This is a genomic window from Planctomycetia bacterium (assembly GCA_015075745.1).
GTDB lineage: Bacteria > Planctomycetota > Phycisphaerae > UBA1845 > UTPLA1 > UTPLA1.
Window position 1 is genome coordinate 1 of the sequence record JABTTW010000003.1, and the last position, 57671, is coordinate 57671.

A 57671-nucleotide genomic window follows, 5' to 3' on the forward strand; every position below is an offset into this window, starting at 1 on the left:
TTTGCGAAAGCGATCCGGCCTGTGACGATTGCAACGAGAACGGGATTCCCGACGGCTGCGACATCGCCGCAGAGATTAGCGAGGACACCGACACCAACGGCATCCCCGACGAGTGTGAAGGCGAAAGCCTTATGGGCGGCGGTGGCGAATCGATGATGTCGTCCTCCGAAAGCAGTGAATCTGACTGGTCGGAAGAAGCCGCATGGGAGGCGTTCTACGAGTGGTCAGCCACTCAGTGTTGGGGCCAAGGCTGTGAAGCCGGCATGGACGCGCAGTTTGCGGCCATGATCGATACGTTACGAGAACTTGGCTTGCCCGCGCAGAAGCCCTGATCAGGCAATAGACATTGTTAAATGTCGAACAAGGCGGGCCCGTCTGTTCTACGGACGGGCCCGCTAACTTTCAGTGACGGAGGAGTGGACACACAACGTCACAAGATCCCGCATTATGGAGATCATCCACTATTCTATAGGCGCAGTCTCATGCCGTCAGGTACATGCCTTCCGGGCAGTTTCCAATGCCCCTAACTTTTCTTTGCTAGCGGCCAGTCCGACCACCGAGTAGTTGGCTTCCCATGAATTCTGGTGGACAATGCCCGTCATGAGGCAGAGCTCCAAGGATTGGATGAATTCCCATGTGGTCGGATAACGAAACGTCGGTAGACTTTCTGGGCTTTCAGCATCTCGTCGCGGGACTGACAACCATAGTCGCAAACGACTCCCTTTTGCCAGCGACCATCGGCGTATTCGGCGATTGGGGCAGTGGCAAGTCAAGCCTACTTCAGATTGCAGCCGAGGAGCTTCGCAAGAATCCGGAGATGCTTGTCCTGACGTTCAACGGTTGGCTCTTCGAGGGCTATGGCGACGCAAAAGCCGCTCTTATGGGCAACATCTTGGATGCCCTTGCCGAAGACGAAACGCTCGAATCCGAGGCCAAGGGATTGGCACTCAAGCTTCTCAAGCGAGTCAATTGGTGGCGTGTCGCCGGAACCGTCACCAAGGCGGGAATTGGCATGGCACTCGCTGGCCCGGCCGGCCTCGGTTTGGCGTTGGGAACCGACCTCGCCACGGCTAGTAAGGACCTCATGAAGAAAGCGGCCGACCTTAAGGAGGAAGACCTTACCAGGTACTTGCGTGAGAGCACCGACCACGAAGAGCGGCGAAGTATCCGTGAGTTCCGCGATGACTTCGCCAAGCTGCTCGCCCAAACAAAGCGAAAACAGCTTGTCGTCATAATTGATGACCTCGACAGATGCTTGCCGGAGACAATCATTGAGACCCTGGAGGCAATAAAGCTCTTCCTCTTCGTGCCGCGCACCGCGTTCGTTATCGGTGCCGATGAGAGACTCGTTCAGTACGCCGTGAGACGACGCTTTCCCGAGCTTCCCGGGGAACGAGCGAATGTTGGCCGCGATTACCTGGAAAAGCTCGTTCAGTTCCCGATTCGAATTCCTCCGCTCGGAAGAACCGAGACCGAGAGGTTCATTAGTCTGCTACTGGCCTCGCAGGCTGATATCGAAGTCAAAACATTCGAATCGCTTCGCCAAGCAGCAGTCGGATGCGACCCCAAGTCGTTGCACAGCGTACGGTTTAGCCAAGATGTCGCAGCAAAGGTCCTACCGACCATCCCGGAAGACGTTGCGAGTCGGCTGTCGTTGGCAGAGAGAATAGCACCCGTTCTCGCCGCAGAGACCGTCGGGAATCCACGCCAGTGTAAACGATTCCTGAACATGTTGAGCATTCGACTTGGTATGGCCGGTGCACGTGGAGTCAAAGACCTGCAACCGCGAATCCTCGCGAAGCTCATGCTCCTTGAATACTACCGCCCCGAATCGTTTAAGCAGCTAGCCGCAGCACAGGCCGACTCAGAGGGCCGCCCGATTGCACTCGCAGAAGCTGAGAAACTTAACAGGGCTGCGGTGGTTGCCCACACAAAAGCACCATCGACGAATGCGAAAACGAAACGGGATGATGATGATATACAGGATACGGAGCCGAACCTACCACTTTGGCTTCTGGACCCGTGGGTTACACGCTGGGTGAAAATGGAGCCAGAACTTGCCGGCGAGGACCTACGCCCATACTTCTACTTCTCTCGCGATATTCTGGGGCCGATGGGGGCTGTCGCACAACGAATGAGCCCGGCGGCACAAGAAGCCTTTACACGCCTTCTGAGCCGCAGTGCAGCAGAACGCGGGAACGGTATGAAGCGAGCACCCGACTTGTCGCCGGCTGACGCAAGTGCCGTTTTTGAGGGCCTTGCCCAACGAGTCCGTGAGGAGGATGACCACTCCGATGAGGCCGCGACGATGCCCACTCTTCTCGAATGGACTAAGACTCGACCTGAACTGGCCGGACAACTGGCCGCATTGCTCGCGACCATCCCAGAGGAGAGTATCCCGCCGGCAACACCTATGAAGCTCATTTCGTTAGGTGCTGCTCACAACACCCCCGTTGGCAAGCTGTTTGAGCAATGGGCGAACAGTAAGAGCGAGAAGCTAAAGGCTGCGACGATAGCTGCCATGAAGCGACCACGATAGGGCGGAAACGAGTGGGAACATCAAGTTCATATGGAGGCCCCGGAGATAAGACGCCGCTACTTCCCGCATGGGCACTTCCGCCTGATGAGGTAAAACAACCTGCACCCGAAGTACCAGCACTGCCGTCTGACGCGACAGACTCCGACATTGACAATCCGACCGAGCCACCATCAGAAACCAAGCCTCCGGAGAACAACCCCCAAGACGAGATTCCCGGCACCAGCGTCACCGCACCTCCCTCTCGGGCGTGGAAATCGGCTCGCGGGAGATTCACCCGAGCACTATCGTCTCGAACCTCCTTAGGCTATCAACGAGCGGCCCGTGACTACGTGCGTGCCTCAAGAGCCTCTGGCCGAGCCGCCGCCGGGGCGATTGCAGGCAGGCGAGCCGTTGCCGCTCTGGGCGGATTCTTCTCGTCGGCAGCGTCCCAGGGCTTGGGGGCTGCTCTCGCTAGCCTTGGTCTCGCACGAGTTGTCGGAAGGGATGTAAACGAAGTCCTCGCCGCAATTGTTAATGCACTAACGCCAGACGGAGTTACAAAAGAGGAGGTTGCCGCACGAAAGGCCGTTAGCGATACGCTCGAAAGACTCTACGAGCGTTTTATCGATGAAGGCAGAGACCTATCTGCACTTGAGTCGATGACTCGCGAAGACGCGGCAGACGCAATCGCATCCTGCGTCGAAGCATACATCTTCAACCGCTGGCTAGGCGACCTTGGACTAAAGATTGAGGAACGAGCTGTATCCGCGTCGGAAGCAGTTACCCTAGAGAGGGAAATTCGAGAGTTCATTCATGCCACGGTCACACTGGACCTGACCAACATAAATGTGTTGACGCTCGATTGGGGTGGGGAGCAAGGCCGGTCATTTGTTGAGAACATTTATCGCGATGCATACTCGCTCTTTGGAGGTGAAGCGTGACTTGGCATGTAATCACGCTAGTCGGTGAAGCCGACGAATACTCTCCCGCACTAAACGCTGCCGCGCCTCGGCTCGTTACCGCGTTCGAACGCCCCACACACCCACACCGAGTTCCCAATGACGTGCTCGCCGTGCTCCGAGCCGCCCTAGCCGTAAGCCCGCCCGCCCATGCGATGGACTTACTCTACCTTGCAATGACTGTTTACTCTGCCGACCTGAGAGTCAACCGCATTCACGGCACAGACAGATGGTGCCGCGACTTCGTCTTACATCTGCCGGTCACCAACGTGGACCGGTGGCGGCACGCTCAAGAAATCCTTATTCGTATGCTCCAATTCTTGACCGGAGACCGGTGGCAGGTCGAGTTACGCCCGAGGCAGGTCGCAGACGAGTCCGAACACTCCGCCGAGCACCCCGTTGACGTCGTCAGTCTGTTTTCGGGAGGGCTCGATTCGCTTGTGGGTGCCATTGACCTGCTAGCATCCGAGAAGACAGTTGCCCTTGTGGGTCACCACGGGGCGGGAATGACCAACGCCATTCAGGCCGACGTGCTCGCCCGCCTTGAAGAGTTCTACGCGGGCTCGTTCTCCCCATACATGTTCTTTGTTCAGCCATCCAGTTCGGGACAAGACGATGGCGAGAAGAGCACCCGTTCTCGCTCGCTTCTGTTTCTTGCACTTGGAGTCGCTCTTAGCCAGTCGCTGAGCACGTCGCCCCCTCTCTTCGTTGCAGAAAACGGTTTGATTTCCTTGAATGTTCCTTTGGTCCCGTCACGTGATGGTAGCTCAAGCACACGCACCACACATCCACATTTCCTCAGCACATACGCAGAGTTCTTGTCGGCCATCGACCTAACCACGCCCATCGAGGCCCCCTACCGCTTCAAAACCAAGGGAGAGATGCTCAGTGGCTGTCGTTCAGTCGATGCTTTGCGAGCCTGTGCACCGCTGAGCATGTCTTGCTCGCATCCGGAATCCGGCCGATTTGGAAAAAACTCGCCACGGAATCACTGCGGTTATTGTGTCCCGTGCATCATTAGGCGTGCATCGTTGCAAGCCGCAGGGTTTCCGCACACTAAGTACAACATCGACGTAGTGACTTCACCACCGAAAGCGAGCTCCAAAACGGGGAGTGACCTCCGTGCGTTTAGCATCGCCCTGGAACGACTCCGCACCGTTCGGCCGTCGCGATACTTGTTCGATATCCTCGGAACAGGCCCAATACCGCCGTCGGATGCTGCGAATTACGCCGACGTTTATCGTCGCGGAATGGAAGAGGTGGGGGCATTGCTGAGATGAGTGGCATGCAATCCGAATTGGCGATTCTTGATGCTCATTGCCACATTGACTTGTATGACGACCCTCGTACGGTTGTGGCAATGGCTGAGCAGATGCACATTCACACGATTGCTGTCACGAACGCTCCTTCCGTCTTTTTCTATACGCGGGATCTGACTCAGGAGTGTCAGTTCGTTCGTGCCGCTGCGGGCTTTCATCCTGAACTGGTCTATTCCCGCCGGGCAGAGCTTCACCAGTTGTGGCCATTACTCGAATCAACACGATATATCGGAGAGGTTGGCCTTGATTACGTAACGTCGGACCATGCAGACCGCACGTTTCAGCGGAAAGTATTTAGCGAAATTGTTGAGAGGTGTGCGAGTCTCGGCGACAAGGTGCTCACAATTCACTCGCGTCGAGCTGCCGCCGACGTTATCGCGACATTGGGCAATTTTCCGGGAAAGGCGATTCTTCATTGGTTCAGCGGAACGCTATCACAACTAAAGGCGGCGGCGGATGTTGGCTGCTACTTTTCGGTTAACCCTGCCATGGTTCTATCCGCCAGTGGACGGAAACTGATTTCCGCAATGCCTAAGGTCCGCGTCTTGACCGAGACAGACGGCCCCTTTGTCCAGGTGGACTCGCGACCTGCCGAGCCGCCCGATACGGGGGCGGTCGTGTTCGAGTTAGGCCGACTGTGGAACATCGATCCCAAAGAGGCACGTTCAGTCGTCGCCGAGAATTCTCGAGGTCTGCTGGCCCCCTAACGAATCGTTGACGACCTTCGTAATGCATGATAGAGGACGTTATCATGCAATAAAGGGGTCTGTTTGAATGGACACTGAATACCAATTGGCAGGGTCGTCTATTAGGGAAGCCGCAGTCATGGGTTTACAACTGCGGATTTGGAAACTGGCGTATCGATGTTATGGAATTCGTCGCGTGGGCCAGGGCGTGTCGGGTGGATACTGTTGTTGCGATAAGGAAGGCGATGGCTTAGGGGCAGTTTGCAATCTTGATTCGTGTTATGGATGTACGCAACCCAGTCATCGCCAAAAACATACCCGAAATAGCGAATCAGTGTCCGAACCAGCAGGCTAATATCGATCAGGAACCCCGGGGAAGTGCGGGTGGCAGCCAACTCGTATTATAGTCGACCGATCTAATCTTCCGGCTTTTTCAAGGGCGGACCCTTAATAGGAGTTGTCATTGGCCTCGAATTGAGCTGGGCTCGTGTAGCCGAATGCTGAGTGCAATCAGGGTGTTCGATGGATTAGGGCGATAAGATGAGTGACAATGCGATCGTCTCCATTCGAGATGTGATATCCGCAATCCTCAAACACGATCACTTCGTTGATGCACTTGTTACAGCTATGGACGCTGATCCAGCTGCGGTTCCCACAATTACCAGACGAGAATTGCATCGCCAGGACATTTTCCATGGATTGGTGGGACGTGTAGTCGATTACGGACGTGGCCATCCACAACAAGCAGCCCTGAAGGCTCTCTTTGAAGATACCGGGATATCTGACGAGGGAGTTTTTGACGCGGTGGAATTCGTTTCTTCATGCCTCATAAACCATTTCAAGGGAGAAATTGCTGAACTCTTGGCACGCCCACTACTCCATCAATTCGCTTTGCACCTTTCCGAGAATGGTATTGCCCCTGCTGGTGCCGAACTGATTCTCGGACACGAAATCAGATCGAAACGACTGGACGGAAGTAGCGGGTGGCATAAGAGTGCTGATGCTATGCTACTTACCACTACTGACCGATGGGCAACGTGGACCCCGCGTAGGCAGCGCACGCTCCCGTCAGGTCAGTCAATAATCGTTGGACTTGCCGAGATCAAAGCATATCGGCAGAAGCCTAATAAGTTGTTTGATCAGCTTGCTAATCACGCCAACCGTTTTCAGCGTGGCATGCTGCTTCGAGGCATTGACTGCGATCTTACTGCGACATTCATAGCACAGTCAGTGGATTCGCTGACTGCCGACTGTGTTCCATTGACGTCGTCGTATGACGCCCGGGGAGTCTCACGGCTGGCTATTCTGCCGAGAGTCACCACCCGCGAGGAGCAATTGATGCACAGATTCGGCCCCAATGCTTGGATATCTGAACTTCCGTTTACTAGCCAAGAAATGCTGGAGGCAGCGTACCGGTTTTCAATTTGGCTCGCTTGTCTTCTTGGCACAAATGACTTTGGAGTTTCGTTAGCGACGAATACTGCTGAGTCACATGCCCAATTACGCGAGGCGACTCTTCAAGGAGGGCTACAGGATCGATTTCTCGAAGTGCTTTATCACCTCTGTCATAGAAAGTCAGTCGCAAATGCTAATCCTGAACATTCAGGCAAACTCAGCAAACTCTACAGGCTCTACAACTCCTTCTCATACGGCCGTCGGCGGGCAGTCGGCTCTCGAATGCAATGGCCTGACGAACACCCGGAATTGCCGCGGGCTGAGTCGATGTCTGTGTCAGAAATCGCTCAAGACCCTGTTTCGGCGGCAACCGCACAGTGTCTTTTCGACAGCGCTACAGCCTATGGGCACGGCAATCTTCGCAAGGCACAAGAACTCTTGGAGATGGCGAAGTTGGCAGGCACGCCACCGGCCGTTGGCCGTAAACTGGCCTGGTTGGAGAGTATGATCGCATACCGCGATGGTCGATTCGCCGTTGCATTAGAGTTATTTCCCGGCCCAAATTCTGACAAAAATCAATTCTGGTGGCCGCGAGATCAGCTGATGTGGGCACGGTTGCATGCCAGGGCGTGCAATGCCATGACGGCACGAACACTCCTTACTCAGCTCGAACCGCTAGGTCAATGGCCGATCCGAGCGTTGCCAATAGAATATTTCGGTGTATCAGCCCTTACATTTCTCGCAGGTCGCGAAAACGAAAGCGCGAAAGGTGAGGCAGATCGGGGAATCGAGATTCTCGAAGCTTTTCGCTATGAGGTTCGAGAGCGACAATCCAGTGGTCTCGGCGAGCCCGTAAACATTCACACGCAAGTCGTGCAAATGGGAGTATTCGACTTGGTTGCTGTATTAGTCAGGGCACAGCGAGCTGAAGAAGCCGTTAATCATCTAGTCCAACTCAGTGGCTTTGACGGATGGGAAATTCCGTACTTGATTCGTGACGAACTGTTGGCTGAACTCTTCAATAACATCAAGCGTTTCCCAAAGCTTCTTGCTTGGGTTTCGAAGACGAAGGCTTGGTAACCGGATAACATCGAAACCGGGGAACGACAGTGGATCGTCTAACAAAAGAACTATTGTGAGCTTCATGGTCTTGCACCGTCTTTGACATTAGCGTGGGACTCCTCGCGGAAAACGAGACGAAGGTGTTGCTCATGCAGGCATCTAAGGGGTGGCCAAAGCGGACTCGTCGTCTGCTGCAGATTGCAGGTGTTCTTAAAAAACGGTCAGCGCATGGTTTTCGATCTGCGACTTGATCTCTGTATTGATTGGCAGGTTCGGCCGTTTCAGCTCAACAAAGTGATGCTCTCGATCATCTGGTCGCGCTTGTGGGATGTGGCGCGACAGCATTAAATCTACGATTGGGTCTGGCGCATTTGTAATCCGTCATTTTGTAGCTCCTCCGCCCGACGAAGCGAATGGCGCGCAAGCGTGGATAACTCGACCGCCGCACGTGATGGCTTGGGAGGGACGCCGGGCGGGGCTGGTCGGATTTCCTTCGGGTAGCAGCAAGAAGTTGCCGGCTGCGTCGGTAGGCTGGCCGGGCGGGCTGGCGAGGCGCGTATGAAACGCAGCGGTCGGCCGGCGGCTAGCGGACGAGCGCCCTCCTTGGGCTTCCGGCCGAATCGCAGCAACCAATCTCGGGCCGAAGCGGCATAGCCAAGCCCGGGCTTCTGGACCTGCAAGAGCATAGCGTTGAACGGTGCGAAGTTGCGAAGTCGAACTACGAAATCCAAGAGGTCCTTGTAGTCCTTACTATGCTTGTAGAGTCGAGACTCGGTGAGCAAATGATCCTGAAAGGATCGGGCGACTTCGGTTTCAAAAAGGGAAAACTTTTCCATGGCGGCTCTTCGACTCCCGATTCGCCGCGCGAAACGAGTGATTCTGACTCGTCCCGCATCCACCCCCATGATGTGCCATTGGGCGAATGCGCGACTACGCGCAAACTGGGTTATTCGCCTGGCGCGAGCCCAACGAGCCGGCCCTTACCCTTGCGGTCGACATATTTAATCATTAACTCGGTCACATGGGGCAGATTCACAAAACCAGCGACCGCTGTTAGCTGGCCAGAATTGAATTGCCGAATTGCTCTCCAAAGTGTTTCCTTTATCCGCTTGGCAAGGTTCGACTCAGGGGCCATGTAGCTGTCGTCGCGGCGACGTCGGCGTAGCAGGTAAACGATGGATAAGCCTGCATGACGGTATAAGTACCTGGCGCTCCCTTCGTCGAGCTGCTGCTCAAGGTATCCCAAGCACTTCTCGGAAATCGCAGCACATGTCGTCGAGGGAATCTCATCCGCCGCCTTCTCCCGATACTGGAGAATCCGACAAAGGGCTCGCATCCAGTCATTGGGAGCCCGGGGGGTTCCGCTTTGAAAGTTTGCATGCAGTGCCTTCGCAAATCTCACAATTTCTTTTGGATCGCGAAGACAATTGCCGATCGCGATCAGGTGATGATTGGCAATCCGACGGGGATTCCCAAGAAGCGATGACAAACGGCTGTGCAGCCCAGGGGTGTCCGCACTGCAATAGCCCAGTGCCCTGAAGATCCTGTCTTCGGCGGAAGCGAATCGTCCCGACTCGAGGAGATCGTCGAGTTTCGAAACGAACTCCGTGAGCAAAGTAGAGTCAAGGCAGGCCCCATCAAGGCAACCCTCCGACGAAACTGCGGTCGCATGGTCGGGGATTTGATGGCTCGAGTAGTCAGGGTCTTTGTCCCGAAGGACCGCGATCAGGTTCATGATTCGGTTCTCGAATTGACGCTCCCGTAATCGAGGGAGTTCATCCAAAAAGCCCTTGATTAGCGATCTTGCGCAGGGGAGTTGGTAAGTCCCTCCACCTCGCCAGGATGTGTAGCTGGCCAAGCGAGGATCAAGGGGAGGATTCGTCCTTTCCACATTCGCGAGTTCTTCTTCCCTGCTACGGCCGGTGTCGTGCGCGCGTGACCAGTCCAGGTGAACACGACGACCGCCAAACGCGATACGAAGATCGGGAATGACCTCAATCCTGGGATTACCTTGACCCGCTGTTATTCTGATCTGCAGTTTGACAGGGGTGTCCGCGCGAATCTGATTGGGGAACTCGACCCTTACTTCGCGAACCGAGTCATGTCCCTCACGCCAGACCGAGAGTGTGAGAAAATTTTCCTCCTGTCGGACTTTCAATCCCAAACCACTGAGCTCAAACACCTGTTCCTTGCCACCAACGACGTACGGATCCTCTAACCGCAAGATGTTCTCAAATGTAGGTTCACCTTCGCGCACGACGAGTAATTGGAGCTCGGGGAGGGCATCAAGATAAGATGGCAACCCAGACTGGCACTGCGATGCGTAGAAAGCCGCCCCACGACATAAGATTTCTCCGGAACAATCGATCATACTCCTCGGCAAATTCGGTACCTCGGTGATCCGTCGCACCATTCGCTTCGACCAAGGCTCGCCTTCAACATCCAGGTCCGCGAATCCACCAGTTCCAATCATGCCGAGTATCGGCAGATTCGATTTTGTCATGCCTCGAAGCTCTTCCAGCCACTCATCAAATGAGGCGGCGGCGATTCTTCGCGCGAGTCGATCCTGAGCGTATGGCCCATCGAGAGGGGCAAAACGCTGACGAGACTTCGTGAGCTCACAGCGAGATTCGGCTGACCTTGACTTCTCTTGGGAAATCAGCCCGACTAGGTTTCTTGCGAGGTCTTTGCCAGCGTCGACAGCTCTCTCCCCGTGAATTCCTAAAAACGATTCTGAAACCAACAAATCCAGTTTCTTCATCTTCGAGGGACATAGGACCTGGCGCAACCATCCCGTTGTCCACAAAAGATTCCAGGCGGTCCCCTCTGGATCGTCTGCATCTCGACATACCCCAAACGCCAGCTGTTCGGCCCAACTGATTCCTGCGTCGTATAAGCTAGGTAGCACCGGTAAACGACGTGCAGGCAGCAACACCTCAACGCCATCATGTTCCCAGGGGATTAGCTCCAGTTCAGTGACTTCGAACGCGTCGAGCCCCATATGGACAGTCCATACCGTACCGACCGGCGTGAAACCCGACGAGGGACGATTGCGAGTTGCCTTCAGGATCTCAGGACCGTATTTCTGAACCCAGGTCAAGGCTCCGGCAATCGGTCGCCACAGAAGGCTGACATTCCGAAGTTCCAATCGCAGGGCTCGAAGTAACCGGTCCTGCGACTCGTGATCAAGGGTATTCGGCACGACCAAGCTGACCGTTGGCCGTCCCAACGACCCGGTTGTGGATTCAAGTGCTTTTTTGACTGCTAAGACGATGGCATCCGTCGGTGCGCATGACGTTTCGCGGCGTTCAGACGCCTTCCATTTCCACTCCGGAGGGTCGCGGTGATCGAGCATCGGCCAGGCAAATGCCAGCGGGAAGCGGGCACTCCCCTTGGAGGGACTGAATCTGGAATTGGGGGGCCAGGCGAAACCAGCTCCACGAAGACTCGGCGGGGCTTGAAGGTCGATGACATTCGGCTCGCCCGCCAGTTCACCCAATACCAACGACGGCGGAATCTCCGGGCCGATCAAACCGACTTGATTCTGAGGATCACCCATCGGGTGTGCTGAGGCCGTTGCCACAGCAAAATCCCCTAGCGCAATCCCCACGCAGGTGTTTAGATCGTGGGCGTCTTTCCTGCTCATTCAAAGCTCCCGGATTGAAGCCATGGCACTAACTGACCCAGAAGCCAATCCAAGTGTGCCGCGACGGGAATTGGGAGCTCGATGTTGACCATTGTCATTCCGAGATATGTGGCTCGGCCCTGCCTCGGAATCTGATCGTCATTACCATCTGAGGTACGCGGCACGATGAGGAGCGGAGTAATGCGAAGAGTCGTTGGCGAGAAAAGGGTTGAGGGGAGTGCCCGACCCCAATCCACAGAAACCGAATTCGGGTCGTCACCGAAGCCACGCAGTGATGTCCAGATTGCGAGAACGCGCACAGGCGAACGCCGGAGAGGGGACCGCACAATAATGAGAAGATCGCAACCCAAAGTGAGTAAGGGCTCTAATTCCGGGGAAAACGTGGTAGCGAGAGGTAACTGATCACCCTGAATTGCTTCAACAAGAAGCAATTCATTTCCCCGATAGATCCAGGTGCCAACCGATGAACGCGAATCGAAAAACCTCCCACAGTCGGGGTCGGATCTCAGAAGCACACGCCCTTCGTACCGAGGGCCGCCCTCCTGAAGACTGCTGAGAACGTGTAGGATTGAGAGCGAAACGTGCTCCGCCCAGGTTCGGTGTTGCCATCGCCACATCTCATCCTCGGAAAGTTGCTTGCGCCGTAGACGCTCGTACCAGTTCCAGATTTGTCCGTAGCGCTCGTCATATTGCAGGACGTAGTTGGCTCGTGGAACTCCGGTAGGGAGTGGGACGCGCGAGATTTCGGAACGCGATAGCCAACTCTGCAGTAACGATCTAAAACGCAAGACGAGCAGAACGCGGTAGGGTCTTGATACCGCGTTCTTGAGGTGGGATGCACACTCGTGAAGATATGCGTTACACTCGCGAAGACATCGCCGAAGAAAGTCATGTACGACACGGTTTTCCGGCGTATCGGCAGTATCCTGTCGAATAACGCATAGGACTCTCTGCCGTGGGCCGGCCTTTTGGAGAATGGTCCGACCGGGTTGGCGCACAAACCATCGCAGGCAAGCCTCGTCCATTTGCTGGACGCGATCGAGCCGTTCTAGAGATCGAATTCGACGCAGGGCTTTTCGAGGGCGAGAGCAGATATCCTCCAAGGGGCCCCGACACGCTTCGGCGATGCGCACAATCATGCGAAGCGGTCCGAGATCTTCCTTGTCGCGCAACCAAAAGAGCTGATCGAAATCGCTCCAGGCGCAGACGGTTAAGCCTTCAGCGCGCTGTGGGCGTCGCCCCCCTTTTTGTCGCGGAAAGGTGATCTCATTGATCGACTCGGCATGCTGGGAGATCAGCTCCGCTGCCTTGGCCCCAATTCCGTCTGATCCGAGGATTGGCATCGAACCCACGCCTACAGATTCTCCACTCTTCGAATCAAGTGGTCGCGGCACACCGCCACTCAGTAACGACTCGGCGTATTTTTCGACGCCATTGGCGTCAAAAAGAGACAGGGTGACGTGTTGAAAGGCGGGATCATCCTCGCTGCCCTTCGGCGACGGGAGTTCAAAACAGGAACACTGCTCGCTCCGCCAAACCAATGGCAGATTTGTCGGAGGAGGGGAGATTCTCACCTGCCTGATCGCGCTTGGGACAACCAAGAAGGGGCGTCCGAGGCACTGAGTTCCCGGGCTCAGAGTCTTCCAAGGGGCCCAGTTGTTGGGCAACGTATTGAGGTCGAGCGGTCTGTCTTGCGCCATCGCATTCACTCATCTTCGGATCGTTCAACGCCCAACCAGGTAAATAAGTGACCCCCTTCAGCTTTGGCTCCTTGATCAATTGCGCTGAGCAGCGGACCATCGCCAAGTCGGTCAACAATTCGTCGGACCTCGTCAATCGCCCGGTGTCCGGCATCCTCCGCGACGTCAACCCCGCGAAGTTTGGGCAGGATCCTTTGCTCGATCTGATCAGCAAAGGGGATCTGAATCCCCTCTCGCGACTCTGGATGCTGTTGAACATAGGCCAAGATCGCGTCCCGCGTACGATAGCCAAAGGGCCGCCCTATCCGAGCAAGGACATCGTTGAGTTCCTGAATCCACTCCAAGAGGGTGTTGCGCTCAGAAAGATCCTGCGACCGGGCGGAATCAATCCACCCGTCCCAAGTGTCGCGATGCAAGAACGATTCGGCTCGGAGGCGACGAGCATCCTCGGGGTGATTATCGTCTTGAGATCCCAAGATGGGAGGACGTCCAAATCGCATGACGTTCGCGCGATCGATGACCTTATCGGAGAGGGTCAATGTTGATTCATCTTCGTTCATCGTTCCGACGAAAAGAACATTGGTGTCAACAAAGACCCGCAAGTCGCCCTCGCGAACAAACCGGCCGGCATCGAGGAGAATTTCCGCCTTTGACCGATCAGCAACTTCTTCCACGTTCATGATGTCTCTTCGCGTTTCCAAACGGCTCAAGAACTCGCTGAAGTAGTACTCGACCCGGGCCAGATTCATTTCGTCAAGGAGCACCATCAGCATCCTGTCGTCGATGAGCTGATCCCCAAGTTTTTTTTGGACCAGCTTGTGGTTGTATGCACTCATCTGCAGAAGCGCCCGAACCAATTCCGTGGCCTTGTAACGATTCTCCAAGTAATTGAAGAAGCCGATCAGGTCCTGGGGGCCATCCCATCGCGGCTGCACCGGGATATTCAGAAAATGAAATCCCATTGCCTCGGCGTAGCGGCGCGGAAGAAGACTTTTTCCGGTTCCGCTGATTCCAGCGAGCACCAGGAGTGGTGCGTCCTCGGCCACCTTCAGCGCGGTGTGGAAGCTGTTGACGGTTCTTCTCGAAAACTTGAGCCCCAGGGTCCGTAGGTACTCTCGTACGTTTGCGATCGCCTCATCTTCCGCGATTTCCTCGCCATCTCCCTCAGAAAATTCCTCGACATCGATGACCGGCTGCCACAGCTCAGACATAGCCTCTTCCTCAGTCGCGAGATTGCGATCCCGGACCTTTGTCTCTTGGCGAAGTTCGTCGAGTCGGGAGGAACTCTGCTCAATGCTCGTTTCGAGTGCCGCCTTCTTTTCCCTGAGCTGCGCCGCGGCGACCTTGATGGCGTTGGCCTCTTTCTCTAGCGAGTCTCTTGCTGACTTTACTTCGTCGCGGCGCTTGGTCAGGTCGGCGATTTCGCGTTGCAGAGATTCGAGCCGCTGCTGCTCCTTGGTAATGGCCTCTGCCAGCCCCGCGAGATTGCCTCGAGCAACTCCCAATCGAGACTCCGCGTCGGCTGCATCCTTTAAGAGCTTGTCCAGTCGCGTCTCCAACCGCTCGAGTTCTTTTTTCTTCCCTGAAATCTGCTCAGTCAAAGAACTGGCCTGTTCATTCAGTTGCAGTCGGGAAAACTCGGCCTTCTGGGCCTCGAGTGTCAGACTCTCTAATCGCTGTCGCGCATCGCCCAACTGTTCCAGTACCTGCTGAAGTTCCAAGCGGACCTGCTCAAGTTGCTCCCTCTCCTGCTTCATCTGTGCGATCTCGGCTCGATTCTGTTCCAGCCAGTCGCGTTCTCGTTGTGCTTCGTCAATGATGAGCTTGGCCTGCTGCAATTCATCTCGGAGATGATCTCGTTCCGCTTCAAGATCGTGTACACGCTCACTGAGGTCTTCCCAGCGGACGGCTAGCGGGAGTCGCTCCTCCTTTCGAGCGTATTCGAGGGCACGTCGGTAATTGACAATAAAGGCCCACAGTGCGCACAAGAGAACAATGATCGTAGAGAGCACACCCACGAGATACGGATACAATAGTTCTGGCATGATCACTCTCGGATAATCACGGACGATCATTTCGATCGACGGGCTGAGTCGTTACTGGCGTGCCGGACCCTGCATTGATTGCTGAGAGCACACCCTCCAGGGACCCGAGCAAATCCTTCAGTGTTCCAAAGTGGCGAGATTCCTCTGAACGAAGGTCGTCCAACCGTATGTTCAACTCCCTCAGTTCACGCCTTCGGATCTCCGTTTGGGACTCCAGCTTCGCAATCGTGTCTTTCATCTCCTTTTGGGTCGCCCTTGCCGCAGCGGCCTCCGTTGTAGCCTTTTCCCCTTCCGCACGAGACGTCTCTAGCTGTTTGAGGTATTCGCCACTCTGGGCCACTCGACCCACCAATGATGCCAAGTCGTCTCTCTTGCTGCCCAGCTCTGCATCGAGCCGAGTCACCTCATTGGTGCGGACCTCCAATTCGGCCTTTTTCGCGCGGAGTTCCGCCTCGGCAGAGGCGACCATGGCGGTAAGCGATTGCACACTTTGGTTAAGCGTTTCCTCGGCTTGATCGAGATTTGTGACCTTGGCGGAGGCGGCTGCAAGGGCGTTTCGTGCAGACTCCAGCTCACGAGTGAGAGAGACCACTCTTTCGCGCGCGGTCGCCTCCTTTTTCTTAAGGTCTTGAACCCCGCGCTCCAAGTCATTCCGTCGCTGTTCCAAGGTTGAGATCTCCACGCTCACTTGATCTTGAGAATCTTGGCGTGCCTGGAGGGCATCGAGTTTTGACTGTAGCTCCTGAAGCTGGCTCTCCAAGTCACGGACTTCATTTCTTTTCGAGGTGACCAGTTGACTCACTTCGTGGAGCGAGTCTGTCTCCTTTCTAAGTTGGGTGAGGGTCCCATCGAGCTCTTCTCGCGTACCGCGAAGCGAACCTACCGCTTGTTCTAGCGTTTCCTGTTCACTCGTCAGCGTCTTAATCTTCCCTTCGAGCTGCCCTGCACTCTTTCGGGCCGTATCTCGTTGCTTGATAGCAACATCGCGCTCTTTGCTTGCGGATAGCTGTTCAGCTTGGACCTTCGCGAATTCCTCCTGGGCCTTGCGAGCACCATCCAGCGAAAGCTCCTCGGCACGTTTGGCCTCCGTCAGACGTAAGCTGATCCGATTTGATTCCTCCTTTGCCTTCACCGTCTCCGCTCTAAGTGCGGCGAGGTCCTTGTCAAGGACAGAAATCTCCATGCCAAGTCGAGCGTGTTCATTCTGCGCCCCGAGCAGTTGGCCTCGAATCCGGGAGTAGGCATCGATACTCTTCAGGCCTATGAACTGTCCGCCGACTCCGATCACCGCAAGGAGAACCAAAGCCGTCGTACCAAGCCAGAATCCCTTGGTGCTCAGGGTAGTGGTGGATGGAAGCCGAATGTCGGAAGCAGGATTGCTACCAGTCGAACTACTCGGCTGGTCCGATTCCATGTCATCCGGCAAACTCGGCTCGAACTCTTGTGATGCATGCATCCATATCCTCCTTCAATTGATAGACCCAAAAGCGCAGGACCTTCCAGCCTGCCGCCTCTAGGACGAAGTCGCGGTAGATGTCATCAACGCGCCGTCCACCGCCCGGAGCGCGATGGTAAGTTTCTCCATCAATTTCAATGGCGAGCTTTCGACCTGCCGGAAACAGGGCGAAGTCTAGATAGTATCCACAAGTTGGGTACTGTTGTTCAAACGGCAAGTTGGCGGATCGAAGGACGTCGGCAAACCGCGGCTCCCAAACCGGTCCGATAAGGTCGGTCCGACATGCCGTTTGAGAGGCACTACGACCCGAGCGACAAGAATGCAGGAGGTGAGTCACGAACGGGATGCCACAAGACTCCGCCCATTCCTCGTCGCCGATTACCGTCAGCGCGACCCTGGCCCGACTGACGGCGACGTTGAATCGATTTGGAGTAGATCCTAGGAAATAGGCCGAGCCTTGCGGCATATCTCGACTTCCGACCAATGAGAACAGGACCAAGTCGCGTTCATCCCCTTGGAATCCGTCGGCCGTGTCCGCCAAGAAACGCCACGCCGCCAGCCGGTCCGAAGGAAAACGCTGATGAACCGCGTCTCTAATTCGATCGGCCTGTACCCGAAACGGTGTGACCACGCCCACCGATCCCGGGAAGCGGATTTCGGCGAGCCGGGTCAGCTCCTTCAAAACGAAATCCAGCTGAGCGGGACTGTGACAGCCGCGGGAACCTGAGACGGCATCCCCCGGAACGTGACACCACGAAAATGCCCGCGCGGTGCGAGTCATCCCGACGCGGGCAAAAAGAGCGTCGGCATCCGTCATGACGCGAAGCGTTCCGCTGTAAAAAGCGCTGTTGCAGAATTCCGCGATGGTTGGATGGCAGCGATAGTGGTTCTGGAGTTGGACGGATACGCCATTCCGGCTTGAGGCTGCCAATTCAAACATGGAGTTCGCGGCGAAGGTATGGCGTTCAAACTCGAAGGCAGCTACGCCGAATTGTTCCCGCACCCGCATTTCGGTGTCGCGGTTGATCTTGGTGACATGGGAAAGCTGCATCGGATCGCCGACGATCATGGCCCGCCGGGCACGAAAGAGCAGCGGAACAACCGAAGCAATGTCGCACTGACTGGCCTCATCAATGACCACCAGATCAAAGACTGCCGGAGCGAGCGGAACAGCCTTGGCAACCGACAGGTTTGAGACTGCCCAGAGCGGAAAGTGCTTCATCAGCTCCGGCATCGCGCGCCGAAACGCCTCCGCCGCTGCCGAATTTGACGTCGAGTCATTCAACTCCTGAGGGCGATTGCGCATCGCAGCACGCAATGCGGCGAACTGTTCTCGCTGCTCAGGTGAAATCCGAGAACCGGCGGACTCAGCGGCAATCTTTAGAAACGCTTGAGTTGCGGCCTCGACCCTGGACTTAATCCCGCGAAGCTGGTCGAGGAGATCGGAACGGTTCGGCATGCTCTGGAGCCGCTTCTTGATTTCCTCCGATTTTTCAGACGCCTCCAAAAGATCAATCACCGAAAGCCACGACCTACAGACATCTCGAATCCGATCCGGCTTCAAGTGCATTTCGCCCGTCGGTGAAATGGCATGCCGGCCCAGGCATTCTTTCATCGTTGACATTAGCAAGCGGAACTGCTGCCGAGCCGATCGGATTCGTAGATACCGCAGGGGGTAGGTGATCGCCCGAAGCAGCCAGGAGCTTCGTTCAGTACACAGAGAGGAGGCAGTTTCGAGAAGCTTGAGGATCGGAGCGCGATCTGGAGCCTTCAACTTACGCTTTACGAATTCCATCCAGTCAGGGGGGCCCTCCGAAAGAATCCGCCGCAGCTTCGCCTCCGCGTCAACCAAGCCCTCCTCAAGACCCAGCAGATTGGACATCAACGATTCCGTCCCTGTCCGATCTGCGAGCGCGTTCTGCAGTCGATCCAAGGCCGCCGCCCGCTCCTCTTCCACCCCTTCGCGGTGAGGTCGCGAGAGTAGGAGGGTCATTCCTCGATACCACTCGAATTGGGCGGCCTGATCACGAAAGGGCCGGCTCGGCCTTAGGATTAGGGCCTCAGGCTCTGTCATCGCGTTAAGTCGCGGCTCGACGGCTTCGATGGCTTGATGATTCCGACTCGCGAACAAGGCTGGCCGACCCTGAACGACGGAATTGGCTAGGACGTGTGAAACCACCAATGACTTGCCCGTACCCGGAGGACCGGTGACCACTGTCAGGGGCTGGGTCAGGGCCTGCTGGCAGGCGCTTCGCTGGGCGTCGTTCAGCAGACAATATTCAGCGAGCTGATCACGACCATTGGCAACCTCATCCGCGCGGTGCATATCTTCGGAAGCGGACTTGTGTGGAAACAGAGCGGTCAGTGCTGATCGGTCGAGATCCTCATCAGCTACCTTGAAGGCAAGTCGGTGAAGCTCATCATGTAGTCGCTTGGTGAACTTCAGACTTGGCTGGGCCATTAGAACGGCGCGATTGCGAAGTCCCGATTCTGTAACCTCCGACAGCGGCGGCTTCTGGGTAAGATTCCGGAGATCTGCAAACTCGCGCCACCAGTCCCGATGGGATGAGAACAACAATCGAACGGTCTCTTCGAATCCGCTGACTGTCCAAAGGTCATCTTGCTCATCATCCTCCGAAAGGTTGGGGGACAATCCGATCTCATCGAGGAATTCCCTGCGTTTCTGCGCATTGGGTAGTCGGCGTTCCAGCCACCCATGATTGATCTCAATGAGATTGGTGGGCTGAATCTCGAGATTGCCGCCGGAGATCGTCGCGATCGCGGGAGTGACCAATACGGGTGAGACGATACGATAGGTGGATCCGTCCGACTTACTCTCCCCCACAAAAACATCAATCGGTGCACCGAGATACAGAGTCATGCAACCCCGGCGGCCCCGCGATTGTCGAATGAAGTCCTCAAAAGCGGAATCCGGAACCAAACGCACGCGCTGACCCGAACTGACCGCCCGCCAGTCGATCGGTCCGGGGAGCGTGATGAACTGTTTGCCCTCTTTGTCGGAAAACTCTGAGATGCATGCCCGCTCCTCTAGGCGAACACATTCGGCGTAGTAAAGACAGAGCCGTCGAAAATCGGCCCATCGGGAGGCGGGGTCGATCTGAAGGTGACCGGTCGCATGCGAATTCGCACGCCCGCCGCCTCCTCTTGCCCCCACTGGATTGTGCTGTGGGTCTGTGAGGACATCCGCGTTGGGCCCTGTAGTCCAGGAACTGGAATCAACGGGGCCGTTTGCCCGCCAACCGGATTGAGTCTTGGCGACAAGCTTTCGCTCTTGGAGCTTGAGTAGGGTCCGCGAGACTTCCTGGCCCGGAATGCGCGTCGCGGATGCGATCTGAGCAGCAGTGCGCGAGGCATTGGTCGACCTCAGGTACTGCAAGACTCGCGATTCCTGATACGTGCCAGGCACTAGCCACCCTCGCTTGGCGGAATACGTCCGATTACGCAGTTGCTGGGCTCTATTCGAGCTTCGCGCGATTCGGCAGCATTCTTGCGGCCCGACCACCCGGCGCGACGAAAAGCGTTTATCGAAACTCAATTGTACTAGGTCCGAGTGCCAAGCGAAACTGCACCGCGTGGGGGCCAAGTGGCGGCAACAGGTCTATCCCTCACCTGGTCTCCATCAATGTTCAGGTAAAGGACCTGCATGAGCCGAACCAGTTCACCGGTGGTGATCAGATCCGCCGTCATGTTGCGTCCGATGAAGGTCACGAGCGCACCGGTTGTTCTCACCGCGTTCCTGTCCGGCATTATTCCCATCGTCTCGTCATTCGTCTCACGAATCTTCCTGATCGGCTTCGGCGAAGCGATGCTCGCGCTTGCGGGACATCGCAATCAAAACACATTGGATCGCGGAAAAACATTAGATGAGCGGATCGGCATCTGTCATCGCGAAATCACAAAGCGCCTTTCCATACGAAGTGATCAAGTCTCTGGCCGTGACGTACGCCTCGCCGACTATTGTGAATCGTCTATCCATGAGACCCTTCTTCGCAAGCTCACCGCAATGCACGTCTGTCAATCCCGAGTGTTTCAGACCGGATTGCCCGGCTAGTTGATTGTGCCAATACAGTAGTTTTCTCGCCTCATTCTCTTTGGACACATCGAGGGTATCGTGCAAATGGCATCCAGCTCGCAAAACAAGAATCTCGCCAGCGCTTAGCGACCTTGCTGTCCTTATGAATTCAAGTGGTAGATTGTCCCGACGAGTTGACTTCTCTTCAGTCGCTGCTGCTAGGAATATACGTTTAATGAGCTTCATTCGCTCGTGATCTACTGAGTCTTTTTCGAGTGATTCGAGAAGCTCATATAAGCATGCGCCGCATTGTTCGGTGTTCTGGTAATCGCTCTTGATGCGGCCTTCGTCCCTAAGCTGCCTCCACTCTTTCGCAGTTGCTTCAACGACGTTCGAGCCAACACACCGTTGGAGAAAACTTCCGCCACGCCGCATCCAATCGCGGCGACTCATTCCAATCGCGCACGTCCCCGCCTCAAGAATCTGCAATACTGGATTATCTTTTTCCTTCTCAATCTCCGACTTTTTGTCACCCATGGCCTAGCCCTCCGCTGCAGCCCCGCACTCCGAACACCTGCCCGACTCGTTGCCGGTTAGGTCATACCCGCACACTAGGCAAAGGCCCTCGGCGATGCGCCGCCGGGCCTTACGCAGCGTGAACCATGATATCGCGGCCAGGATCGCCACGGGCAGACCGAACGGGATGAACGTGGAGCCCGTCCCCATCCCTCGCGGGAACATGAACCAACCGCGCAGGCGAGCGCCGAAGCCCTTGCTTGGAATCGTTGCGTCTGCCCATTGAAGCCCACCGTTCACAGGCGCGGGGCTCGGCTGAACCAAAAGCCCGCCGCCGATGAACATGACGTGATAGCTCGGCCCGAGATAGACCAGTGCCTTCGTAATCGACGCCATGCTCGCCAGAGTCAACACCGCAGCGCAAGCAAAGCCGAGCCCTGCCAGCCGCCTGAGCCATCGCCGTCTATTGTCGGGTAGTCCGGCCACGGCGTAGCATATTACTCGATGCACAATCCCCGCCTATGCTCGGTCCTGCTCGACCATATCCGGGGCCTCGGCTACCACGTTTGCCGGGCCTGTTACTGTGATATCCGGCTGGGGCACCTCATGATCTGCCTTGACGCCGTGGACACCCTCGACGGCCATTCGTGGGTTGTCCGGGCTCCCGTCGAAAGGGAATATGATGGCATCATGGAGTTGTGCAAGGTGCTGGCGATTGACTTGGAGGACGGTTAGGGTTGCAGGGATTTGCCTAACGACGATGGGCTTCTTGTAGTGCATGGGTGTGGTGCCAATGCGGCCGAGATTTGGAATCTGCGGGCATATTCCGCAATTATGGCTTGGAGCAATCGAGAGATGAATTCAATCGTCCTTGAACTTCAGCAGAAAGCTCTAGATAAGGACGCCGACGTTGCAGAACTCGTGCGGACGGCACTTCTCGTGGCTCGAAAACTCGGAATCAACGACTTTGCTGAGTGGGCTGAACTTGAATTGCGAGGATACAAGAACGAAGAATTGCCTGACTATCGTAAAGTGCAAGCCGAGGTAAAGGCCTTCAACCCTTATCGAGGGTGGGTTCCGTTTATCTTCGAAGACCCTGACCTTGACGAGGCGGCACACATTGCGCCATGCACTAATCCAATTGGTGAGCTGCAGTTCATGCTTGGAAAAATGGGGACTGAGCCGATGCAATTGGCGTTCAGCCAACAATTGTTACTCAAGTTAATGAAGGAGTTCGGGACGAACCTGATTCCGACTCGGCTGATTGGAGTGGGCCAAGTCGCTGGAGTCCTTGAAGCAGTCCGAAACCTAATACTCGAATGGTCCTTAGAACTTGAACGCCATGGGATTCTTGGAGACGGACTTCGATTCTCATCCGAGGAACACGCAAAGGCAGCTTCAACATCTTCGATTCACATTTCTAACTTTCAAGGCGTTCTCGGAGATATTCACGGAGGACAAATCCAAATAGGTGACTTCAATTCCATCAACGCGCAGCTTGAACAGCAGGGTGTCTCGAAGAAAGCACGCACTGAACTCGAACAAATCGTTAGGGATTACTCGGCGACTTCCGAGCAGAAAACGAAGGCGTCATTGGCCAAACGAGCCTTCAATTGGCTCGCCGACAACTCCGAGAGATTGGGAAAGCTAGGGGGTGTCATAGCAGCTTGGTTCTCTCGTTAGGTCGGCGCTTCAGGTTAATACCCCGCTCTCCCGCCGTCCGGGCGCACAATACCCGCGAAACCGAAGCTCGCCCGCCCTGTCGCCTGGACCGTAGTACGCCAGGATCGGCCCGATGGATGTCGGCATGGACCAACCGACGATAATTGTCCGGCTTTGGGATTCATGCGGCGCGAGACGGAGGGGCAGTCCCGCGAGCGGGCCGTCCGTGCATCGGGCGAGCGTGAATCGCCTGTCTGCCCGTTGACGGTTGGCCTTCTCGACTTTGCCGCGCAGCTCCGTCACCTGATCGTTCGTCAGCATGGCGATACCCTCCACGCTGCGATTGTATCGCCGAGCCTTGACTTCCCGATTGCCCGCTTGATTTGGCTGGTTTCGGTCCCCTTGAGAACCTCCTTTCTCTACTCTTCGGTCCGAGAGTTGGGGATCCTGGGCCCGCCTCACCGGTGGGCTCAGTTTGTTGAGGCGCAGAAAAACGGCCGTCCGTGTGGTTGGGCGAATCGGACGGCCGCACAGAGAGAGGGTCAGTCCCCCACCTCGGTCTGATCGCCTCGGGCCATTCGTTCCAAACTCTCGGCCGGTAATCGGTCCCCTCTGGCCCGGAGCGGTCTGATACAATGCCCGGGCCTTGCCCATTCCGGGCAGGCGAGGAGGAAATCAAAGATGATGCGAAACATGAATCAGTGGTCGGGAGTCGTTGCGCTGATCGCCGTCGCCTGCCTTGTGGCCTTCGGATCGGCCGGGGACAGGATCGTGACGGCTGCCCCGGGGCAGATCGGACCAGCCGGGGATACGGGAGAGGCAATCGCCATCGGGGGGTGTAATCGGTGCGCTTGGTCCGCCTTTCCTACAAACGGTGTCGGCACCTTTCAGGTTGCCCCGATCGGGACCGGAGGGGTTTTCCACGGCATGACTAGCAACGATTTCATCAAAGTATATAACGGCCCCGCTCTACCAGAGAATTTTCTGTTGCAACTTGGCATAGGAGATTATCCGAGACTCGGATTCGATGTTCGATTTACCAACGGCCTGACTATTCAAGTTATCAATGGATCATCTAGCCCAACGTTTCTCTACCGCCTCGACTGACGGCCAACGTCGCCGCCCCCTGCGATGTATCGCTCCGAGCCTACCCCCGGTTAGGTCCGCGCCCGTTGCGTTCGTCCTGGGGCATCCTCGGCGTTTCTTCGGTTTCGGTAAGGGTCATGCCTGTGACTCTTGGATGATCGCCATGATGCGACTGCGCTGATCGTCAGACATTCGACGCCACGAATCGACAATCGCCGCCAAGTCGCCATCCAGACCGTGCGGGCGACTGGGTTTGTGTACGATATTTTCCCCGGACCCCCCTGCCTGATCGCTAAGTCCTTGCGGGGTAACGTCCGGCGCTATGCCGTCCGAGGGATTCGACTCCTCTCGGCCGCAGTGTTGAGTTTGTTCGGGCCTGACGGCCGATCTGGGGGGCGGCCGCCGCGCACTTCATCCGCCGAATAGCGCGTCGAAGAAGTCTTCAAACGCCTCATCGATATCGTCACCGTCGTCCGCGTCTTCGAGGTCCTCGTCAAGATCTTCCGCTGCTTCCGCAAAATCCTCCGCGCCGTCGGAGATGCCCGAGAGGAAATCCGCCAGGAATTGGGCGGGCCCGGCTCCGCAGCCAATCGGCCCCATTGCCGTGAGGAGCGCCAGCGCCGTCAAGCAGCTCAGTAACCCCGGTTTCTTCTTCACTCTTCGACTCCCTGATCCGCCCGCAAATCCCTTCTTAACCATCGTGAGTAATGCCGAGCTTTTCCGCCTGTTCGCGCAGTTGACGCAGCGCCCGATGGCATATCATGTGGATCGACCCAATGGACCGGTGGAGTCGACTCGCGACTTCCGAAACCGGCAGCCCTTCAATAAATCGCATCTGAATGACTTCGCGGTAGTGATCCGGCAAGGTCGCCACGCAGGCTGCCAGGACGCCGAGGGCCTCATCCTTTCGGACAATCTGGCTCGGCGTCGTGCCGCCCGCGGTAATGCGCGTGAGCAGGTCAATGTAGGTCGTCTGGCCCGACGACGCCGCGGCCTGTTTGACCTCGCGTCGCACATCCCGCCGCTCCGCCCGCAAAGCGCGATGCTCGTCGATCAATTTGCGGTCTAAAATGGCGTACATCCACCGTAGAAACGAATCCGGCCCCTGGTATTCGAACTGGCCGATCGCGCGAAACGTCTCCAGATAGACTTGTTGAAGCAGATCCTCCGGTTCGAGTTTCGATCGCATGACCGGGTCCATCTGCCGCAGAAGTCTAGCTCTAAGCCGAGGATGGTAGAGCACGAGGAGCCGCCGGACGGCCTGCTCGTCGCCTCCGCGAGCGTCCTTGATGAGAATCTGCGTCTCTGTTGAATCCGGCACGATCGGCTATCCCCGGGCTTTTTGCGGCGTAACTGACGAAAACTTTGTTGGAATCATGAGCGAGCTTACCCCAATACCGTACTAGTCTAACGGCAAATCGCCTCTTTGGGAGGCGATTGGAATATGCGTCCGAGATTGTAATAGTCACATAACCTGTTTGTGGTAATCTAGATAAGGGCGGATTGTCACCCTCAGCCGGCCGGGTGCTTCAAGGCCGACGCTATGCTGCCAGGCAGGGGTTTTCGCCTTGCAGTTCCTTTGGAAAATCGACGGAGGCAACGAATGGGACGTCCTGGCAGGCCTGCACACCGTGCGGTCCTGAGTCCATGACCCCCTCCTGATGACCCGATCGGACTCCAATCAGAATGAATCGTTCGCGGAAGATCCCCGCGAGGTGCGAATTGGCGAATTGATCAATGAGTTCTTTGATCGGCGTCAAAACGGAGAGTCCCTGTCCGAAGAGGCATTTCTGGCGGCCAATTCCGAGTATGCGAGGGAATTGCGCGAGCACCTGGGCGGGTTGGACCTCATCAAGGACCTCGGTTCCTCAGGCAGCGATGTCACGCGTGAGGCCCCGGTTCGGCACGGCAACGGCAGCTCGGCCGTGGACCCGTTGGCTCCGGCATCCGCTCCGCCTCCCGAGATCCACGGCTATCAAATCCTCAAGCAGATCGGTCGCGGGGGCATGGGAGTCGTCTTCAAGGCGATCCAGCTCTCCACCAAGCGCGTCGTCGCGCTGAAGCTCCTTTTGGAAGGCCCGCTGGCGTCGGAATCCGCTCGCAAGCGATTCGAGCGCGAGATTGCCCTGGCGGCGCAGCTCCGACATCCCGGCATCATTCCGATATACGACAGCGGCGAGGCCGACGGCCGCATGTATTATGCGATGGAGCACGTCTTTGGTCTGGCGCTGGGCGATCACGCGCGCGCTCACAACCTGGACATCAAGTCCAGAATCGACTTGTTCGTGAGAATCTGCGAGCCGATCAGTCACGCCCACATGCGTGGCGTGATCCACCGCGACCTGAAACCGTCAAACATTCTCATCGACGGAGGCGGAGACCCGCACGTCCTGGACTTCGGACTGGCCAAGGCCGGATCGCTCGAAGAAAACGTGAATACCTCGATCACCGCGCAGATCGTCGGTACGCCCGCCTACATGTCGCCGGAACAGGCGTCCGGCGACCCCACGGGCATCGACATCCGCGTTGATGTCTATGCCCTCGGCGTGATGCTCTTCGAACTGCTCACCGGGCAGATGCCATACGATACGAACGGCCCCATCGGCAAGGTACTGCACAACATCGCCCATAGCGAGCCCATATCTCCTTCAAAACTAAACCCAAAGATCGACCCGGATTTGTCAACAATCATCGTGAAGGCCCTGAGCAAGCGCAAGGAAGATCGCTACCAATCGGTCGAGTCGCTGGCCGGAGACCTTAAGCGATTCCTCGCGGGAGAGCCGATTACCGCGAAACCGGTCAGCAGCATCTACCTGCTCAAGAAGATCATCTTTCGGCACAAGCTCGTATCCGCCGTCGGCGCGGCCGCCATCTTCTTTGCAGCCTCTATTTTTGCGGTCGTTGGATATTTCTCCCGTCAACTCGAGACCAAAGCGGTGATTCTTGAACAGACCGTACAGAGTGCCCGACGCTCTGAAGAAAAGCTGGCGGTCATGGAGGAAGAGGACAAGCAAAAAGAGGAGAAACGTCTGAAGGCCAAGGCGGCATATGAATCCGCACTGCGAAGGCTCGAACCCGATGCCGCGAGGGCGATCGACTCTTTGGCCAATACCGTTGCGTCCAGCGAGGATGCGCCGATCATCGGATTGAAACTGATCGCCGAAATGGCCGGACTCGCCATGGAGAATGTGAAAGTGGACAGCCCGGAGAAGGCAAGCACGGTCGATACGAGTGCTCCGCTGTTCAGCAAGCGACCCGATTATGTCCCCCCCCCAGCGAAGTCGAAGGAGGACAAGGAAATTCTGGGCGCCTCTCTGCTTCGCGAACTCTCGAAGTTAGTCATGATGCCGGCCGCACCTGAGGCCGCGCCGGCTTCGACTCAACCCGCGGCAAGCCAGCCGACCACGGATGTGGCCGAAGCGCCGGCCGACCAAATCAGCACTTCATCACCGTCGCCGGCAGATCCTGATCAGCCGTCCTGAGCAGGGAGCAGAGCGCTTGAGCCTCCCCGGCAAGCTCCATCATCGCCGATTCACCCGGCGACCCGGGATCGTAACCGACCACGTATTCGGGCAGCACTTCCCAGCTTCTCGCCGGGGGCTGGCGCTCCAACCACGGCCCCAACTGCCGGCCGAGCAGCGCTCGCCAGGCTTCTTCGTCCTCGACGATGATGAGGCCGTTGGTTCCCGTGGAGCGCCCCCAGGCGCCCGTGATCGTCTTACGGGCCGGCAATTCCGCCGTTGCCGCGAGCCAGTCTTCGGCCGTGATGACGGCAGTACCCAGGGCATGTCGCAGCGGCGCCACAATGACGGACCAGCGATGGGTCTTGCGGCGATGTTCGAATCCCGTTTCGCACAAGTATTGCAACAGGTAAAGCGGCCCCTCGCGGCGATAGGCCCACTCGACGCGTCGTGAGTGACCGACTTCAAAGAGGGTCAGGCCGGCCAGGCGTGCCCGAAGTTCCGGGCCCAACTGCTCGTCGAGCGTCCAGCCAAATCGCCGGGCCTGGGCGGCGCGCGAAGAGCGCTCATGGTGACGCAGCAAAACGATCGACGACGCAGCGACACCGGCCAGTGCCGTACCTGCGACGAAAACGCCGAGACTCATCGACGACTCCTTTGGCCGCCTCGATCCTGCCCCAAGCAGCGCTTAGGGCTCATCGGGTTCCGCCGGAAGCGGGGTCGGGTAGCGGTTGATCATGCTGACACCGTATGACGGCGCAGGCTGACGAAGGGAAGCAATCCAACGCTCGATGCGCTTGTAATTCGGCGCCGCCCGCGATTGGAATAGGGGCTTGAGCTCAACCGCCCCGGGATGTCGCATCGATTCTTTGACTTCCTTCGCCGGCAGCATGTAGGTCAGTAGCAGCGAATTATCCGGCTGCGTTCGATTGATGACCGACATGCCGTCATATTGAAGCTCGCTCAACAAAACAAAATTCGCGTAAACCTTCTCATTGGGTCTTTTGGGGTCCTTATAGAGGCCGAACCGGGTGCTCTCGTCGTAACTCATATTGTGGCAACCGCTGGTCGCGCAGCCCCGCAGGACCGTCGGAAGAATTCGCCTGCGAAATTCCAGGAAGACCTCGGGGTCCGATTCGATCTTCACCCGGTCGATGAAGGCGTCGCCCTTATACTTGGCGATGTAGTGGAGTTTCTGAGGGGGCGTGAGTTTTCGGAATTCCCGACGACTCGGCTCGCCCAGAAAATCCTTGTGGCCCTCCATTTCGAGCAGGAAGTCATCCACGGTCTTCCTGGGGATCTTGACCGTCACCCGATCGGGCGTGTCCGTTGCTGCAAGGCGAAATGCCCGCAACTCCAGGAAGCGGATTCGGTTGATCTCCTCGGGCGTCAACTTCCGCATGATCACCGGACCCGAAGGCACGACTTCGTGGTCGCGATCGTCATGGGGTCCCCCGCCGCTCGTGTCCGGCGGGTCATCCGGCGGCTCGGGTTGGTAAACCGCCTGAGGATCGGCCATCGGCGGGCCCGCGCCGGCGAAGACGCATACGATTGCGACCATCAAACCGGCAGCCAGTATTTTCTGATACGTCATGGATTACTCACCTGGTCCAATTCGATTTAATCGGTGCTGACAAGCCCTGCGAGTCGTCGCCCGCTTGATGTGAGACTCTGATGCTCATAACCTTCGCGTAGTTTAGCCCACGCCGCTGGAACGGCCAACCCGTCCTCGTTCGCCCGACGGTCGCTCGACATCATGAAAAAACCCGCGAAAAGACCATCAGCCAAGGGCTCCAGGCGGCCGGCGAAAACGAACCGATCGGGGTTTGCGGAATTGGTCGGTCGTAAGGTGATCCTGGATACAGCCGGCCCCATCACTTTCCTCGGCACCCTCGTCGAGTTGCGCCCGGACGGCCTTTGGCTTGAAGAAGCCGACATCCGCGATCGCAACGAGGGCCACGTGAGCAAGGAGCGGTACGCCTGCGAGGCAAAGCTCAGCGGCATTCGCGCGAATCGACAGCGCATCTTCGTGGCGATGAGCGTCGTGATCAGCGCGTCGGCGCTCGATGACGTGGTGGTGGACTTCCCCGGCGATACCTTATGAGTTCCGGTATCCGGCCTATGGCGCGTTGAGCAGCACATCCACCATTGCGTCGATGTCTTCCGTCCCCATGACCCCGTTGCCGGAAAAATCACCGTGCGCCAGGTGGGTCGGATTCGTCGATGACGACTTTACCGCATCCGTGAATATCTGAAGATCAGCGCCGTCGACGACTGAATTCACATTCATGTCGCCGTCCGGCGCTTCGCAGGCGTCGGCCGTGCCGTTCATATTGCCATCGGCGCAGGTCGTACCTTGCCCCTTCCAGGTATGGCCGAATCCCTCGCACAGGGACTGAGAGGTCACGGTGCATCCGCCGCTGGTGAGGCAGCAGGCGCCCTGAGGCTGCGGACAAGATACCTGCCCGCACGTCGAACCGGTCCCCTGATAGACGCCACTCTGCGCCGCGCACTGCGCCGGCGTGAGGGTTGGTGAACAGGTGCCATTCGGGAGACAGCAGGCCCCCGTGGGACATTGATTCGCCGATGGCCCCACACAAGTCGTACCCGGACCCTGCGGAACGCCGCCAAAGCCCTGGCACGAGACTGGATCGAGCATGAAACAGAAGCCGGACATGGCATTGCAACAGGCCTCGGCCGGCTGCGGGCAGGTGACACCGCTACAGAGTGTATCGTTGCCCTGATAAACGCCGCTCATGTTCACGCATGCATTCGAGGTCAGGCCGTCCTGACAAGTGCCGTTTGATTTGCAGCAGGCACCGACGAGCACCGGGCAGTTCGCCTCCGAACACAATGTATCATCACCTTCGTATAACCCCCCGCTATTGGCGCAATCTTCCTCGGACACGTCGGGCACGCAGGCTCCTGAAGGCACGCAACATGCCCCCGTGCCCTGCTCGCAATTGACAACCGCGCGGATCATGAAGTCTCCGCTGACGCCGAGGGAGCAAGCGCTGACCCAGCCAAGCCCGATCGCCTGAATCGCATTCTTGCCCGGTTGACAGCCATTCGAATCGGTTACCACACTGGGACCGTTGAATGGGCTGGGGTTGGATCCGAACTTCAGCGCAACAATGAAGACTTCGCCCTGGCTGACGGGCACGTCAAGCGGGATGGTGTTCAACTCATCGAGATACCGAAACTCATTCAGGACGCCGTCGGTCATGACCGGCCCTTCCAGGAAGGCATGGATGATCGGTCCCGGATTGGGAAAAGTGCCCTGACTGTAAATGGTGATGTTGTCCTCCAGCGTAGGAAGCGCGCCGCCCACGAAGGATCGCCAAAAGACCTGAACGGCGACGATCCTCCCGGCGCAGGGCGAAGTGAGCCACACGGCCGCTGTCTCGCCTTCGTCAAACCCCGCCTGAATCGCCGCGGTCGAACCGTCCACGACGGAGTCGTTCTTGACGACCGTCTCCTGCGCGGAGGCGGAATCAATCAGCGAAAACATCGCAACGGTCGCCAGGCTGACCGCCCGCCAGCATCCGAGGAACGTACCCGTGGATCGTCTGCAATTCATCATTTGCTCCCTTAGCTCCAGCTCGATCGAAGGCTTTGCCCTCGAATCGGGAAGCGCGGCGGCCCTCCGTGCATCTTCTCATTGTTTCATGCACCAATTGGCTAATCAATAGTTTGAGAGGGATTCGCAGGGAAATATCTGTTCGCCCCCCCTTGTGCCCGACATTCCCTCAAAGAATGCCGGCGCTAAACGGGTCCTCGTCAGTCGGAGGTCGTCGATTCGCCCCCCGCTCGACGGGTTCAATGGGCCGGCCGCCGCAAACCGCGTTTGCATCAGCCTTTTGTCGTCCCCCAGGACGATCGTGCCTCTTATCCTGCGCGGGTCGGGTCACCCGCTGGCTGCCTGATTGTGCCTCGGCGTCGGCGCCGGCGCCGGCCCGGCGCATTTGCATGGACTCGCTGATTCCGGCGACAAACTCGTCAAAGCCCGGCTCGCGCAGATCGTCGAAATCCACCTCGCGAGATTCGTAACCCGGCTCCTCGGCCGCCTCACACTCTCGCTCATAGGCCTCGATGACCTCTCGCTGAATCTGCTCGCGCCCTGCCGCGTTGATCGGGTGGGCCACGTCGGCGTGCAGCTTGATCCGCCCTTCCTCGTCGCGCGGAGCGCGATTGGGATCGAGTCTTGCGCCGCATTCGTTACAGAACTTTGCCCGGAGGTGGTTTTTTCCGCTGCATTTGGGACAGCGATCGGAGAGCTTGCGGGAGGGCATCGCGACAAACGGGCCGCTGGCGCCGTCAATCACCTTCAAATCGCGGATTACGAAACATCCTTCGAGGGTGACGCTGCAAAACGCCCGAAGCCGTTCCTCGTTGCTCCCGACCAACTTGACGCGGATTTCGGTGATTGTCATTCGCCAGGCTCCCGACCGTCACGAAGTACATCATGGATGTCCGTCTGGCTACCTACGCTCGCTCTGTAGTCTACCCTATTCCGTCGCCGGCATCCACTCGCGGACTCGCCACGGTTGCTGCGATCTGAATGCGAACGCCGCCTGACACGCGATTCAACGCCGCCTCACGCCACGCTTCGGCTTCGGCGAGCGTATCAAAGAGCCCAAAGAGGCAGCTCCCGCTCCCGGTCATCCTGACGTGACACCCACCCAGCCCGTCAAGCCTGGCGTGAAGCGCCCCCAGGCGTGGCTCGCAGTCAAAAGCCGCGTACTCCAGGTCGTTGAATAATGCGGAGGCTACCTCGTGCGCGTCCATCGCCCCGTTTACCTCACTCAGCGCGACGGATGACTGGCTTGGAGGGACCTCCGTGGTGTGCCCATCGCGACGGGCCGCGTGGCGTTGGTATACCGCCGCTGTCGCAACACCGAACGGCGGAATAATCACGGCAGCCCACATCTTCTTCATGGCTGGGCCCGGCTCCACGCGCTCGCCTCGACCGCGAATGATCACGCTCGAACCGTGAAAGAACAGTGCGATGTCCGAGCCGATTTCCGATCCGAGGGCGGCCAGACGCTCGATGGTCCAGTTAAGGTTCCACAAGTCATTCAGGCAGGCTAGTGCCGTCGCCGCGTCACTGCTGCCGCCGCCGAGCCCTCCCCCGGGCGGGATGCGCTTCTCCAGCACGATTCGCGCGCCGCCGCGATGACCTGCCGCGTTGCGCAGTTTGTTGGCAGCGAGGAAAACGAGATTCGTCGCATCTGCCGGGACGCCCGTTGAGTCACCTTTCATTTCCAGTTGCAGCTCGTCTGAGTCGCTGACGGTTACGGTGTCTCCCCAATCCAGTTTGACGACCCACGAGACAAGCTCGTGAAAGCCGTCGGGGCGGCGGCCGAGAATGCCCAATGTGAGATTGAGCTTGGCTGGGGCGGGCAGTGAAATGGTGCGCGTGGATGACATGCCGCGGATTGTAATTGTCGGATGGCGACGAGGCGCGTCTATTCAGAAATCGAAGTGATCACTTGCTGCCGGTCAGCAGATTGACCAGCGCGGCGATGTCGTGTCCGTCCACCACGCCGGATTCGTCGATGTCCGCCGCGAGTGTGGCCTCCGGCGCTTCCTGCCGGCCGAGGATGACATCAACGAGTGCCTGCACATCGGCCTCATCGACAGTTCCATCGAGACTCACGTCGCCCGGCAGGCGATCGGGCTGCACCAACGCCGCCTCGCAGGAAAAGTCAGTTGGCTCCGACTGGAGGCAGGGATCGCCGATCGTCGGTCCAATCACCTGAACCACGTAGGGATCACGATGCGGCGAGCGGAACAAGTGAATCGCCGCGGCCCCTTCGCAGGTCGGCGGCGCCTGGACATCAAATCGGAAGTTGTAAAGAGTGCCGAATCGGATGGCGTTGGCATTGGGCACTTCGGCGAATGGATAGGTCTCCCACCGGATCTCGGAATCGGTCCAGCTATACATCCACGAGAACGGCAGGTACGGCTCTCCGCTGTGATACCTGATGCTGCGTCGTCCGGCCCAACTCGGCGTAACGCCGCCGGGCAGACTCACGGAAAATGCGCCGCACGCCTGATGCGAGTTCAAATTCTCGACGGCGTACTCGTATCGCCAGGTGCAATTACCCCGATACGTCGCTTTCGAGGCGACCCAGAAGTATCCGAAGTAGCCGGGGCCGCCGTCGTTCTCTATGACCACCTGCTGAATCTGCACCGTGGGATCGTTCGCCTTCCATGCGAAGACGGCGGGCTCCTCTCGCACGGTGCTCCCGGCCGGCGTCAACTTATACCCCAGCGGTTCGCTTGTGACTGTCACGCGACGCCACGACGCGTTATTCGCGGCGTTGTTGAAGATCGACTCGTGCGCGGAGATGTAGAACGCCTCCAGGAAATAAAGCGCCCCCGGGTTTTGAATCGGGTCGAGGTCGCGGTTTTTCACCTGAATTCGCCGCCCGATGATCGGCTGAATCGCCGGCGCCGTGAATGGATACGGAAACTCGCCGCTCGAGGGATTGACCTGCGACCGCGGCCCCAGGAGACCCTGAGCGCCGTTGAGGGTCGCCTCGTAGGTGTCAGAGCAGCCCGGCCCAAGCGTCTGCCCGTCGGTCGGCTGGCAGGTGCCGCATCCCGGCAATTCGTCGTTGAGGGTGGCGAAGCCGTGCTTGAGCCATGCCATACCGATCTGCTCGAACCGGCCTGCTTTGAGACGGTAGATGTTCTGAGCGATGACCGGGTGGTCGGGGGTGTTGGAGAACCACGCGGCCTCCATGTCACCGATGTTGCACGAGGTCGTCGCGAAGGAGAAGGCGGTGATTCGGCCGAGCGGTCCGTAGCGGTTGATGTTGTTGAGGATGGCGATTTCGCCGACGATGATATCCGGGCCCGTTGCCAATACGGGGGCGGAACCCGTGACGATGACTCCGGCAAGCAATGCCGCGAATGCGAATTTCCGCCCCAAACCCATGCGCTGGCTCCCCTCGGCTCTTCGCTGAAACGACAAGGGTCGGTGATGCGACCAGGTGCGGGGTCGGTCGCCCGAATCGTCTGCTTCAGTATAATCCCCCGGGCCGCCCGAATCCACCGGACGGCCGCGGTTATTGGGCGTGTGGCGGAATGGCAGACGCTGGGGATTTAAAATCCCTTGTCCGTAAGGACGTGTGGGTTCGAGTCCCACCTCGCCCATCAATTGGCATTTTTTTTTCGGGAGCATCGCTGGGGTTTGCTGGTGCGATGCGCCCCGGTTGCGTCAGCGCGGGGCGAGGTCGTCGGTGAGCCAGGCGACTGACGATTGCTCCACTTGGTTAAATCGCTCGGCGATCCAGCCGAGCATTGAGCGTTCAAGCCGCCGTTGGAAACTGCTTTCGAGTCGCTTGACCTGGAAGCGGCCCGATCGTTGATAGTCGAGGCCGCGATTGAGGCCAGCGGCGCAGCAGAAACGCTACGACCGAACGAAATCCGCTCTAATTCGGATTCCTGAAGAACATTGCCGTCCACCAGCTTGTGTCTCCGCTCTTGCGCACGCCGATGCCGCAGTGCGTCCAGGGTGGCATCGTTTGTGCGCCGGTGACGGGCATCGGCGCGTCGATCTGGGTGTGATGGCCGGGCGAGCCGACCCAGGCGTCGGTCGCGGTCTGGCCGGTGGCGCTGCCGTCGGTGGTCATGTAGAGGTTTTCGCCGACGAATGGATTACCGCTGGTGGGGTCGATGGAGCCCTGCGGGTCGTGCATGATGCCGGCATTGAGGGCGCGGGTGGCGGGGTCGGTGCCGGTTGTCGGGTTTACGTGCGCGAAGAAGTTACCGTTCTGCATGGCGAGGCTGTGCTGGAAGGCGGTCTGAGCGCCGACGGCGTGCCAGGTGAGTGCGGCGAGGCCCTTGCCGGCGCGATGGGCGTTGATGGCGGTGAGGGCATCCATGGCGAGCTGCATTTCGGCGGCCGACATGGTGGTCGTGCCGCCGGTGGTTCCGCCGGTTGTCTGACAATTTCCCATGCCCATGGTGAAACAGCAGGTCAGCAGGACGATCGCGATTTTTGCGGAGATTTTTTTCATGGGCGGGCTCCTTTCGAGATTGGGGCGAGTGCTTTGTGCATGATACAGGGCTGGGGGCGTGATTCCAGCGCGTGCGACAGAGCGGGCTGGGGGCGTGTGACGAGGTGCGATTTGCAAGATGACAATAGGCGAAAAAAAAGGGGCCACGGGCGCAGGGGCCGAGCGATCGAGGGTGAAGACAAGGGCGATGATCGCGCGCAAGTACTGCAAAATCGAAGGTGACATAAGGTGACACACGCGATTTTTTTGGTTTGCAAGTCTTGTGGCGGGCATGTGTTGGGGCATGTCGCGTTTTAGGTGGTTTTTGGGTGAAAATGGCATGAGCCTGCGGCATGGGGCCCAGAGGCGCGGTGGGGCCGAGGCGTCGTGGGGTCAACTGGGAGCGGGGGTTTTGGTTTTGCCCGATGCACGGCCTCGCGGATGCATAGTCAAATTGATCTCCATTTGAGCATTCTTGCTCCGCGCTCGCGCGGGGAACGATGATCGCGCGTGCCGAGATGCAACCCCGATGGGGTTGGTTTATTCGAGGGGGCTCATTAACAGGGGCGGTGCCCCTGCCTACTTAATGTCGGCCCTTCAGGCCGAACGGGGTGCAGAGAACCCTGCCGAACGGGACACGACGGTGTCGCCTGAGTAGTGCGATAATGAACAGCAGCGTGAGCGTGGTGGGCTCGGGGACCGGCGTGCCCCAGAATTCGTAGGAAACGGATGCAATGACGTGAACACGCTGGCCGAATTCCGGATGGACAAACGGGGTGATGGTGATGTTGTCGACGATGAAGCGGATGAAATCGATTTCATTGCCAAACAGATCGGGAGCGATTCCATGTTGAATAGACTCGGGCTGAGGAGAACCGACGCCGGACGATCCCGCGATGAGCATTGAAAACAACTCTTCATCCTGGCCATCCGTTAGCCGTGCTGCCATTTCCAAGAAGTCTGAATCGTTGGACTCGTTGAGGTCCAGGCTTCCTGGCTGATTGTCAATCCACGAAACACTTTCGCCGATTGTGAATGGAAAGATCTCTCCCGCATGTAAATGGGCCAGCGGAAATTCGACGCGATCCGTCGGCGGCCCCCCGGAAGGGCCTCCCGGCCAGTCTTGATGATAGATTGCAAGCAGTATTGGCGATCCCGCAGAGTGGTTTGTAACAAGCATCAGTAAAATCGACGCGCAGAAAATCGTTCTTAGCCAATTCCACATGAAACACTCCCTCATCAAGGCGGTTCGTTTGGGTCGGGTGCAGTTCTAAATGTATCGGCTGAATCGTCCGTTATTCCAATCTGTGCTAACACGCTCACATGGAACGAGCCTGTCTGAGTTGGACGATAACTCGCCTTCATAGGAGCACAGTTGCTCATGGTGCGAGACATTCTTGGTGAAAAAAAAAAAAACGATTTCCGCGGTCCGGTGAATTGGTCCTGCACCGCTACCATGCATTTGAAGTACCGTAGTTCTCAGATGATTGGACGATGCTCCAAGTACGAAGCAATTCGCACCGCTTCCTAAGATGCGCGGCTCTGATCGTCCGCTGACCCGGGAACCACTCTAATCGTCGGCGAGGTAGGCGAGGGCTCGGTCTTCGTCGCCGTCCATGACGACGCGGACGCTGCGGCCGCCGGTTACGGCGGCGATGTCGATGACGCGCACGATGTCCTCCATGTCCTTCGCTTCGGGCAGCAGGTCGAGCAGGATGCTGGGCGAGTCGTGCAGAAACGTCTCGTTGAAGCGGTTGCGGCGGTCGTTGGGATAGAGCGGCAGGTAGGCGATGTTCGCCTCTACGAGGTCCTGGAAGAAGTGGGTGCCGTAGGAGACCTCGGGCACGTAGCCGTCGCGCTCGTAGGCGACTTCGATGAGCATCTTTGACTTGTTGATGTCGGCGTAGGTGACCGGGACGCCGAGGCGGATGTCGTTGCTGCCCCACCTGCCCGGTCCCATGAGGATGAAGTTTCGCGAGGCGAGGGCGTCGTTGACCCGTCCGACGACGCGGGCGACGGCGGACCTCTGGTTTCGCGAGGGCAAGGCGTCGTAGGCGCGGCCCTCGACGAAGACGATGAACTCCACATTATCGACGACACGCGAGCGCACGAACTTGTTGGCGGTGAAGATTGTTCGCTCGTCGGCGACGTCCTGCGGAATGGTGATGTTCTCGAAGACCTTTCCCTGACTGAGGGTGCGGCACTGGAGGAGATAGAGCTTCTCGCCGTCGTGGGCGAACTCGACGTCGATGGGGACGCCGTAGGCGCTCTCGAGTCTGCGCAGGATGTTTTTCATCTGGGCCGGGAGGCTGCCTTCGGCCATCAACTTGTCGAAGGTGATGCAGAGCTGCGAGGCCTCGGCGTCGATGAAGGTGCCGGTCGGCGGAGCCAGCATGCCTTCATTACTGACGGAAACGATTCGATCGAGGAGCGGGTAGTCCGCGGCGTGCTGGAAGGCTTGGGCGAGGGTGATCGACTCCAGACGGTTCTTGTCCATGTTGATGACGTCGAGGGTCTTCTGGGCGTGAGCCTTGATTTCGGGCACGCTGGACTCGTGGCGGAGGGTCGGCATGCCTAGGGCGACCATGCGCGGGAAGTCGGCCCCCACGCGGTCGACGGCCTTTGTGCCGAGGCCGGCGACGATGCGCATCAGGCCGTCCTCCTTTTTGATGCGCGGGCTCCAGCGATATTCGTTTCGGCTGAAGGCGACGCCGGCGAAGGCCGGGGCGAAGTACGGGCCGAAGCGGGAACCGACGACGCGCTGGATCAGGACGGCCATGTCTTCGTCGTAGTCGAGCAGGTCGTGTGCACGACGATACAAGAGCGGGTCGGGGCCGAGGGCGCTGGCGAAGACTTCGGCGATGGCGCCGAGGAGTGCCTTGAGGCGCTTTTCAATCGTCCCACGATTAGGAACGAAGATGCTCGCGTACTTGCCGCTGAAGGCGGTGCCGAAGCGATCTTCGAGGAGGCTGCTCGAACGAACGATGACCGGGGCGTCGCCGAGCTTTTGCAGGACAGTGCGCAGACGCTCGACGATTCCGGAGGGGAACTCGGCGTTGCGGAAGACCGACTTGATCAACGGATATTCCTTGCGAATCTCCTCGGGCGACTTGTACTTTTGATTCTGGTATTCGCCGAGGCGGTTGAAGGCGATGAAGTCCTCAATCACGTCGGATCGCAGGTAATGCGACTCTGGGATGGCGATCGGCGCTGCCGCGCTTTCGACCGGCGTTGAGAGTCGCGGCATGTCGCGGGCGGGCGTCGCGGGTTCCAGGAGCGGTCTGCCCCCCTGCCCACCGACGATGCGGTAGGCGAGGAACATGCCGGAGGCTTTTCCGCCGATGCGACCCATTCCGGATTCGGCGCCGATGATGCGCGAGACGATGTCCTCGAAGTCTCTGATTCGCAGGTATTGCTTGGCGATGGCGATGAACTCGAGCTGATCGCTGATGAGGTGGCGGATGAGGCCGACGCGGACGCCCATTGCTTCGTCGGGGGAGAGCTGTGTTTCGCCTTCCGGCAGTGAGCAGAATCGGCGGATCGTTTCGGAGAGCAATCGAAAGGAGACGGAGCCGAGGGAGACGATGGCGCGGAGCTTGTCGGCCTCTTCTCTCTTGAGGGCGAGGTTGACGATCTCGTCGATTTCGTGGGGTGTGAAGTGTTTGCCGGCGCTTTCGCGGGTGCATTGGTTCACATAGTCGCGTTCGCGCTGATCGCCGCGCGGGGCCTCGGCGACGTTGGGATTGCCGGAATTTTTCTCGACGTTTCCGGCGGATTCGCGGGCTTCGTCGTAAATCTTTTCGATGGAGATGGCGCCGCGTTCGTGGAGCTCGATGAGCAATTGGCGCAGGATGCGATCGACGAGATGCGGATAGAGCGTCAGATACTCGTCGAGGCGGTCCGCCGATCCGCCGCCTTTGTTTTGGGCACCCTCTGACGTCATTCGAGTTCCACTCCTGCTGAAGTTGGGGCGACCGCCATTCTACGATGTGCTGTCCACGATGCACCGCCCCGGCTGGAGGGGCGTGAGTGAATGGATCGCGGTTAGAGGCCCCGCCTCTAACATCTTACGGGGACAGACCTTAGAAGTCCCGGTTAAAGGGGGCGGGTTCTGAGGAATCCGTGCGTTGCAAGCAAGCCGATACATGTTTACACTGACGGGTCTTGCTGAGTTGGTTGAGTCGCTGGCGTACCACCCTCATCGAGACGAGCACCAGAATCGGGAAGGAGAGCTTCCGGCACACATGATTAAAGTTCGACCACGCCCCAATGAGCCCGTTCAGCAGCTGATGCGCCGACTCAAGAAGTTGTGCGAGCGCGAAGGTGTCTTGCGCGAGATGAAGCGAACGGCCTATTACGAGAAGCCCTCCGATCGCAAGCGCCGGAGCATGCGAAAGTCCAAGCGGCGCGTCGTCAAAGCCGACGAGTAGTCTGCTTGCTCCCGGCCGGCTAACCCCCATTCACATACCAGTAATTCCAGGCAAATAGAGTGCGCAATTGGGTTCCGCAAGACGGAGCGCGTCTTCCGCTGCGCCAAACGACTTCGCCAGCAAACTATCTCTTGAAACGACCCAAGTCCGCGGACGCCGCCGAGGCGTTTGTGACCGGCGATGCAGCTACGCGCTTCAAGTCGCCGTACGTCGGTAGAACGCCGAGAATTGACGGGAGCTATCTCTTGAAGTGTAACAGGTGTGATGAAGCTGAAGGACTGCTCAACCCGCCGTTGCAGTACGCCGACGCGGCCGGGAACAGTAGTAAACCCCGCCGGGCGGGATGTTGAGCCAGACCATGCGGAAGTCCACAGAGTCGAACAATCGACGGTAAAACCGCTGGTAGACGAAGGGCACGACGGTGATCTGAATGAAGACGCCGGTGGGCGAAAGTGACTTTTGCAGCCAGCGAAACAGCTCGATCAATGACTTGCGAGGCAGGGCCGGGGTCGGCAGGCCGCTGAGGACGTATTCGACGCGGTTGACGCCGAGATTCTCAAGCGGCTCGGCGATCTTGGTGGCGTCGGATTGAAGCAAGGTGAGATTCGGAAAGCGGCGGCGGAGGATGTTGCAGAAATCCGGGTCGTTCTCCACGGCGATGAAGCGATGGTGGGGACGGAGGACTTCCATGATCTGTTCGGTCACCGGGCCCGTACCGGCGCCCAACTCGACGATCGTGCCGGGGCGACTGAAGTCGATGCGATCGAGAATGCGGGCGACCATGGCCGGGCTGGATGGCACGGCCGAGGAAATCTGGCGTCCCTTGGCCATGAACTTGCTGAAGAAGAGACCGAAGTCCGAAAGCCGGGCGGACCGATCATCTTGTACAAGGCCGGCTTCGACCACGTTTGCGTTCGACGGATCGCTGTTCACGCGCTCTCCAGATCAAGATGTTCGGTGAAATAGTTGGTCGACAACCGGAATGTATCGACCCGAGACAGGCCGACTCTTCCGGGAAAGCGGGACATTCTAGAGAAATATCCGGTCAAGAAACCTCGCTGGTCGGCGTGCCTTGATCCCGATTTTTCGGGGGCAAACGCTACTAGCCTCGGGGACTGTCGCCGCGCCGCGTCAGGTCCCAGAGGGAATGGGCGTTACAGGACTCGAACCTGTGACCTCCTGCATGTCGAGCAGGCGCTCTAGCCAACTGAGCTAAACGCCCTCATTCGGCGCCGAGGCCTTTTGTCCCCGGTTCATCACGGAGGCAATGGTCCTTCCAGCTTGATGGATTGTCAAGCACGCCACGCGCCCCGCTTTCGGCGGAGCCGATGCCGCCTTGACTCCGCAATGAGCCTAACTATGATAGCCCCTTGACCCTCTAGAGGGGCGTTAAAGCGCGACTAGCTCAATTGGCAGAGCAGCTGACTCTTAATCAGCGGGTTCGGGGTTCAAGTCCCTGGTCGCGCATTACTTTTCATTCATCGGGTGGGCATTTCGGCGCTCCCGAGCATGCCCGCCATTGCAATCAATAGTTGCGAGCCACTCCCGAATTCGTCACAATCGCAGGTCGGCTCAATCACCCGGACTGGCCGCGATTTTTCTGACCTCGACCCGACCTGATAAAAGAGACAGCGACACCGCATGAAAATCCACAATAGCGTTCTCGAAGTAGTCGGCCATACGCCCCTCGTGCGATTGAATCGGGTGACCGCGGGCCTCGCCTGCACGGTCGCGGCCAAGGTTGAGTATTTCAACCCAGGCGGCTCGGTCAAGGACCGCCCGGCCATCAAGATGCTGGAAGAGGCCGAGAAGGCCGGGAAGCTCAAGCCCGGCGGGACCATTGTTGAACCGACCAGCGGTAATACCGGGGCCGCGCTGGCCATGGCCGCGGCGATCAAGGGGTATCGCTGCATACTTGTCATGCCTGACAAAATGGCGCCTGAGAAGTTTGCGCTTTTGCGGGCTTACGGCGCGGAGACGGTGACCGTGCCGACGGTCGGCGCGAATAATCCCGAGAGTTATTACAACGTCGCCAACCGACTCACCGCGGAAATCTCCGGGGCTTTTCAGCCCAATCAGTTTGAGAATCCGAACAATCCGCAATCACACTACGAGACAACCGGCCCAGAGATCTGGGAGCAGACCGACGGCAAGATCGACTACTTTGTCGCGGGCATCGGGACCGGCGGCACCATCAGCGGGACGGCCCGATACCTGAAAGAGAAGAACCCGGCGATCAAGATCATCGGGGCCGACCCCGAGGGATCGATCTACACGCCCGGGAGCATGCCCAAGCCCTACAAAGTCGAGGGCATCGGCGAAGACTTCATGCCGAACACGGTCAATCTCAAGATCGTCGACGAGGTCGTCAATGTCAGCGATAAGGACTCGTTCACGATGGCTCGACGGCTGGCTCGGGAAGAGGGGCTGCTCGTCGGCGGCTCGTGTGGAACGGCGACCTGTGCGGCCCTGAAAGTCGCCGCGAACCTGCCGGCGGAAAAGCTCGTCGTTGTGCTTTTGCCCGACAGCGGGCGGGGATATCTGAGCAAGATTTTCAACGACGACTGGATGCAGCAGTTCGGCTTCCTCGCCGTGGCCGGTCAGGGGTCAACCCTGGGCGATGTCCTTGCCGGCAAGGGTGACGTGCCTCCGCTGATTACCGTCGGCACCAAAGAGTCCGTGCGAAAAGCAATTGACCTGATGCGTCGAAACGGCATCTCTCAGGTTCCTGTCGCCGATGCGAACGGCGTGATTGTCGGTTCCATTCAGGAAGTCACGGCCATGCAGCTCGTCTTCGACCACGTAGACATCGCCCAGAAGCTGGTCGGCGAGGTGATGGGCTCGCCTTATCCGAAAATGGACAAGAACACCGAGATCGAGAAAGGTTTTAAAGCCCTCTCGCTTGGCGCACCGGCTATTCTCGTGCGGGAAAACGAACGCTCGGTCGGACTCCTCACTAAGAGTGATTTCATTGCCTACCTCAGCGGCGACATGGCCGACCCGGAGACCGCCGCTTAGCTCGATTCCTTCCGGCACATTCGAATGCAACTCCGTTTGGTTTTCCAAAACCATCTGGAGCATTCGTCATTTTTTGCCGGCGCACTGCGTCCACGATCTATAACGGGATTGCCATGAAGTTAAGAAATTGGGAGTGCGCTACGCACCCACTGGGGACGGTTTCTGGGGACTTGTTCCCAATCGGGCCCTTTCGCACGGCGTGCAACAGGACACAGACTTTTCGGAACGCGTCATAACTCACGGTGTGATAATGTTTAAGCGGTTGCAAGAATTCTCGCTGAAGAAGGACATCCCCTGCTGGTACGGCACGTGCTTATAGGTTCCAGCGATGCGGTGACGAAGGCTGCGTCGGGCAGCTTGCTGGGGGAGGCCCGTCGGAGATTCGTGCTCCTGGGAGAGGGAGTCGCGGGTCTTTCGGAGGGCTTCGCCCAGCGGGTTGCTGCTTTCAGTAGCAGTGGGGCCGTGCCGAGGGGAGTCGGCGCGGCCCCGAATTTTTTTTACATCACAAGTCGCGTCGCGTTCTGGTGTTTAGACTCGATGCGGATCGCGCCTCATGCACTATTAACTTGACACATCATGAGGCAAAGGATTAAAAGGCCTGCATCGAGTCGGCGGATTCATCGCCTTCAGCGCGTCGGCTGCCGCTCGTTTGACAAGTGAATATCGCTCGGCCCTGGCCTCCTGTGTTGGAGTAAAAAGGGAAGGTGGTGCAAATCCACCGCGGTCCCGCCGCTGTAATCGGGGACGAACGCCGCAAATGCCATTTTCGCCATGTGCGAAGAGAAGGCGCGGTCAGTAGGACGATCCGAGAGCCAGAAGACCTGCCTGTGCCGTGTTGTCGTTTCCGCCCCGGATCTGGGCGTAAGTCGGCGACATCGTGACCGTGCATCTTCTATCGCACCCAACGAGTCTCCAACCTCCGTCCCGGAACCCATCCGGCTGGCGGAGGTTTTTCTTTTCCGGCGGCGAAAGACGGCCGGAGAGAGGAGATGGATTGTGGTGTCATTTCGTTCGCACCGTGCGAGGTCTCGATTTGCAGGCGGCCTCTTCGCCCTGACGGCGCTGGCCGTCATCCCGATTCCCAACAGCTTTGGCCAAAGCGTTCAATGGACCGAGACATTCCAGGATGATCCGATTGTCGCGGATCGCTTCTCCGTTCCACCGGGCCACGACGATCTGCGATTCACTTATGACGGCGGATCGCAGCGGCTTACGGCGCACTTCGATTCCTTTGAGCCGACGGCGTGGTATGTACGTCCGCTCGACTCGCAAAGCCCCGTTGCCTTCGGTGCCTGCGATGAGTTTGAGTTCACGGTCACGTTTCGTGTTCTTTCCGCGGGTTTCTTTGCCGATCCCGATCAGTTCGCTCAGATCGGCTGGGGACTTATCAACTCCGCCACGACCGGAACCGATCGGGCCGGCGGCGCGGGACCGGACTTCGCATTCGACAATGTTGCGTTCGATTACTTTCCGAATGTCAGCCCGCTGTTCGGCGGTCCGACGCTCGGCTCGACGCTGATTCACAGCGATACGGGCGCGGGTTACTTTTCGGAGTTTGAGTTTCCGTTCGGCGCGGAGTCGCGGATCGACACGCCTTTCGGTGACGAAGACATCGCACTGGATGTCCTGACGACGGCGACCGTCCACTTCAACCCGCAGACGCAGGTGCTGACACTGACCGTCTCTCAAGGCGGCAATGACCTGGCGATCAATGCCGACGGCACGGGCGGGCCCGGCGGGACGGACGCGAATGTGACGACAATTCAGACGGCGCTCTTCGTGGACCATCCATTTTCCGTCGATTCGTTCGCCATCACGCTCTGGCAGGATACGTTCAATCCGTTCGGATCGAGCGTGATCGCAGATGTGGAGTTTTCGGAGATTCAGTTTGCCGGGCAGCTTCGACCAGCGGGCGATATGAACGGCGACGGCGCTGCGAACGGATTGGACATCGCGCCCTTCGTCGAGGTGCTACTGGGGAGCGTGCCCAGCTCGTGCCAGACGGCGTCGGGAGACTTTGACGAGAGCCAGAGCGTCACGATTGACGACGTGGGCGGGTTTGTCGCGGCACTCGTGGGATCGTAAGGCATGACGCATCACGTACTCAGAAACATGGGGCGGGGTGGACGCGGGAGAGGGGCCGCGTTCACCCTGCTCGAACTATTGGTCGTGACGTCGGTCGTCGGCCTGCTGGCGGCGGTGCTGATTCCGGCGCTGGGGGAAGCGCGGTCGGCCGGTCGAAGCTCGGTGTGCATCGCGGCGCTGCATCAGGCCGGGCTGGGCATGACGATGTACCTCGATGACAACGACGGCTGGTTCTGGCCTTACTACAAGGACGTCAGCGGGCCGGACGGCGGGCGGCGGTGGTGGTTCGGGTTTGAACCGGGCGGGCCGTCGAGCAACCCACTTCAGACCGGGCGCAGGCTGGATCGTGCGGCGGGATTCCTCGGGAAGTACCTCAGCGCGGGGGCGGAGGACTTTCGGTGTCCGAGCTTTCCGTCTCAATCGGGCCTCTACTTTCGCAAGTTCGAACCTTCGGCGGGCGGGTTCGGCTATAACACCGGCGCGCTGGGGGGCTACAACTGGATCAGCAGCGCGACCTCGGGGACCGGGCGGGCCGCGGAGTTCGCCGGGCGGAGTGCCGACGTCTTTGCACTGGCGGACGGCATTCACTTCGACCGGCTCGATTACTCATCGGGCGGGACGCTCGATCAGCCGTTCAACGAGCCGGCGTACATCCAGTGGCAGGAGCCTTCGCTTTTCGATCGCAATGTCGGCGTGAACGGCGGCTTTGCGCACTTCCGCCACGGCAAGCAGGCGCAGGTGCTGTACCTCGACGGGCACGCGGCGCGGCAGCCGCTGCGGCGAGCGAATCATCCGTACGGCAAAAAGGGCTTCGGGCCGATCGGCAATCTCGCGGATGAGACTCTCGGCGTGACGGAGATTCGCAAGGGGAATCTGACGCTGCGCGTCGATCGCATATACGGGCTGCGATAGCCGGTTTGGTGCAGTTTGCTTCGCGGCCATACAATCACCGCGTGGACGCGCACACGCTGGAAAAACTTGAGTTCGATCAGATCCGACGCATCCTGGCGACCTGTGCCAGTTGCGCCGTCGGCAAGGAGCTGGCCGCGCGGATCACGCCTTCTCGAAAGGCGTCGCAGGTCGCGCTGTGGCGCACGCAGAACATCGAGTTCGCGGCGTGGACCGACGCGCACGGGCTTCCGCCGCTGGGCGGGGTTCGAGATGTTCGCGGGCACATTCGCCGGGCGATTCCACCGGCCAAGCTGGAGCCTGAGGAATTCGCCGAGGTTGCTTCGACCCTTGAAGCGATCATTGCCCTTCGTCGATATCTCGGTGAGGCCGGCGAACCGAACGAGACGATTCAGAAGCTGGCCGGCCGGGTGGGCGACTTTCAACCGATCGTGGATCGCATTCGCAAGGTGATCGACGATCGCGGCTGCGTGGTGGACCGGGCGAGCGACCGGCTGTGGCGGATTCGCCAGGATATTGATGACGCGCGGGTGCAGATTCGCGCGGTCTTCGATCGGATTCTTCGGCAACCGCATGTCAGCCGTTACCTGCAATATCCCAACGCGACATTTCACGCCGATCGGATGGTGCTGCCGCTTCGGGCGGATCAGCGCGGGCGGGTGACGGGAATCATTCATCGCAGCAGCGACAGCGGCCAGACGCTTTTCGTTGAGCCGGCCGAGGCGGTGGAGCTGAACAACACGCGGGTGAATCTGTTGCAGGCCGAGTCGGAAGAGATCGGGCGCATCCTCTGGGAACTGACGCATCTGATTCACCTGAATCAAAAGGAACTCCTGCGGACGCTGGAGACAGTGGCGCTGATCGACCTGCTGACGGCGAAGATTCGATTCGCGAAGAAATACGACCTTGTCATTCCCGGATTGTCGGAGGAGCCGAAGCTGCTGCTGCGCCGGGCGCGTAATCCCATTTTGTTGACCCAGGGCCAGGATGGGGACGGACAGGCCGATCGCGTCAATGTCGTGCCGATCGACGTGCGGCTGGGCGATGACTTCGACATCATGATCATCACCGGGCCCAATACCGGGGGGAAAACCGCGGCGCTCAAAACCGTCGGACTCATTGTGGTGATGGCCCAGTCGGGTTTACCGATTCCCGCCGATCCGGGCTCGACGCTGCCGGCGTTTGACGGCGTGTGGATCGACGTCGGTGACGAGCAGAGCCTGCACCAATCTTTGAGCACCTTCAGTGCGCACATGCGGCGCATCCTTGAGATCGTAAAGCGGGCCCGACCGGGGACGCTGGTGCTGCTGGATGAGCTGGGGGCGGGGACGGACCCGGACGAAGGGGCCGCGATCGGCCGGGCGATTGTCGAGCATCTCGGGCAGACCAAGTGCCTGGCGATGGTGACGACGCACCTGGGAAGCCTGAAGAGCATGGCGCTGGAGTTGCCGAGAATCGACAATGCCTCGGTGCAGTTCGACCTTGAGACGCTGCGGCCGACCTATGAGCTTTGCATCGGCGAGCCGGGGATGAGCAACGCCATTGCGATTGCTTCGCGTCTGGGGATGCCGAAGACCATGGTCGAGCGCGCCAAGCGACACCTGAGCAGCCAGCATCGGGCTTTGAACCGGGCGATCGGGCAGACGCTTCGGTCGCGGCGCGATGCCGAGCGGTCGCGGAAGGATGCGGAGGCTGCCCGGGCAGAGGCGGCGAGGGCGACGCTGGCGGCGATGGATCGGGCCAAGGCGCTGGAGAAGGAGCAGCTTCGCTATTCGACATGGCTGGAGCGGGTCTTGACGCTGCGGCCCGGGGATCCGGTGCGGGTGGCGAAATTCGACAATCCAGGTCGGATTGTGCGCGTGCGGTTGGAGAAGCAGGAGGCGTCGGTCGATCTGGGGACGATGGAGGTTCAGGTGCCGCTGTCGGAGTTGATTTTTCCGTCTTAGGTTGCTTCATCCCCCCCACCATGATGGCCGCTACGTTTTGCACACATCGGGGCGACTGCGCGATATAATCAGTACGCAGCGGCCGACGGACTTCGATGGCTTGGCGAATGAATCGCGGGCGGACTCGATGTCGGCGGACACGCTCGAAGGGGCGACGGTTGGATCCATGCAGATCACCGTTCTGATTCTGGTGGGAATCGGCTTCGCGGTGGCGATCGCGCGCTATGGCACGCCGCTGTGGGTTGCACGGGTATTGAGCGCCTCCCCCACTTCTCGTCTGGGGCTTCATGCGCGCGGCGAAGACGCCGTGTGGGTGAATCATTCCTGTCGGCTGATTGCGCGGGGGATTTTCACGCGACTGATGCATCCATCGCGGCGATGGATCGACGACTGCGAGGCGGCGGCGCCGGCGCAGCGGGCGCTGGTCGTTGAGGGGGCGACGATGACCGAGGCGGCGCTGCGGATCGACGGGCGATCGCGATTGCATCAGGCTCCTGAGACGGCCGGGCGATGGGTGTGGCCGGCGCACTTCGGGCTGGGGGTGTGGAGCGCGCTTCGATTCGGGAGGAACTTTGAAGAGGTGCTTCGACTGGCGCAGTCGGTCGACGCGTGGCACCGATATCTGGTACTGGACGGGTACGGGTTCAAGTTCGGCCTGCTGGACTTCATGCATCGGACGACCTCGGTAGCGCACTTCCGGGCGATTCCGGGGTACTATCGGCGCGCGGCCTTTCACGGGCTGGGGCGGGCCATGTACGCGGGGTTTCTGAGTGATCGGCCGGCGCTGTTTGAGGCGATCGGCGAATTCGCGCCGGACCACGACGGCGATCTGGTCGAGGGCGTGGCCTTTCAGGCGGCCTATCTGCACATGGACGATCCGCGACGGGCGATTCGGCTTGTGCGGGCGATGCCTTATGAGTGGCGAAACCACGCTCATCTCGGGCTGGTCCTCGGGTTTCACGCGCAGCGGACGCTGGATGCGGGGCAATTTGAGAGCGCCATGTCGCGGCTGCCGAAGTCCTGTGCTGAGGCGATTCGGCTGGGGCTGGCGCGATGCGACGAGACGCAGAAGCGGGCGCGGGACCATCATCCGGTGAGCGGGTATGGGCTTTGGCGGGAGCTGCTTTCGGCGCAGCTGGAGCGCGAGCAGGTTCTTGAGCCGATGTACACGGCGTTTTCCGAAGAGGGGCGGGCGGAGAACAAGGGGCTGGTTTCTTAGAGTCATTTTCTTTTTCGCAAGCGATGAAAAAAAAGGGGCCGAGGGGCTGAGGGGCCGAGGGGCCCAGGGGTCCAGGGTGAATGTAAAGGTGGTGACACGCGGCGATGCGGAGGCCGCTGGTGGTCCATCGCCAACCCACTTCGCTGCGCTCCATGGGCAAGCCGGCAAGCCTCGTCGTTTCTCGTGCGCAAATCGTGCAAACTCGAAGGTGACATAAGGTGACACAGCGGAAAATTCTCGATTGCAAGTCGCGTGGCGGGCGTGTGTTGGGGCGGTTCGTGATTTGGGTGGTTTTTGGTGAAAAGGGACTGAGGCTTGAGACCTGAGGCCTGGGGATTGGGGGCTGCGGCTTGGAGGCGGATTCCGAGCGTGGCGTGCTCTGATTGTTTGGGCGCTGGGCATGGGTGGATTGGCCTCCATTGATGCACACTTGCTCCGCGCTCGCGCCTTTGGGGGGCGCATTTCGCGGCGCGCTATGCAATGGGGCTGGTCAATCGGGCCAGAGATTGCCGGCGAGGAGTTCGATGGAGTTTGCGGCGGGGTCGCGGAAGTAGAGGGACTTGGCGCCGGTGGGCCAGGTGGTTTCGCGCTCGATGGGGACGGCGTGGGCGGCGAGGTGGGTTCGCCAGGCATCGAGGTCAATGTCCTTTGGTAATGTGACGAAGACGTATGTGCACATATAGCTTCACAGTGAATATACGAGAGAACTCGAATAGGAGGCGAGCCCGGTCCTCGCTTGCGCTTCGGGCTGGTGTGGGCGGCGCTGCCATGTCATATGGTACGGGGGACCGGTTGAACGGCGAATGCGATTCTTCAATCAATGAACGATCGACGGCGGCGTTAGCGGCGGGCGAGCCCGCCGGCTAAATGGGATGGCAGGATCGTTCACTCAATTGGGAACCGCTCTATGGCAGATTGCGCGTTTATGCAGCGTTGTATATCAGGAAATGTTCCTTGCGATTCACGTCCGGCAGAGGCGCCGGACGCTACGCAGATGCGCAGGCCGCTTTAGCCGCGGGTGGTGACGAATTCGCCGGCGCGGCTGTCGGGGTGCCAGCGGGAGAGGATCATGCGCTGCTGGGTGTAGAAGGCGATGCCTTCGCGGCCCTGCATGTGGAGGTCGCCGAAGAAGCTGCCTTTGACGCCGGTGAAGGCGAACATGGCCATGGGGGCGGGGACGCCGACGTTGACGCCGATCATGCCTGCGCCGGCGCGGTGCTTGAACTCGCGGGCGACGTGGCCGTCACGGGTGTAGATGACGGCACCGTTGCCGAAGGGGCTCTGGTTGGTAAGGGCGATGGCCTCGTCGAGCGTTGCCGCGCGGCTGACACTGAGGACCGGGCCGAAGAGCTCGGCCTGGGAGACGTGCATCTTCGGGGCGACGTGGTCGAAGATGGTCGGGCCGAGGTAGTAGCCCCCTGCCGCGCCTTCGACCTTCACGCCGCGGCCGTCGCGGGCGAGCTTGGCGCCTTCCTTGACGCCCTTGTCGATGTTTGTGAGCAGGCTGTCTAAATGCTGGCGGGTGACGACGGGGCCCATCTGGGCGTCGGAGGCGACGTCGGTGCGGCCGACCTTGAGCCTGGTTGCGGCGGCGGAGAGCCTTTCGACCAGCGGGTCGCCGGCGGAACCGATGGCGACGGCGAGGCTGCCTGCCATGCAGCGCTGGCCGGAGCAGCCGAAGGCGGAGGACTGGAGGGCGGAGACGGCCTTGTCCATGTCGGCGTCGGGCATGACGAGGATGTGGTTCTTCGCGCCGCCGTTGGCCTGACAGCGTTTGCCGTGCTTGGTGGAGGTTTCGTAGATGAGCTTGGCGATGGGGGTGGAGCCGACAAAGCTGACGGCCTGGACGTGGGGATGGGTCAGCAGGGCATCGACCGCCTCGCGATCGCCGTGGACGACGTTAAAAACGCCCTTGGGGAGGCCGGCCTCGACGAGGAGCTCTGCCATGCGCATGGCACTGAGCGGGACCTTTTCGCTGGGCTTGAGGATGAAGGTGTTGCCGCAGGTGATGGCGATGGGGAACATCCACAGGGGGACCATGAAGGGGAAGTTGAACGGGGTGATGCCGACGCAGACGCCGAGGGGGTGGTGATAGGTTTCGCAGTCGACGTCGACGGCGATGTTATGAAAAGTGTCGCCCATGGTGAGGGTGGGGATGCCGCAGGCGAACTCGACCATCTCGATACCGCGGCGGATGGAGCCGACGGCCTCTTCATGGGTCTTGCCGTGTTCGTAGGAAATGGTGCGGGCGAGGGAGTCGGCGTTCTTCTCCAGGAGCGCGACGAGGCGGAACATGACGCGGGCGCGTTCGACCGCGGGGGTGTCGCGCCAGGCGGGGAAGGCGGCGTGGGCGACGTCGATGACGCGATTGACCTCGTCGGCGGTGCAGAACGGCACTTCGGCGATCTGCTCGCCGATGGAGGGGTTGTAGACGGGGCCGGTGCGGGTGGCCTTGGACTCGACGAATTCACCTCCGACGAAGAGGCGGACCTTCTGGCCCTTGGCGGGAACGGCGGTTGCGGTGGACATGTTGCTTACTCCCAATGAGAAATCTAATCCAACCATGATAAAGCGGCTGCCATACCGGCGAAAGCCTGACGTCGGCGGACACGGGTTGACGGTCGGCCATCGGAAGCCCACCGAGGGTTTGATAAATTCCCTTGCACGCGAAGTTATGGTAAAAAGCGGGCTTATTACTTGTTCCGGAGGTATCCATGCCACGCATCATTCGAGGCGGTTTGATTCAGGCGACGCTGTCGGAACCGGGGAACTCCCCTATTGAGAAGATCAAGAAGTCGATGATCGACAAGCACGTCGCGCTCATCGAGCAGGCGGCGAGCAAGGGGGCGCAGGTCGTCTGTCTGCAGGAGCTTTTTTACGGCCCGTACTTTTGCTGCGACCAGGATACGAAGTGGTACAGCATGGTGGAGAAGATTCCCGACGGGCCGACGACGAAGCTGATGTGCGACCTGGCGAAGCGGCTGAAGATGGTGCTGGTCGTGCCGATGTACGAGGAGGATATTCCGGGGGTTTATTACAACTCTGCGTCGGTGATCAACGCGGACGGGCAGTATCTGGGCAAGTATCGCAAGATGCATATCCCGCATGTCGCGCCGGGGTTCTGGGAGAAGTTTTTCTTCCGGCCGGGGAACCTGGGGTATCCGGTGTTTGATACGGCGGTGGGCAAGGTGGGCGTCTATATCTGTTATGACCGGCACTTTCCCGATGGGGCGCGGTGTCTGGGGCTGAACGGCGCGGAGATTGTGTTCAACCCTTCGGCGACGGTAGCGGGCTTGAGCGAGTATCTGTGGAAGCTGGAGCAGCCGGCGCACGCGGTGGCGAATCAGTACTTTGTCGGGGCGATCAATCGGCCGGGGGTTGAGGAGCCGTGGCGGATGGGCGAGTTTTACGGGCAGAGCTACTTCTGCGATCCGCGCGGGCAGATCGTCGCACAGGGGAGCCGGCTGGAGGACGACGTGGTGGTGGCGGATTTGAACCTGGACATGATCCGCGAGGTGCGGAATACATGGCAATTCTTCCGCGATCGGCGACCGGAGAGCTATGGGGAGATTGTGAGGCTGTAGTGCCGGGTACCCAGCGCATCACGATGGTTGATGACGCAATGGCCGAGGTGCTGCGCCGAAAAAGCGGGCAGGAGCGTCTGCAAATCGCTTTCGGCCTTTACTCGTCCGCGCGGCGGATGCTGCTCTCACATCTTCGCACGCAACACCCTGAATGGGACGAGGAGAGAATCAATTGCGAAGTGGCCCGGAGGATGAGCCATGGAGCAATCTGATCTGCTCCGGTTCGTCGTCGGCGTGCTCGATCGACATAAAATCCGCTATTTCGTGACCGGCTCCGTCGCGGGCATGTTCTATGGTGAGCCTCGTCTTACGAACGACATCGATATTGTCGTTCAACCGTTTCAAAACCAAATTCGCGGTTTTTGTGATTCATTCCCAGAAGGTGAGTATTATCTGAGCGAAGAAGCCGTCCGCGAGGCCATCACGGCGCGAGGGCAGTTCAACATCATTCACCCCGCCTCGGGTCTCAAGGTAGACGTGATCGTTGCCGCGGACACGCCGTTTAATGAGAGTCGCTTTTCGAGGTCAGTGCGAATAAAGCCCGGGCCCGAGTTTGAGGCGGTATTCGCGGCCGTTGAGGATGTCATCGTCAAGAAGCTGGAAGCGTATAAGACCGGCGAGTCAGAGAAGCACCTTCGCGATATTGCAAGCATGCTGAAAATCAGCGGCGAAAGTGTGGATCGAAGCTATATCACTTCGTGGGCTGTACGACTGGGTCTGGAGAGTCTTTGGAACGCCATTGAGTCTGGGAGCCGGCCTGCGTAATCTGTCCAGGTCGATATTGGGAGTCGAATGAGGCCTTACTGATGAGCGCTCCAAACTGAGTTGCATCTGTGGTATGATCTGCGTCCGCAGGGTCGATGGTGAGCCGCGGCGGGTCGGGCATTTCTGACAGGTCGACCGACGCCGAGAACTTTCAGGCAGAGGAGGCGTACACATGTACACGCGCCCTGCGGATCGACCGGACGACGGATTCGGAAAATGGTTCAATTCTCGACGGCGCGGCGCGCTTTGCACGGCGGGCGCGCTCCTTGTCTTCTTATCCTATTGCGAACAACGACTGTTGGCGGTTGAGGCCGCGGGCGAACTCGGCGGCGGGTGCGTTCCGGCATCGATCGTCGATTTTCCGGGTGATGTCTTCCCGTGCCTGGGGGAGACGATCGTACTTCAGGTGGTCGTGAACGGCGAGCAGCCCATCTCTTATGAGTGGCGGAAAAACAAGGTCACGATTCCCGATGCCACCGGCCCGACACTGACGATTGATTCGGTCGGGTACTCCGACGTGGGCGAGTACGACGTATTGGTGAGCAACGCCTGCGGGCAGGATCAGAGCGGCGTGCTGGCACTGGCCCTTCAGAGCGAAGAGGGCTGGCTGGAGAAGACGCCGCCGCCGGGGCCGCACCGATTTCACTCGATGGTCTATGACACGGGGCGTCAGCGCGTGGTTTGTTTTGGCGGAAGCGACGACGAGGGTCCGCATCGCGAGACGTGGGAGTGGGACGGCAGCGCGTGGCGGCTGGCTTCGATGTTCGGACCGTCGGCGCGGACGTCTACGGCGATGGCGTTCGACAGCCTGCGCGGCGTGACGGTGCTGTTCGGCGGTTCGGCGTCGGGGCAGAGCGGCGAGACCTGGGAATGGGACGGGGTGCAATGGCGGCTGCGCAGCACGCAGGGGCCGCCGCCACGGTCTCGGCACGCGATGGCGTTCGATGCGCAGCGCGGCGTGACGGTGCTTTTCGGCGGGATCGGCGGAACGATTTACGACGACACGTGGGAATGGAACGGAGTTTCCTGGCGGCCGATCACTGATGCGGGTCCGCCGGCGCGCTTTCGCCATGCGATGGCCTTCGACGACGTGACGGGGTCGATCGTCATGTTCGGCGGGGAGTCGTTCGGAGGAACTATTTTGAATGATACGTGGGTGCTTTCGGGCGAATCGTGGCAGCGGCGGACGATTCCCGGTCCGACTGCAAGGGCGCTTCACGCGATGGCGTACGACCCGGTGCGACGCGTGGTAATGCTGTATGGCGGCAGCTCGTCGGGAAGCACGCGGAGCGATACGTGGGAATACAAGCAAGGCGAGTGGGTGCAGCGATTTCCCACGGGACCGCGGGCGCTTGACGGGCACGGTCTTGCCTATGACGCGGCCAGGCAACGGATGGTGATGTTCGGGGGCGGCAACGGGACCGAGTACCTCGCGGAGACCTGGCTCTTCGATGACGCGACGTGGAGCAATGCGGGATTGCAATCGCCGCGTCCGCGGTCCGGGCATGCGATGGTCTTCGATGAGAACCGCGGGGTGACTGTGCTGCACGGCGGCAGGATGAGCTCGGGAGTCAGCCCAGAGACTTGGGAATACGACGGATCGACGTGGACCCTGCGAACAAGCCTGGGACTTCCATCGCGAAGGGGACACGCGATGGCGTACGACAGCGATCGTGGGGTTTGCGTTCAATTCGGCGGCATGAACTTCCTGGACCAGATCAACGGTGAGACGTGGGAGTGGAACGGGACGACGTGGACGCTCGCGGCGACGACGGGGCCGAGCCCGCGCATTGAACATCGCATGGTTTATGACTCTGCCCGCAAGGTGACGGTGCTCTTCGGCGGCAACGATCCGAACGTTCCATTTTCGAATCGAAACGATACGTGGGAATGGGACGGTTCAACGTGGACGCAGCGCAGCTTCGCGGGGACGGTGCCGACGGCCAGGAGCTTGTTCGGCATGGCGTACGACGCGGGCCGGGGCCGGACGGTGGTGTACGGCGGCATTGCGACGCAGATTTATTACGGGGACACGTGGGAGTACGACGGGAATGCGTGGGAACTGGTTACGCTGGCCGGGCCGGGGGTGCGCAGGTCTCAGGGTATGGCGTACGACCCAACGCACGGGCTGATTCTCATGTTCGGCGGCGGCGGAACGCAGGCGACGGACTCCTTCTGGACGTGGAACGGGGAGGAGTGGCAGCAGCGGTTCATGGAAGGTCCGGCGGCAGTGTTCGACGGCGCGATGACCTACGACACGGCGCGGGATTCGGCGGTGCTTTTCGGCGGCCAGGGGTCTTTTGCGCTCTCGGGGCGGACCTGGGATTTCGGATTCCGGGAAACGACCTTCTTCGAAGAGCCCGCATCGCGGCTGGTCTGCGCGGGGCGGAATGTCAGTTTCGTTGTTCAGGCGAATGGTCTTGCGCCGCTTACTTATCAGTGGCGAAAGGACGGCGAGCCGATTGACGGCGCGACGCAGCAGGTGCTGCAGGTGATGTCGACGACGGTAGACGACGCGGGGATGTACGACGCCGTGGTGACGAATCTCTGCGGGACGCCGGCGATTACGCGGCCCGCGACGCTGATCGTTTTTGAGACCGCTTCGGGCGACGGAAATGTGGACGGCGTGGCGAACGGGCTGGATATCTCACCTTTTATTTCCGCGCTGATGATGGGGGTGAGGCCGTCGGCGTGGTATTGTGCGCTGGACTTCGACGCCGACGGGGACGTGGGCGTGTCGGATATTGAACCATTTATCGAAGCATTGCTTGTTTCCAACTCGACGGTCCCTTAGCCTAGAACCATGATTCCACCGAGGGCTGTCTGCGCGAAGGGTGGCGTGGCGACTTCGGAGTGACACCTCAAGCCGACACTGCGCCGACCGCGCAAGTGCCCGGCGACGAAAATGGAGGCTGTGGAAGGCCTCCGAGGCGAGCATGGGTTCTGAGGCATTGCCGGCGCGCCGAGTGCGCGCGGGGGCGAACGCTGCATCCGCTGCGCGAGCAACGGTCTGGGACCAGCGGTTCCTCGCCGTGCTGGGGTGTTTCTTTCTATCGGGTTTTGCGGGCCTACTTTACGAGACGGCGTGGACGCGGCAGTTCGCGCTGGTGTTCGGCACGTCGGAGCTGGCGGTCGTCACGGTCCTGGCGGGGTACTTCGGCGGTCTTGCGCTCGGGGCGGCGCTGGCGGGGCGCTACATCGACCGAATCACGCGACCGATACTCACTTACGGGCTACTCGAACTGGGCATCGCTGTTTCGGCGATCGGGCTTCCTTATGCGATCGGCGCTTCGACTCGGCTGTATGTTTCGATATTCGGGGGCGCTGCCGATTCGATTGAAACGGGCGGGCTGGTGACTGCGGGGTTTTACCTCGTCTGCTCGTTTGTCATTCTGCTTGTGCCGACGGCGATGATGGGGGCGACGCTGCCGCTTTTGGCGCGCTATGCGGTGACGGACGAACGGCAGATCGGTCCGCGCGTGGGACTGCTGTATGCGGTGAACACGCTAGGGGCGGTGGCGGGCACGCTGGTGGCGGCGTTCATGCTGCTGCCTTCGATGGGCCTTGCGCGCACGATCTGGGTCGGCGTGGCGGCGAATCTGCTTGTGTTTCTTGTTGCGGCGTGGATGGCGAGGCAATCCACCGGGGCGACGATGCAGCGTCCATCACCGGTGAAGGTCAAACCGGGCGCTATCAGCGATAGTGAGCTGCCGCGGGCCAAGCTCATCCTGCCGATCATGCTGGTGTCGGGCGCTGCGTCGTTTTCATATGAGGTGTTGTGGACGCGGCTGCTCGGGCATGTGCTGGGGGCGAGCGTGTTCGCCTTTGCTACGATGCTGGCGAGTTTTCTGACGGGGATCGCGCTGGGGTCGGCCGCGGGGTCGCGGCTGGCGCGATCGCGCCGCGGGAGCATGATTGCCTTCGGCATCGTGCAGTTCTGCATTGCGACGGCCTCGCTTCTTAGCTACGCGCTGTTGGCGCAGTTACCTGACCTTGCGAGGACGACGGGGGCGGGTGTCCATGCGGGGCTGGCAGCGAACGCGGCGATCTGCGCGATGATCCTTCTGCCGGGGGCGTTTTTCATTGGGGCGACATTTCCGCTGGCGGTTCGCATCCTGGCGCGCGAGGCCGGTGACGCCGGGCCGTCGAGCGCGCGGGTTTA

General features: G+C 59.3%; 44 protein-coding genes, 3 tRNA genes and 1 riboswitch (1 of these 48 running past the window's edge). Of the genes, 23 read left to right on the forward strand and 24 right to left on the reverse strand.

The window, feature by feature from the left end; translation table 11 throughout:
* The 6 genes from HS101_18395 to HS101_18420 all read left to right on the forward strand — a co-directional run.
* On the forward strand, positions 1-332 hold a 332-nt coding region (locus HS101_18395), incomplete at its 5' end, for a hypothetical protein (protein ID MBE7508236.1).
* A 302-nt stretch (positions 333-634) separates the two neighbouring features.
* Positions 635-2539: a hypothetical protein gene (locus HS101_18400; protein ID MBE7508237.1), complete on the forward strand. Its 1905-nt coding sequence runs from the start codon at positions 635-637 to the stop codon at positions 2537-2539.
* A gap of 434 nt (positions 2540-2973) precedes the next feature.
* Positions 2974-3459 carry a hypothetical protein gene (locus tag HS101_18405; protein ID MBE7508238.1) on the forward strand — a complete coding sequence of 162 codons (486 nt, stop codon included), beginning with the start codon at positions 2974-2976 and terminating at the stop codon, positions 3457-3459.
* A gap of 1303 nt (positions 3460-4762) precedes the next feature.
* Positions 4763-5503: a TatD family hydrolase gene (locus tag HS101_18410; protein MBE7508239.1), complete on the forward strand. Its 741-nt coding sequence runs from the start codon at positions 4763-4765 to the stop codon at positions 5501-5503.
* A gap of 519 nt (positions 5504-6022) precedes the next feature.
* Positions 6023-7957 (forward strand): hypothetical protein, encoded by a 1935-nt coding sequence (locus tag HS101_18415; protein ID MBE7508240.1) that lies wholly within the window; start codon positions 6023-6025, stop codon positions 7955-7957.
* A gap of 186 nt (positions 7958-8143) precedes the next feature.
* Complete coding sequence (locus HS101_18420; GenBank protein MBE7508241.1) at positions 8144-8287, forward strand: hypothetical protein; 144 nt, start codon at positions 8144-8146, stop codon at positions 8285-8287.
* A 2-nt stretch (positions 8288-8289) separates the two neighbouring features.
* Here the strand turns inward: HS101_18420 and HS101_18425 are convergent, their stop codons facing one another.
* The 8 genes from HS101_18425 to HS101_18460 all read right to left on the reverse strand — a co-directional run bounded on the left by HS101_18425 (position 8290) and on the right by HS101_18460 (position 21845).
* Positions 8290-8775: a hypothetical protein gene (locus HS101_18425; protein MBE7508242.1), complete on the reverse strand. Its 486-nt coding sequence runs from the start codon at positions 8773-8775 to the stop codon at positions 8290-8292.
* 110 nt (positions 8776-8885) lie between these two features.
* Positions 8886-11585, reverse strand: coding sequence for a hypothetical protein (locus HS101_18430; GenBank protein MBE7508243.1), 2700 nt, complete (start codon positions 11583-11585; stop codon positions 8886-8888).
* Complete coding sequence (locus tag HS101_18435) at positions 11582-12937, reverse strand: DUF2357 domain-containing protein (GenBank protein ID MBE7508244.1); 1356 nt, start codon at positions 12935-12937, stop codon at positions 11582-11584. Before HS101_18435 ends, HS101_18430 begins: the two co-directional genes overlap by 4 nt.
* Before the next feature lie 353 nt (positions 12938-13290).
* The gene (locus tag HS101_18440) at positions 13291-15330 is read right to left on the reverse strand and encodes an AAA family ATPase (GenBank protein MBE7508245.1); all 2040 of its coding nucleotides are present in this window, start codon (positions 15328-15330) and stop codon (positions 13291-13293) included.
* Positions 15331-15346: 16 nt separating this feature from the next.
* On the reverse strand, positions 15347-16744 hold the full coding sequence (locus HS101_18445; protein ID MBE7508246.1) for a hypothetical protein: 1398 nt from the start codon (positions 16742-16744) through the stop codon (positions 15347-15349).
* Between the two features lies 1 nt (position 16745).
* Complete coding sequence (locus HS101_18450) at positions 16746-20183, reverse strand: AAA family ATPase (GenBank protein ID MBE7508247.1); 3438 nt, start codon at positions 20181-20183, stop codon at positions 16746-16748.
* Between the two features lie 483 nt (positions 20184-20666).
* On the reverse strand, positions 20667-21356 hold the full coding sequence (locus HS101_18455; GenBank protein MBE7508248.1) for a hypothetical protein: 690 nt from the start codon (positions 21354-21356) through the stop codon (positions 20667-20669).
* Positions 21357-21359: 3 nt separating this feature from the next.
* Positions 21360-21845 carry a hypothetical protein gene (locus HS101_18460; GenBank protein MBE7508249.1) on the reverse strand — a complete coding sequence of 162 codons (486 nt, stop codon included), beginning with the start codon at positions 21843-21845 and terminating at the stop codon, positions 21360-21362.
* On the opposite strand from HS101_18460, the gene HS101_18465 reads away from it, so the two are divergent.
* Complete coding sequence (locus tag HS101_18465; GenBank protein ID MBE7508250.1) at positions 21840-22070, forward strand: hypothetical protein; 231 nt, start codon at positions 21840-21842, stop codon at positions 22068-22070. The genes HS101_18460 and HS101_18465 overlap by 6 nt on opposite strands.
* A gap of 120 nt (positions 22071-22190) precedes the next feature.
* A complete protein-coding gene (locus tag HS101_18470; GenBank protein MBE7508251.1) occupies positions 22191-23018 on the forward strand; it encodes a hypothetical protein in 828 nt (275 codons plus the stop codon).
* A 9-nt stretch (positions 23019-23027) separates the two neighbouring features.
* Here the strand turns inward: HS101_18470 and HS101_18475 are convergent, their stop codons facing one another.
* On the reverse strand, positions 23028-23318 hold the full coding sequence (locus HS101_18475; GenBank protein ID MBE7508252.1) for a hypothetical protein: 291 nt from the start codon (positions 23316-23318) through the stop codon (positions 23028-23030).
* 372 nt (positions 23319-23690) lie between these two features.
* On the opposite strand from HS101_18475, the gene HS101_18480 reads away from it, so the two are divergent.
* The gene (locus tag HS101_18480; protein ID MBE7508253.1) at positions 23691-24104 is read left to right on the forward strand and encodes a hypothetical protein; all 414 of its coding nucleotides are present in this window, start codon (positions 23691-23693) and stop codon (positions 24102-24104) included.
* Between the two features lie 390 nt (positions 24105-24494).
* Here the strand turns inward: HS101_18480 and HS101_18485 are convergent, their stop codons facing one another.
* Positions 24495-24740, reverse strand: coding sequence for a hypothetical protein (locus HS101_18485; GenBank protein MBE7508254.1), 246 nt, complete (start codon positions 24738-24740; stop codon positions 24495-24497).
* A gap of 34 nt (positions 24741-24774) precedes the next feature.
* A complete protein-coding gene (locus tag HS101_18490; GenBank protein MBE7508255.1) occupies positions 24775-25404 on the reverse strand; it encodes a sigma-70 family RNA polymerase sigma factor in 630 nt (209 codons plus the stop codon).
* Positions 25405-25744: 340 nt separating this feature from the next.
* Between HS101_18490 and HS101_18495 the strand changes: the two genes are divergently transcribed.
* The gene (locus HS101_18495) at positions 25745-27565 is read left to right on the forward strand and encodes a serine/threonine protein kinase (GenBank protein MBE7508256.1); all 1821 of its coding nucleotides are present in this window, start codon (positions 25745-25747) and stop codon (positions 27563-27565) included.
* Here the strand turns inward: HS101_18495 and HS101_18500 are convergent.
* Complete coding sequence (locus HS101_18500) at positions 27519-28190, reverse strand: hypothetical protein (GenBank protein MBE7508257.1); 672 nt, start codon at positions 28188-28190, stop codon at positions 27519-27521. The two genes, HS101_18495 and HS101_18500, sit on opposite strands and share 47 nt — an antisense overlap.
* Positions 28191-28232: 42 nt before the next feature.
* Complete coding sequence (locus tag HS101_18505) at positions 28233-29138, reverse strand: hypothetical protein (protein MBE7508258.1); 906 nt, start codon at positions 29136-29138, stop codon at positions 28233-28235.
* Positions 29139-29378: 240 nt separating this feature from the next.
* Here HS101_18505 and HS101_18510 point away from each other — a divergent pair, with 240 nt between their 5' ends.
* The gene (locus HS101_18510; GenBank protein ID MBE7508259.1) at positions 29379-29648 is read left to right on the forward strand and encodes a hypothetical protein; all 270 of its coding nucleotides are present in this window, start codon (positions 29379-29381) and stop codon (positions 29646-29648) included.
* 15 nt (positions 29649-29663) lie between these two features.
* Here HS101_18510 and HS101_18515 read toward each other — a convergent pair whose 3' ends face one another.
* The 4 genes from HS101_18515 to HS101_18530 form a co-directional block, all read right to left on the reverse strand.
* Complete coding sequence (locus tag HS101_18515; GenBank protein ID MBE7508260.1) at positions 29664-31124, reverse strand: hypothetical protein; 1461 nt, start codon at positions 31122-31124, stop codon at positions 29664-29666.
* Between the two features lie 169 nt (positions 31125-31293).
* On the reverse strand, positions 31294-31977 hold the full coding sequence (locus HS101_18520; protein MBE7508261.1) for a septation protein SpoVG family protein: 684 nt from the start codon (positions 31975-31977) through the stop codon (positions 31294-31296).
* A gap of 70 nt (positions 31978-32047) precedes the next feature.
* Positions 32048-32974 carry a 4-(cytidine 5'-diphospho)-2-C-methyl-D-erythritol kinase gene (gene ispE, locus HS101_18525; GenBank protein ID MBE7508262.1) on the reverse strand — a complete coding sequence of 309 codons (927 nt, stop codon included), beginning with the start codon at positions 32972-32974 and terminating at the stop codon, positions 32048-32050.
* Between the two features lie 58 nt (positions 32975-33032).
* A complete protein-coding gene (locus tag HS101_18530; protein MBE7508263.1) occupies positions 33033-34490 on the reverse strand; it encodes a hypothetical protein in 1458 nt (485 codons plus the stop codon).
* Positions 34491-34625: 135 nt separating this feature from the next.
* Here HS101_18530 and HS101_18535 point away from each other — a divergent pair.
* Positions 34626-34708: transfer RNA gene (locus HS101_18535), tRNA-Leu, on the forward strand.
* A 278-nt stretch (positions 34709-34986) separates the two neighbouring features.
* Here the strand turns inward: HS101_18535 and HS101_18540 are convergent.
* The 3 genes from HS101_18540 to HS101_18550 form a co-directional block, all read right to left on the reverse strand.
* A complete protein-coding gene (locus HS101_18540) occupies positions 34987-35574 on the reverse strand; it encodes a CAP domain-containing protein (GenBank protein ID MBE7508264.1) in 588 nt (195 codons plus the stop codon).
* 562 nt (positions 35575-36136) lie between these two features.
* Positions 36137-36778, reverse strand: a complete 642-nt coding sequence (locus tag HS101_18545; GenBank protein ID MBE7508265.1) for a hypothetical protein — start codon at positions 36776-36778, stop codon at positions 36137-36139.
* A 345-nt stretch (positions 36779-37123) separates the two neighbouring features.
* Complete coding sequence (locus tag HS101_18550) at positions 37124-39496, reverse strand: pyruvate, phosphate dikinase (protein ID MBE7508266.1); 2373 nt, start codon at positions 39494-39496, stop codon at positions 37124-37126.
* 301 nt (positions 39497-39797) lie between these two features.
* Here HS101_18550 and rpsU point away from each other — a divergent pair, with 301 nt between their 5' ends.
* Positions 39798-39983: a 30S ribosomal protein S21 gene (gene rpsU / locus HS101_18555; protein ID MBE7508267.1), complete on the forward strand. Its 186-nt coding sequence runs from the start codon at positions 39798-39800 to the stop codon at positions 39981-39983.
* Between the two features lie 282 nt (positions 39984-40265).
* On the opposite strand, the gene HS101_18560 is transcribed toward rpsU, so the two are convergent.
* Both HS101_18560 and HS101_18565 read right to left on the reverse strand, forming a co-directional pair.
* Complete coding sequence (locus HS101_18560; protein MBE7508268.1) at positions 40266-40916, reverse strand: NAD-binding protein; 651 nt, start codon at positions 40914-40916, stop codon at positions 40266-40268.
* Between the two features lie 215 nt (positions 40917-41131).
* A tRNA-Val gene (locus HS101_18565) sits at positions 41132-41205 on the reverse strand.
* A gap of 172 nt (positions 41206-41377) precedes the next feature.
* On the opposite strand from HS101_18565, the gene HS101_18570 reads away from it, so the two are divergent.
* From HS101_18570 to HS101_18595, 6 genes are all read left to right on the forward strand, one after another.
* Positions 41378-41450: transfer RNA gene (locus HS101_18570), tRNA-Lys, on the forward strand.
* Between the two features lie 174 nt (positions 41451-41624).
* Positions 41625-43001, forward strand: coding sequence for a cystathionine beta-synthase (locus HS101_18575; GenBank protein MBE7508269.1), 1377 nt, complete (start codon positions 41625-41627; stop codon positions 42999-43001).
* 657 nt (positions 43002-43658) lie between these two features.
* A riboswitch (cobalamin riboswitch) is annotated at positions 43659-43845 on the forward strand.
* A gap of 155 nt (positions 43846-44000) precedes the next feature.
* Positions 44001-45086, forward strand: coding sequence for a hypothetical protein (locus HS101_18580; GenBank protein MBE7508270.1), 1086 nt, complete (start codon positions 44001-44003; stop codon positions 45084-45086).
* 3 nt (positions 45087-45089) lie between these two features.
* A complete protein-coding gene (locus tag HS101_18585) occupies positions 45090-45998 on the forward strand; it encodes a type II secretion system protein (protein MBE7508271.1) in 909 nt (302 codons plus the stop codon).
* A 41-nt stretch (positions 45999-46039) separates the two neighbouring features.
* Positions 46040-47941, forward strand: coding sequence for a DNA strand exchange inhibitor protein (locus HS101_18590; GenBank protein MBE7508272.1), 1902 nt, complete (start codon positions 46040-46042; stop codon positions 47939-47941).
* A gap of 100 nt (positions 47942-48041) precedes the next feature.
* Entirely contained in the window at positions 48042-49160 is a 1119-nt protein-coding gene (locus HS101_18595) for a DUF1702 family protein (GenBank protein MBE7508273.1), read from the forward strand.
* Positions 49161-49650: 490 nt separating this feature from the next.
* On the opposite strand, the gene HS101_18600 is transcribed toward HS101_18595, so the two are convergent.
* Together HS101_18600 and HS101_18605 are read right to left on the reverse strand one after the other, a co-directional pair.
* On the reverse strand, positions 49651-49839 hold the full coding sequence (locus tag HS101_18600; protein ID MBE7508274.1) for a hypothetical protein: 189 nt from the start codon (positions 49837-49839) through the stop codon (positions 49651-49653).
* Positions 49840-50168: 329 nt separating this feature from the next.
* Positions 50169-51725: a CoA-acylating methylmalonate-semialdehyde dehydrogenase gene (locus HS101_18605; GenBank protein ID MBE7508275.1), complete on the reverse strand. Its 1557-nt coding sequence runs from the start codon at positions 51723-51725 to the stop codon at positions 50169-50171.
* A gap of 149 nt (positions 51726-51874) precedes the next feature.
* On the opposite strand from HS101_18605, the gene HS101_18610 reads away from it, so the two are divergent.
* The 4 genes from HS101_18610 to HS101_18625 all read left to right on the forward strand — a co-directional run.
* Positions 51875-52744, forward strand: a complete 870-nt coding sequence (locus tag HS101_18610; GenBank protein ID MBE7508276.1) for an acyltransferase — start codon at positions 51875-51877, stop codon at positions 52742-52744.
* 198 nt (positions 52745-52942) lie between these two features.
* Positions 52943-53509: a nucleotidyl transferase AbiEii/AbiGii toxin family protein gene (locus HS101_18615; protein MBE7508277.1), complete on the forward strand. Its 567-nt coding sequence runs from the start codon at positions 52943-52945 to the stop codon at positions 53507-53509.
* Between the two features lie 172 nt (positions 53510-53681).
* Positions 53682-56303, forward strand: coding sequence for a hypothetical protein (locus HS101_18620; GenBank protein ID MBE7508278.1), 2622 nt, complete (start codon positions 53682-53684; stop codon positions 56301-56303).
* 142 nt (positions 56304-56445) lie between these two features.
* Positions 56446-57671, forward strand: partial view of a fused MFS/spermidine synthase gene (locus tag HS101_18625; GenBank protein ID MBE7508279.1) — the 5' portion only. It continues 1942 nt past the right edge of the window; 1226 of the gene's 3168 nt are visible here — the first part of the coding sequence; its start codon is at positions 56446-56448; its stop codon lies beyond the right edge, outside the window.

What these genes read in the sequence shown, in the direction of transcription:
- HS101_18400 (MBE7508237.1), top strand. Translation starts at nt 635, where the DNA reads ATGTGGTCGGATAACGAAACGTCGGTAGACTTTCTGGGCTTTCAGCAT.
- HS101_18410 (MBE7508239.1), top strand. Translation starts at nt 4,763, where the DNA reads ATGCAATCCGAATTGGCGATTCTTGATGCTCATTGCCACATTGACTTG.
- HS101_18415 (MBE7508240.1), top strand. Translation starts at nt 6,023, where the DNA reads ATGAGTGACAATGCGATCGTCTCCATTCGAGATGTGATATCCGCAATC.
- HS101_18425 (MBE7508242.1), bottom strand. Translation starts at nt 8,775, where the DNA reads ATGGAAAAGTTTTCCCTTTTTGAAACCGAAGTCGCCCGATCCTTTCAG.
- HS101_18430 (MBE7508243.1), bottom strand. Translation starts at nt 11,585, where the DNA reads ATGAGCAGGAAAGACGCCCACGATCTAAACACCTGCGTGGGGATTGCG.
- HS101_18440 (MBE7508245.1), bottom strand. Translation starts at nt 15,330, where the DNA reads ATGCCAGAACTATTGTATCCGTATCTCGTGGGTGTGCTCTCTACGATC.
- HS101_18445 (MBE7508246.1), bottom strand. Translation starts at nt 16,744, where the DNA reads ATGGAATCGGACCAGCCGAGTAGTTCGACTGGTAGCAATCCTGCTTCC.
- HS101_18455 (MBE7508248.1), bottom strand. Translation starts at nt 21,356, where the DNA reads ATGGGTGACAAAAAGTCGGAGATTGAGAAGGAAAAAGATAATCCAGTA.
- HS101_18465 (MBE7508250.1), top strand. Translation starts at nt 21,840, where the DNA reads ATGCACAATCCCCGCCTATGCTCGGTCCTGCTCGACCATATCCGGGGC.
- HS101_18470 (MBE7508251.1), top strand. Translation starts at nt 22,191, where the DNA reads ATGAATTCAATCGTCCTTGAACTTCAGCAGAAAGCTCTAGATAAGGAC.
- HS101_18475 (MBE7508252.1), bottom strand. Translation starts at nt 23,318, where the DNA reads ATGCTGACGAACGATCAGGTGACGGAGCTGCGCGGCAAAGTCGAGAAG.
- HS101_18480 (MBE7508253.1), top strand. Translation starts at nt 23,691, where the DNA reads ATGAATCAGTGGTCGGGAGTCGTTGCGCTGATCGCCGTCGCCTGCCTT.
- HS101_18495 (MBE7508256.1), top strand. Translation starts at nt 25,745, where the DNA reads ATGACCCGATCGGACTCCAATCAGAATGAATCGTTCGCGGAAGATCCC.
- HS101_18500 (MBE7508257.1), bottom strand. Translation starts at nt 28,190, where the DNA reads ATGAGTCTCGGCGTTTTCGTCGCAGGTACGGCACTGGCCGGTGTCGCT.
- HS101_18505 (MBE7508258.1), bottom strand. Translation starts at nt 29,138, where the DNA reads ATGACGTATCAGAAAATACTGGCTGCCGGTTTGATGGTCGCAATCGTA.
- HS101_18515 (MBE7508260.1), bottom strand. Translation starts at nt 31,124, where the DNA reads ATGAATTGCAGACGATCCACGGGTACGTTCCTCGGATGCTGGCGGGCG.
- HS101_18520 (MBE7508261.1), bottom strand. Translation starts at nt 31,977, where the DNA reads ATGACAATCACCGAAATCCGCGTCAAGTTGGTCGGGAGCAACGAGGAA.
- ispE (MBE7508262.1), bottom strand. Translation starts at nt 32,974, where the DNA reads ATGTCATCCACGCGCACCATTTCACTGCCCGCCCCAGCCAAGCTCAAT.
- HS101_18530 (MBE7508263.1), bottom strand. Translation starts at nt 34,490, where the DNA reads ATGGGTTTGGGGCGGAAATTCGCATTCGCGGCATTGCTTGCCGGAGTC.
- HS101_18540 (MBE7508264.1), bottom strand. Translation starts at nt 35,574, where the DNA reads ATGAAAAAAATCTCCGCAAAAATCGCGATCGTCCTGCTGACCTGCTGT.
- HS101_18545 (MBE7508265.1), bottom strand. Translation starts at nt 36,778, where the DNA reads ATGTGGAATTGGCTAAGAACGATTTTCTGCGCGTCGATTTTACTGATG.
- HS101_18550 (MBE7508266.1), bottom strand. Translation starts at nt 39,496, where the DNA reads ATGACGTCAGAGGGTGCCCAAAACAAAGGCGGCGGATCGGCGGACCGC.
- rpsU (MBE7508267.1), top strand. Translation starts at nt 39,798, where the DNA reads ATGATTAAAGTTCGACCACGCCCCAATGAGCCCGTTCAGCAGCTGATG.
- HS101_18575 (MBE7508269.1), top strand. Translation starts at nt 41,625, where the DNA reads ATGAAAATCCACAATAGCGTTCTCGAAGTAGTCGGCCATACGCCCCTC.
- HS101_18585 (MBE7508271.1), top strand. Translation starts at nt 45,090, where the DNA reads ATGACGCATCACGTACTCAGAAACATGGGGCGGGGTGGACGCGGGAGA.
- HS101_18600 (MBE7508274.1), bottom strand. Translation starts at nt 49,839, where the DNA reads ATGTGCACATACGTCTTCGTCACATTACCAAAGGACATTGACCTCGAT.
- HS101_18605 (MBE7508275.1), bottom strand. Translation starts at nt 51,725, where the DNA reads ATGGTTGGATTAGATTTCTCATTGGGAGTAAGCAACATGTCCACCGCA.
- HS101_18610 (MBE7508276.1), top strand. Translation starts at nt 51,875, where the DNA reads ATGCCACGCATCATTCGAGGCGGTTTGATTCAGGCGACGCTGTCGGAA.
- HS101_18615 (MBE7508277.1), top strand. Translation starts at nt 52,943, where the DNA reads ATGGAGCAATCTGATCTGCTCCGGTTCGTCGTCGGCGTGCTCGATCGA.
- HS101_18620 (MBE7508278.1), top strand. Translation starts at nt 53,682, where the DNA reads ATGTACACGCGCCCTGCGGATCGACCGGACGACGGATTCGGAAAATGG.